The 54,702-nt window shown below is 69.4% G+C and carries 53 protein-coding genes and 2 tRNA genes (2 of these 55 running past the window's edge); 22 read left to right on the forward strand and 33 right to left on the reverse strand.

The window, feature by feature from the left end:
• The 3 genes in view from AAC691_RS02835 to AAC691_RS02845 are tightly spaced (at most 2 nt apart) and all read right to left on the reverse strand, a layout consistent with a single transcriptional unit that may run on beyond the window.
• A protein-coding gene (locus AAC691_RS02835) for a RodZ domain-containing protein (protein ID WP_342628876.1) crosses the window boundary here: on the reverse strand, positions 1 to 724 show its 5' portion. 434 nt of this gene lie to the left of the window's left edge; only the first 724 of its 1,158 coding nucleotides appear in the window; its start codon is at positions 722 to 724; the stop codon falls past the left edge of the window.
• Positions 721 to 1,848 carry a nitronate monooxygenase gene (locus AAC691_RS02840; RefSeq protein ID WP_342628877.1) on the reverse strand — a complete coding sequence of 376 codons (1,128 nt, stop codon included), beginning with the start codon at positions 1,846 to 1,848 and terminating at the stop codon, positions 721 to 723. Before AAC691_RS02840 ends, AAC691_RS02835 begins: the two co-directional genes overlap by 4 nt.
• Positions 1,849 to 1,850: 2 nt before the next feature.
• Complete coding sequence (locus tag AAC691_RS02845) at positions 1,851 to 3,104, reverse strand: aspartate kinase (protein WP_342628878.1); 1,254 nt, start codon at positions 3,102 to 3,104, stop codon at positions 1,851 to 1,853.
• Between the two features lie 170 nt (positions 3,105 to 3,274).
• Here AAC691_RS02845 and ubiG point away from each other — a divergent pair, with 170 nt between their 5' ends.
• Positions 3,275 to 4,045: a bifunctional 2-polyprenyl-6-hydroxyphenol methylase/3-demethylubiquinol 3-O-methyltransferase UbiG gene (ubiG, locus tag AAC691_RS02850; RefSeq protein ID WP_342628879.1), complete on the forward strand. Its 771-nt coding sequence runs from the start codon at positions 3,275 to 3,277 to the stop codon at positions 4,043 to 4,045.
• A 42-nt stretch (positions 4,046 to 4,087) separates the two neighbouring features.
• Here ubiG and AAC691_RS02855 read toward each other — a convergent pair whose 3' ends face one another.
• The 5 genes from AAC691_RS02855 to AAC691_RS02875 form a co-directional block, all read right to left on the reverse strand.
• The gene (locus AAC691_RS02855) at positions 4,088 to 5,314 is read right to left on the reverse strand and encodes a lactonase family protein (protein ID WP_342628880.1); all 1,227 of its coding nucleotides are present in this window, start codon (positions 5,312 to 5,314) and stop codon (positions 4,088 to 4,090) included.
• A 54-nt stretch (positions 5,315 to 5,368) separates the two neighbouring features.
• Positions 5,369 to 5,884: a DUF2147 domain-containing protein gene (locus AAC691_RS02860; protein WP_342628881.1), complete on the reverse strand. Its 516-nt coding sequence runs from the start codon at positions 5,882 to 5,884 to the stop codon at positions 5,369 to 5,371.
• A gap of 31 nt (positions 5,885 to 5,915) precedes the next feature.
• Positions 5,916 to 6,350 carry a DUF1178 family protein gene (locus AAC691_RS02865; protein ID WP_342628882.1) on the reverse strand — a complete coding sequence of 145 codons (435 nt, stop codon included), beginning with the start codon at positions 6,348 to 6,350 and terminating at the stop codon, positions 5,916 to 5,918.
• 15 nt (positions 6,351 to 6,365) lie between these two features.
• Positions 6,366 to 6,626, reverse strand: a complete 261-nt coding sequence (gene grxC, locus AAC691_RS02870) for a glutaredoxin 3 (RefSeq protein WP_176642043.1) — start codon at positions 6,624 to 6,626, stop codon at positions 6,366 to 6,368.
• A 75-nt stretch (positions 6,627 to 6,701) separates the two neighbouring features.
• Positions 6,702 to 7,493 (reverse strand): ComF family protein, encoded by a 792-nt coding sequence (locus AAC691_RS02875; protein WP_342628883.1) that lies wholly within the window; start codon positions 7,491 to 7,493, stop codon positions 6,702 to 6,704.
• Positions 7,494 to 7,612: 119 nt separating this feature from the next.
• Between AAC691_RS02875 and AAC691_RS02880 the strand changes: the two genes are divergently transcribed.
• A complete protein-coding gene (locus AAC691_RS02880) occupies positions 7,613 to 8,470 on the forward strand; it encodes a methyltransferase domain-containing protein (RefSeq protein ID WP_342628884.1) in 858 nt (285 codons plus the stop codon).
• Between the two features lie 18 nt (positions 8,471 to 8,488).
• Here AAC691_RS02880 and moaA read toward each other — a convergent pair whose 3' ends face one another.
• The 5 genes from moaA to AAC691_RS02905 all read right to left on the reverse strand — a co-directional run bounded on the left by moaA (position 8,489) and on the right by AAC691_RS02905 (position 12,491).
• A complete protein-coding gene (gene moaA / locus AAC691_RS02885; RefSeq protein ID WP_342628885.1) occupies positions 8,489 to 9,505 on the reverse strand; it encodes a GTP 3',8-cyclase MoaA in 1,017 nt (338 codons plus the stop codon).
• 12 nt (positions 9,506 to 9,517) lie between these two features.
• Complete coding sequence (locus AAC691_RS02890; RefSeq protein ID WP_323991112.1) at positions 9,518 to 9,703, reverse strand: DUF3553 domain-containing protein; 186 nt, start codon at positions 9,701 to 9,703, stop codon at positions 9,518 to 9,520.
• Between the two features lie 127 nt (positions 9,704 to 9,830).
• Entirely contained in the window at positions 9,831 to 11,240 is a 1,410-nt protein-coding gene (pgmG, locus tag AAC691_RS02895; protein WP_342628886.1) for a phosphoglucomutase/phosphomannomutase PgmG, read from the reverse strand.
• On the reverse strand, positions 11,240 to 12,118 hold the full coding sequence (gene galU, locus AAC691_RS02900; RefSeq protein ID WP_323993712.1) for a UTP--glucose-1-phosphate uridylyltransferase GalU: 879 nt from the start codon (positions 12,116 to 12,118) through the stop codon (positions 11,240 to 11,242). Before galU ends, pgmG begins: the two co-directional genes overlap by 1 nt.
• A gap of 287 nt (positions 12,119 to 12,405) precedes the next feature.
• Positions 12,406 to 12,491, reverse strand: a tRNA-Leu gene (locus AAC691_RS02905).
• A gap of 55 nt (positions 12,492 to 12,546) precedes the next feature.
• On the opposite strand from AAC691_RS02905, the gene lipB reads away from it, so the two are divergent.
• Positions 12,547 to 13,224 carry a lipoyl(octanoyl) transferase LipB gene (gene lipB / locus AAC691_RS02910; protein ID WP_342628887.1) on the forward strand — a complete coding sequence of 226 codons (678 nt, stop codon included), beginning with the start codon at positions 12,547 to 12,549 and terminating at the stop codon, positions 13,222 to 13,224.
• A gap of 58 nt (positions 13,225 to 13,282) precedes the next feature.
• Here the strand turns inward: lipB and AAC691_RS02915 are convergent, their stop codons facing one another.
• Entirely contained in the window at positions 13,283 to 13,903 is a 621-nt protein-coding gene (locus AAC691_RS02915; protein WP_342628888.1) for an outer membrane lipoprotein carrier protein LolA, read from the reverse strand.
• Positions 13,900 to 14,295, reverse strand: a complete 396-nt coding sequence (locus AAC691_RS02920; RefSeq protein ID WP_342628889.1) for a BolA family protein — start codon at positions 14,293 to 14,295, stop codon at positions 13,900 to 13,902. Before AAC691_RS02920 ends, AAC691_RS02915 begins: the two co-directional genes overlap by 4 nt.
• A gap of 71 nt (positions 14,296 to 14,366) precedes the next feature.
• On the opposite strand from AAC691_RS02920, the gene AAC691_RS02925 reads away from it, so the two are divergent.
• The 3 genes from AAC691_RS02925 (at position 14,367) to cobT (ending at position 18,034) form a co-directional block, all read left to right on the forward strand.
• On the forward strand, positions 14,367 to 14,969 hold the full coding sequence (locus AAC691_RS02925) for a J domain-containing protein (protein ID WP_323991117.1): 603 nt from the start codon (positions 14,367 to 14,369) through the stop codon (positions 14,967 to 14,969).
• Positions 14,970 to 15,087: 118 nt separating this feature from the next.
• A complete protein-coding gene (cobS, locus tag AAC691_RS02930) occupies positions 15,088 to 16,119 on the forward strand; it encodes a cobaltochelatase subunit CobS (RefSeq protein WP_323991118.1) in 1,032 nt (343 codons plus the stop codon).
• A gap of 13 nt (positions 16,120 to 16,132) precedes the next feature.
• Entirely contained in the window at positions 16,133 to 18,034 is a 1,902-nt protein-coding gene (gene cobT / locus AAC691_RS02935) for a cobaltochelatase subunit CobT (protein WP_342628890.1), read from the forward strand.
• Positions 18,035 to 18,043: 9 nt separating this feature from the next.
• Here the strand turns inward: cobT and AAC691_RS02940 are convergent, their stop codons facing one another.
• A complete protein-coding gene (locus AAC691_RS02940; RefSeq protein ID WP_342628891.1) occupies positions 18,044 to 19,531 on the reverse strand; it encodes a pyridoxal-dependent decarboxylase in 1,488 nt (495 codons plus the stop codon).
• Between the two features lie 151 nt (positions 19,532 to 19,682).
• On the opposite strand from AAC691_RS02940, the gene AAC691_RS02945 reads away from it, so the two are divergent.
• Positions 19,683 to 20,501: an alpha/beta hydrolase gene (locus AAC691_RS02945; protein WP_342628892.1), complete on the forward strand. Its 819-nt coding sequence runs from the start codon at positions 19,683 to 19,685 to the stop codon at positions 20,499 to 20,501.
• Here AAC691_RS02945 and AAC691_RS02950 read toward each other — a convergent pair.
• A complete protein-coding gene (locus tag AAC691_RS02950; protein WP_323991122.1) occupies positions 20,498 to 21,487 on the reverse strand; it encodes a bile acid:sodium symporter family protein in 990 nt (329 codons plus the stop codon). The two genes, AAC691_RS02945 and AAC691_RS02950, sit on opposite strands and share 4 nt — an antisense overlap.
• A gap of 239 nt (positions 21,488 to 21,726) precedes the next feature.
• On the opposite strand from AAC691_RS02950, the gene AAC691_RS02955 reads away from it, so the two are divergent.
• On the forward strand, positions 21,727 to 22,680 hold the full coding sequence (locus tag AAC691_RS02955; RefSeq protein WP_342628893.1) for a hypothetical protein: 954 nt from the start codon (positions 21,727 to 21,729) through the stop codon (positions 22,678 to 22,680).
• A 47-nt stretch (positions 22,681 to 22,727) separates the two neighbouring features.
• Here the strand turns inward: AAC691_RS02955 and AAC691_RS02960 are convergent, their stop codons facing one another.
• From AAC691_RS02960 to AAC691_RS02970, 3 genes are all read right to left on the reverse strand, one after another.
• Complete coding sequence (locus tag AAC691_RS02960; protein ID WP_323991124.1) at positions 22,728 to 23,522, reverse strand: SDR family NAD(P)-dependent oxidoreductase; 795 nt, start codon at positions 23,520 to 23,522, stop codon at positions 22,728 to 22,730.
• Positions 23,523 to 23,585: 63 nt separating this feature from the next.
• Positions 23,586 to 27,035: a transcription-repair coupling factor gene (mfd, locus tag AAC691_RS02965; RefSeq protein WP_342628894.1), complete on the reverse strand. Its 3,450-nt coding sequence runs from the start codon at positions 27,033 to 27,035 to the stop codon at positions 23,586 to 23,588.
• Positions 27,032 to 27,343, reverse strand: a complete 312-nt coding sequence (locus tag AAC691_RS02970) for a succinate dehydrogenase assembly factor 2 (RefSeq protein WP_323993714.1) — start codon at positions 27,341 to 27,343, stop codon at positions 27,032 to 27,034. Before AAC691_RS02970 ends, mfd begins: the two co-directional genes overlap by 4 nt.
• Positions 27,344 to 27,475: 132 nt before the next feature.
• Here AAC691_RS02970 and recG point away from each other — a divergent pair, with 132 nt between their 5' ends.
• The gene (gene recG, locus AAC691_RS02975) at positions 27,476 to 29,584 is read left to right on the forward strand and encodes an ATP-dependent DNA helicase RecG (protein ID WP_342628895.1); all 2,109 of its coding nucleotides are present in this window, start codon (positions 27,476 to 27,478) and stop codon (positions 29,582 to 29,584) included.
• Positions 29,585 to 29,657: 73 nt separating this feature from the next.
• Here the strand turns inward: recG and AAC691_RS02980 are convergent, their stop codons facing one another.
• Positions 29,658 to 30,647: a lipid A deacylase LpxR family protein gene (locus AAC691_RS02980; protein ID WP_342630123.1), complete on the reverse strand. Its 990-nt coding sequence runs from the start codon at positions 30,645 to 30,647 to the stop codon at positions 29,658 to 29,660.
• 448 nt (positions 30,648 to 31,095) lie between these two features.
• Between AAC691_RS02980 and AAC691_RS02985 the strand changes: the two genes are divergently transcribed.
• Positions 31,096 to 31,758 (forward strand): cold-shock protein, encoded by a 663-nt coding sequence (locus AAC691_RS02985; protein WP_323991127.1) that lies wholly within the window; start codon positions 31,096 to 31,098, stop codon positions 31,756 to 31,758.
• 190 nt (positions 31,759 to 31,948) lie between these two features.
• Here the strand turns inward: AAC691_RS02985 and smpB are convergent, their stop codons facing one another.
• The 4 genes from smpB to AAC691_RS03005 all read right to left on the reverse strand — a co-directional run bounded on the left by smpB (position 31,949) and on the right by AAC691_RS03005 (position 35,179).
• Positions 31,949 to 32,437, reverse strand: coding sequence for an SsrA-binding protein SmpB (gene smpB, locus AAC691_RS02990; protein WP_176640644.1), 489 nt, complete (start codon positions 32,435 to 32,437; stop codon positions 31,949 to 31,951).
• A 3-nt stretch (positions 32,438 to 32,440) separates the two neighbouring features.
• A complete protein-coding gene (gene dapA / locus AAC691_RS02995) occupies positions 32,441 to 33,322 on the reverse strand; it encodes a 4-hydroxy-tetrahydrodipicolinate synthase (protein ID WP_408906050.1) in 882 nt (293 codons plus the stop codon).
• Between the two features lie 181 nt (positions 33,323 to 33,503).
• A complete protein-coding gene (locus AAC691_RS03000) occupies positions 33,504 to 34,415 on the reverse strand; it encodes a prephenate dehydratase (protein WP_342628897.1) in 912 nt (303 codons plus the stop codon).
• A 2-nt stretch (positions 34,416 to 34,417) separates the two neighbouring features.
• Complete coding sequence (locus tag AAC691_RS03005; RefSeq protein ID WP_342630124.1) at positions 34,418 to 35,179, reverse strand: 3-deoxy-manno-octulosonate cytidylyltransferase; 762 nt, start codon at positions 35,177 to 35,179, stop codon at positions 34,418 to 34,420.
• Positions 35,180 to 35,364: 185 nt separating this feature from the next.
• Here AAC691_RS03005 and AAC691_RS03010 point away from each other — a divergent pair, with 185 nt between their 5' ends.
• The 3 genes from AAC691_RS03010 (at position 35,365) to serA (ending at position 38,209) form a co-directional block, all read left to right on the forward strand.
• Positions 35,365 to 35,895 carry a c-type cytochrome gene (locus tag AAC691_RS03010; protein WP_342628898.1) on the forward strand — a complete coding sequence of 177 codons (531 nt, stop codon included), beginning with the start codon at positions 35,365 to 35,367 and terminating at the stop codon, positions 35,893 to 35,895.
• The gene (locus tag AAC691_RS03015) at positions 35,892 to 36,704 is read left to right on the forward strand and encodes an inositol monophosphatase family protein (protein WP_342628899.1); all 813 of its coding nucleotides are present in this window, start codon (positions 35,892 to 35,894) and stop codon (positions 36,702 to 36,704) included. The genes AAC691_RS03010 and AAC691_RS03015 overlap by 4 nt, the downstream gene beginning before the upstream one ends.
• A gap of 239 nt (positions 36,705 to 36,943) precedes the next feature.
• On the forward strand, positions 36,944 to 38,209 hold the full coding sequence (serA, locus tag AAC691_RS03020; RefSeq protein ID WP_176640035.1) for a phosphoglycerate dehydrogenase: 1,266 nt from the start codon (positions 36,944 to 36,946) through the stop codon (positions 38,207 to 38,209).
• A gap of 18 nt (positions 38,210 to 38,227) precedes the next feature.
• Here serA and AAC691_RS03025 read toward each other — a convergent pair whose 3' ends face one another.
• Entirely contained in the window at positions 38,228 to 38,440 is a 213-nt protein-coding gene (locus tag AAC691_RS03025) for a hypothetical protein (RefSeq protein WP_342628900.1), read from the reverse strand.
• 219 nt (positions 38,441 to 38,659) lie between these two features.
• On the opposite strand from AAC691_RS03025, the gene AAC691_RS03030 reads away from it, so the two are divergent.
• The 4 genes from AAC691_RS03030 (at position 38,660) to AAC691_RS03045 (ending at position 41,846) form a co-directional block, all read left to right on the forward strand.
• Positions 38,660 to 38,734, forward strand: a tRNA-Thr gene (locus AAC691_RS03030).
• Between the two features lie 286 nt (positions 38,735 to 39,020).
• A complete protein-coding gene (locus AAC691_RS03035; RefSeq protein WP_342628901.1) occupies positions 39,021 to 39,278 on the forward strand; it encodes a hypothetical protein in 258 nt (85 codons plus the stop codon).
• 185 nt (positions 39,279 to 39,463) lie between these two features.
• A complete protein-coding gene (locus AAC691_RS03040) occupies positions 39,464 to 39,832 on the forward strand; it encodes a UrcA family protein (RefSeq protein ID WP_342628902.1) in 369 nt (122 codons plus the stop codon).
• Positions 39,833 to 40,013: 181 nt separating this feature from the next.
• A complete protein-coding gene (locus AAC691_RS03045) occupies positions 40,014 to 41,846 on the forward strand; it encodes a diguanylate cyclase (RefSeq protein WP_342628903.1) in 1,833 nt (610 codons plus the stop codon).
• A gap of 32 nt (positions 41,847 to 41,878) precedes the next feature.
• On the opposite strand, the gene AAC691_RS03050 is transcribed toward AAC691_RS03045, so the two are convergent.
• On the reverse strand, positions 41,879 to 42,520 hold the full coding sequence (locus tag AAC691_RS03050; protein ID WP_342628904.1) for a RadC family protein: 642 nt from the start codon (positions 42,518 to 42,520) through the stop codon (positions 41,879 to 41,881).
• 219 nt (positions 42,521 to 42,739) lie between these two features.
• Here AAC691_RS03050 and AAC691_RS03055 point away from each other — a divergent pair, with 219 nt between their 5' ends.
• Positions 42,740 to 43,447 carry an HAD hydrolase-like protein gene (locus tag AAC691_RS03055; protein WP_176640497.1) on the forward strand — a complete coding sequence of 236 codons (708 nt, stop codon included), beginning with the start codon at positions 42,740 to 42,742 and terminating at the stop codon, positions 43,445 to 43,447.
• Between the two features lie 42 nt (positions 43,448 to 43,489).
• Here the strand turns inward: AAC691_RS03055 and AAC691_RS03060 are convergent, their stop codons facing one another.
• Positions 43,490 to 44,224, reverse strand: a complete 735-nt coding sequence (locus AAC691_RS03060) for a JAB domain-containing protein (protein ID WP_323991139.1) — start codon at positions 44,222 to 44,224, stop codon at positions 43,490 to 43,492.
• A 47-nt stretch (positions 44,225 to 44,271) separates the two neighbouring features.
• On the opposite strand from AAC691_RS03060, the gene AAC691_RS03065 reads away from it, so the two are divergent.
• The 4 genes from AAC691_RS03065 (at position 44,272) to AAC691_RS03080 (ending at position 50,495) form a co-directional block, all read left to right on the forward strand.
• A complete protein-coding gene (locus AAC691_RS03065) occupies positions 44,272 to 46,515 on the forward strand; it encodes a UvrD-helicase domain-containing protein (protein WP_342628905.1) in 2,244 nt (747 codons plus the stop codon).
• Positions 46,516 to 46,528: 13 nt separating this feature from the next.
• Positions 46,529 to 47,443 carry a 50S ribosomal protein L11 methyltransferase gene (locus AAC691_RS03070; protein WP_342628906.1) on the forward strand — a complete coding sequence of 305 codons (915 nt, stop codon included), beginning with the start codon at positions 46,529 to 46,531 and terminating at the stop codon, positions 47,441 to 47,443.
• A 58-nt stretch (positions 47,444 to 47,501) separates the two neighbouring features.
• A complete protein-coding gene (locus AAC691_RS03075; RefSeq protein ID WP_342628907.1) occupies positions 47,502 to 49,292 on the forward strand; it encodes an aminopeptidase P family protein in 1,791 nt (596 codons plus the stop codon).
• Positions 49,293 to 49,463: 171 nt separating this feature from the next.
• Positions 49,464 to 50,495 (forward strand): isocitrate/isopropylmalate family dehydrogenase, encoded by a 1,032-nt coding sequence (locus AAC691_RS03080; protein ID WP_342628908.1) that lies wholly within the window; start codon positions 49,464 to 49,466, stop codon positions 50,493 to 50,495.
• A gap of 76 nt (positions 50,496 to 50,571) precedes the next feature.
• On the opposite strand, the gene uraH is transcribed toward AAC691_RS03080, so the two are convergent.
• The 5 genes in view from uraH to AAC691_RS03105 are tightly spaced (at most 31 nt apart) and all read right to left on the reverse strand, a layout consistent with a single transcriptional unit that may run on beyond the window.
• Entirely contained in the window at positions 50,572 to 50,940 is a 369-nt protein-coding gene (gene uraH / locus AAC691_RS03085; protein WP_323991144.1) for a hydroxyisourate hydrolase, read from the reverse strand.
• Positions 50,937 to 51,485, reverse strand: a complete 549-nt coding sequence (gene uraD, locus AAC691_RS03090) for a 2-oxo-4-hydroxy-4-carboxy-5-ureidoimidazoline decarboxylase (protein ID WP_323991145.1) — start codon at positions 51,483 to 51,485, stop codon at positions 50,937 to 50,939. Before uraD ends, uraH begins: the two co-directional genes overlap by 4 nt.
• Positions 51,482 to 52,390, reverse strand: a complete 909-nt coding sequence (gene puuE, locus AAC691_RS03095; protein WP_342628909.1) for an allantoinase PuuE — start codon at positions 52,388 to 52,390, stop codon at positions 51,482 to 51,484. The genes uraD and puuE overlap by 4 nt, the downstream gene beginning before the upstream one ends.
• Positions 52,387 to 53,610, reverse strand: a complete 1,224-nt coding sequence (locus AAC691_RS03100; RefSeq protein ID WP_342628910.1) for an alanine--glyoxylate aminotransferase family protein — start codon at positions 53,608 to 53,610, stop codon at positions 52,387 to 52,389. Before AAC691_RS03100 ends, puuE begins: the two co-directional genes overlap by 4 nt.
• A 31-nt stretch (positions 53,611 to 53,641) precedes the next feature.
• Positions 53,642 to 54,702, reverse strand: partial view of an allantoate amidohydrolase gene (locus AAC691_RS03105; protein ID WP_342628911.1) — the 3' portion only. The gene runs 247 nt beyond the window's last position; 1,061 of the gene's 1,308 nt are visible here — the last part of the coding sequence; its start codon lies beyond the right edge, outside the window; its stop codon occupies positions 53,642 to 53,644.

The raw sequence follows: 54,702 nt of genomic DNA on the forward strand, positions 1-54,702 counted from the left end.
GCGGGGCGGGCGTGGCTGCGTCGGTGGCGCCGGGCGCCGGCGTGGCCGGTATCGCGGGTGCGGGCTGGACGGGCGTGGGCAAGGCGGGCGGCGGGGATGGCTGCGCGGCGGGCGTGGCCGGCGCGGCGGGCATGTCGTCGGCGGTGATCGCGGATTTCTCGGCGCTGGACAGCGGCTGCGGCGGGGCGGTGGGCCGTTCCGGCGGCAGGACGGAGGCGACCTGCGGGGAGGTCGTCCCCTGGCGGACCAGGCCGGGAATGGCCGATGACACGGACGGGACGGGCTGCGGCGGCGGCTGGACGTCCGTCATGCGGTACCAGCCGATATAGGCGATGACGATCACCACCCCGCCGAGCAGCGCCATGACGCCGGCGGGCATGGTGCGTTCGGGCACCGGTTCGGGAAAGGAGAGTTCGGGCTTGGTGTCGATGCTGCCCCTGGTCTCGGACTTGAAGCGGGCGGCCAGGGATTCGGCGTCCAGGCCCAATGCCTGGGCGTAGGTGCGCAGGAAGCCGATCGCGTAGACATTGCCCGGCAGGTCCTGGACGCGGCCCTCCTCCAGCGCTTCGAGGGTCGGCAGGCGGATGCGCAGCCAGGTGGCGACGTCCGGCAGCGCCCAGCCGAGCTGTTCGCGGCGGGCGCGCAGGGTGGGGCCGACGCCGCCGGGCGGTTCGGCCGGGCGGGACGCGCCGGCCGGGGATGAGGCGGCGGCGCCCTCGCTCACATCTCCTCCGCCGGATTGTCGCGCCGCACCAGCGCGTCGACGGCCTGTTCGACCAGTTCGGCGATGATGGCGGCGACCGGCTGGACCGCGCTGATCATGCCGACCGATTGTCCGGCCATGACGGAGCCGTTTTCCACGTCGCCGTCGATGACGGCGCGGCGCAGCGAGCCGGCCCAGAAATGCTCGATCTCGAGCTGGGCTTGCTCTCGCGTGAATTCGCCGTCGAGGAAGCGGCGGACCGTTTCGCCCTGGTGGCGCAGGAAGGCGCGGGTGCCCTCGTTGGTCAGGCCGCGGACCGGGATGACGGGGAAGCGTTCGTCGAGCTGGATGGAGGCGACCGCGTCGCGCGCGTTGGCGCGGACGAAGGCGGCCTTGAAGCGGTCATGCGCGATGCTTTCGGCCGAGGCGGCGAAGCGGGTGCCGAGCTGCGCGCCGGCCGCGCCCTGTTCGAGATAGGACAGGATGGCCTCGCCCCGGCCCAGGCCGCCCGCGACGAAGACCGGCACCGAGCGGATGAAGGGCAGCACCTCCTGCGCCAGGACGGTCAGCGAGACCGGGCCGATATGGCCGCCGGCCTCGGCGCCCTCGATCACCAGGGCGTCCACGCCCATGCGGACCAGGCGCTTGGCCAGGACCAGCGCCGGGGCGAAGGCGATGGCGCGCGCGCCGCCGTCCTTGATCGCGCGGATCGCCGGACCGGGGGGGATGCCGCCGGCCAGGACGACATGCGTCACCTTCGCCGCGAGGCAGACGCGGACCAGGTCGTCCAGCCTGGGATGCATGGTGATCAGGTTGACGCCGAAGGGGCGGCTGGTCATCGCCTGGGTGGCGGCGATTTCCTCGGCCAGGCGGTCGGGTTCCATCGCGCCGCAGGCCAGCACGCCGAACCCGCCGGCATTGGAGATGGCCGAGACCAGGTTGCGTTCGCTGACCCACGACATGGCGCCGCCGAGGATGGCATAGCGGCTGCCGAGGAAGCCCGTGCCGGCGGACCAGAGGCGGTCGAGCCGCGCGCGCGCGGCAGAACGAGCAGCAGAACGAGCGGTGTCATGCGCGGCGTCATGCGCCGCCGTGTCGTGGGCCTGTTCGTTGCCCTCGGGGGGCGGGGAAAAATCGTCCATCATCGTCAGGCCGCGTCGAGACCGTAGGCGGTGTGCAGGGCGCGCACCGCCAGTTCGGTATATTCCGATGCGATCAGGACGGATACCTTGATCTCGCTGGTCGAGATGACCTGGATGTTGATGTTGCGATCAGACAGGGTGCGGAACATCGTGTTGGCGACCCCGGCATGCGAGCGCATGCCGACCCCGACCACGCTGATCTTCACGACGTCGTCGTCGGTGACCAGTTCGCCGTACTGGATCACGCCCTTCGCGGCCTCGAGCGCCTGAATGGCGCGGGCCAGGTCGGTCTTGCCGGTGGTGAAGGTCATGTTGGTCAGACCGTCGGCCCCCGTGCTCTGCACGATCATGTCCACGTTCACGTTGGCCGCCGTCAGCGGGCCGAAGATCGCCGCCGCGATGCCAGGACGGTCGGGGATGCTTCTGACGGACAGCTTGGCTTCGTCGCGCGAGTAGGCGATGCCGGCGACCAGTTCCTTTTCCACGATTTCGTCCTCATCAACCACTAATGAACCGGGCAGGCTGCCTTCCGCCGGGGCGGGACCGTCGACGAAGCTGGACAGGACCTGCACCCGGACGCGTTCCTTCATCGCCAGTTCGACGCTGCGGGTCTGCAGCACCTTGGCGCCCACCGACGCCAGTTCGAGCATCTCTTCGTACGTGATCTTATCCAGCTTGCGCGCCCTCGCAACAATGCGGGGGTCGGTGGTGTAGATTCCGTCGACATCGGTGTAGATGTCGCACCGGTCGGCCTGGATCGCCGCGGCCAGCGCCACGGCCGAGGTGTCCGACCCGCCGCGGCCGAGGGTGGTGACCCGGCCGTCGGGGCCCAGGCCCTGGAAGCCGGCGATCACCGGCACCTGGCCGGCCTGCATGCGCGCGACCAGGGATTCGCCGTCGATCGACGCGATCCGGGCCTTGCCGTGCGCGCCGTCGGTGCGTAGCGGGACCTGCCAGCCGTGCCAGGAGCGCGCCTCGACGCCCAGCGTCTGCAGCGCGATGGCCAGCAGGCCGCTGGTGACCTGTTCGCCGGTGGCGACGACCGCGTCATATTCGCGCGCATCGTGCAGCGGGGACAGGGATTGGCAGTAGCCGACCAGGCGGTTGGTGACGCCGGACATGGCGGAGACGACCACCGCGACCTCGCACCCCGCGGCGACCTGCTTGTGGACTTTTTCGGCCACCGCGCGAATCCGGTCGAGATCGGCCACCGAGGTGCCGCCGAATTTCATGACGATCCGCGGGACGGTACGAGGCATGGACAAGGCTCTCCAGTTCGGCGCCCAATTCGGTGGGATGGGCCGTTCCAGCCCGTCGGAACCGCCCGGAGCGGCCGAGGGGGCATTGCGGTTATCCGCAAGGCGCGTCACATACCCTTCCACCGTTGCGCCGTCCAGCGGGAGATGGCGCGCGCACAGGTGGGGGAACCATGCAGGTCAATGATACGTCCCGGCACGCCATGCCGGGCGCCGATGCTGTTTCCGACTCGGTGGCGCCGGATGAGATCGCGCGGTTCAGCGCGCTGGCCGATCGGTGGTGGGACCCGTCGGGGCCGATGCGGCCGCTGCATGCGATGAACGGGCTGCGCCTGGACTGGACGCGCCGCCACCTGCCCGCCCCGCTGGGCGCCGGCGGGCGGCGCGCGCGGGTCCTGGATGTGGGGTGCGGCGCCGGCCTGGCCAGCGAGGGGCTGGCGCGCATGGGGTACGACGTGCTGGGCCTGGACGCGTCCGAGGCCGCCATCGCGGCGGCGCGGCGGCACCTGGACGCGCATCCTCTGCCCCCGGATGGCGGCATGCTGGCCTATCGCGCCGGGAGCGCCGAGGCGCTGCTGGCCGAGGGGGCGCGCTTCGATGCGATTACCGCGCTGGAGGTGATCGAGCACGTGACCGATCCGGCCGCGTTCCTGAGGCTGCTGGCCGGGATGGTTGCGCCGGGCGGGAGGATCGTCGTCTCGACCCTGAACCGGACCTGGCGGTCGCTGGCGACGGCCAAGATCGGGGCGGAATACGTGCTGCGCCTGTTGCCGGCGGGCACGCATGAATGGCGGAAATTCATCACCCCCGCCGAGCTGGGTACGTTCGCGGGCCAGGCCGGGCTGCGCGTGTCGGACACGGCCGGCATGGTCCCGGGCATCGGCGGATGGCGCGAGAGCCGGGACCTGTCGGTGAATTATATCGCCTGCCTGGCGGCGCCCTGAACGGCCCCCCTGCCCCGGCTGGAGCCGGGGCATGGGAGCGGCTCAAATCTGCAGGAACGCGAAGGTGGTCGGGCTGCCGACGGCGGTGAAGTGCCAGGTGAAGTCCAGGGCCCCGGTTTCCTGGTTGATGCGGAAGGAGGTCACCGAATCGCTGCGCTGATTGGCGCAGTAGAGGAAGGTGCCGGACGGGTCGAACATCATGGCGCGGCCGTAATCGGCGTGCATCCAGACCTCGTCGACCAGGGTCAGGGTGCCGTCGCGCGGGCTGACCCGGAACACCGCCAGCGAATCGCCCAGGCGATTCGAGGCGTAGACGAAGCGGCCGTTGGGCGAGAGCAGGATTTCCGCCGCCAGGGTGCTGCCCTGGAAATAGGACGTGACGGTGCTGACCTTCTGCACCGGGGTCAGGGCGCCGGTGCGCGGATCGAACGACGCGACGACGACCTTCGAATCCTGTTCGCAGAGGATGTAGATGATCTTGCCGTCATTGCTGAAGGCGAAATGGCGGGGGGCGGAGCCGGGGATCAGGTTGATGAAGGGCGTCGCGGCCGGGCGCAGCTTGCCGGTCGCGATATCCAGCGCCCAGACATAGACGCGGTCGAGCCCGGCGTCGCAGGCCAGGACGAAGCGGCCCGAGGGATCGCTGGCGACCATATGGACGTGCGAGCCGGAATGATCGCTGACCGCGTAATTGCCGGGGGGATTGTCCTCGGCCCGCTCGGGCATGCGCGGGCCGGTATTGTGCACCACGTCGGTGGGCTCGCCCAGGCTGCCGTCCGCGCGGATGGGCAGCACGCCGACGCTGCCGCCGACATAATTGGCCACCAGCACGTAGCGGCCGGAATGATGGACGCTGAGATGGGCCGGGACCGCGCCGCCCGACGAGACGGCGTTCAGCCGGCTGAGTTCGCCCGACACCGGGTCGATCGAGAAGGCGGTGACGCTGCCGTCATGGCTGGCGTTGAAATCGTCGATTTCGCTGAGCGCGTACAGGAAGCGGCTGTCGGCCGACATCGTGATGAAGGACGGGCTGGCGATGTCCATATAGGTGGTGACGGGGATGAGGCCGCCCGTCTGGCGGTTCATCTCGAACACCGCGATGCCCTGGCCGTTGCCCGCGCCGCCCGGGGGGGCGTGCTTGTTGTAGCCGCCGATATAGCACAGCGTCCGCGACGTGGCGGGGATGGCGGCGCGGGCGGAAACGAGGGGAACGGTGCCGGATGCCGCGAGCGCCAGCATCAGGTTACGTCGCGAAAGGAGCATGTTCATTCTTGTAGGATCTCGATTCGATCTTTTCCGACGGAAACGGGCACGGGCAGGACACTAGGGCATTCGGCAGAGGGGGCCGATCGTGCCCGCATAACGGGTCCAGGTCTGGGTCTCGCCGAAAAGGGGGATGCCGACATAGCCGCGCAGCTTCAGGACTCCTTCCCGCGGGGACCAGATCTGGGCGTGGTAGACGTGCTCATCGTCCGGATCCAGGATATGGCCGTTCCAGCGGCCCGGATCGTCGGGATCCGGCGTGAAGCCGGTCAACATGAGGAGTCCGCATTCGGATTCGCCGTCCTTGCCCTTGGGAACCTCGCCGGTATAGCGCATGCCGACGAGGCGCCCGCAGACCTGAGTGCCGCAGGAAGTAATCTGGAACACCCCATCGTGTTCCTTGGTTTCCCACAAGCCCAGGACGGATAAAATTCCCGTGTCGGCCGGCTGGGCCCGTGCCTGTGTTTGGGCCTGGAGGGCCACGGCCGGCGCGGCCAGGAGGGCGAGCAGCGGCAGGAGACGGACCCACGGCGTGCGCCTGGGCGGGCCGGGGATGCCGTCGGTCGTCCGCGCCATGGCGCGTCGTCGGGCCAGACGTCGCGCGCGTTCAGCTATCGGCGCGCGGGACCCAGGGAATGGCGACGATGTCGACCCCTTCATCGGCCAGGCGGTGACGGTCGTCGTCGGAGGCGTGGCCGTAGATGCCACGCTCGTCGGCGTCGCCGCGATGGATCCGCAGGGCCTCGTCCGCGAAGCGATCGCCCACATTTTCGCAATTCTCTTCGATATGCCGGCGCAGTTTCTGGAGTGCGGCCATCGCTGCCGCCGGGATCGACGCCTGGCCGGGCATGGGCGCCGGGTCGGGCGTGGGGGCCGGGGCGGTGCGGACGGCGGGCGCCATCAACGCGCGGGTGACGTCGGCGGTGCCGCAATGCGGGCAGGACAGGAGATTGCGCCTGGCCTGGTCGTCGAAGGCCGCGCTGCCGGGAAACCAGGCATCGAATTCATGGCCCTGACCGCAGCGCAACTGATAGCGGATCACGCGTTCGATGCCCTTTCAGGCGGCCTGGAGCAGCGGGTCGAGCCGACCGCCGCGGTCCAGCGCCATCAGGTCGTCGCATCCGCCGATATGCCGGCCGTCGATGAAGATCTGCGGCACCGTGGTCCGGCCGCCGGAGCGGGCCTGGGCCTCGGCGCGTTCGGGCGTGCCGTGCAGGGCGCGGATCTCGGTGAACGGTGTGCCTTTCTGCTGCAGCAGGCGCATGGCGCGCACGCAATAGGGACAGCCGGGCTGCGTATAGATTTCGATCTTCGGCATCATGGTCCTCGCCTGGGCAATAAAAGCCAGCATATCGTACTTGGCGGATTGCAACATAGGATCGCGTGCATGCCGTTACGAGCGGGGCGGCGCCGGGGCGCGGGCGGCGACCAGCACATCGACCGAGCGGGCGCCGGCGGCCAGGAGCACGCGCGCGCATTCACCGGTCGTGGCGCCCGTCGTCATGACGTCGTCGACGAGCAGGATACGTTGCCCGGCGACCTGGGCGGCGCGGCCGGGGCGGAGCGCGATGGCGCCGCGCAGCGTGTCGCGCCGTGCCGTGGCGCCCAGTCGGCCCAATGGCGGCGTGGGGTGCGGGCGGACCAGCAGATCGGGGATGGTCGGGAGGCCGGCGAGACGTCCCGTCGCCCGGGCTAGCAGCGCGGCCTGGTTGTAGCGGCGGTGGAACAGGCGCCGGCGATGCAGCGGCACGGGGACCAGCAGGTCGGCGCCGTCGAGCAGGCCGGCGCCGGCCCGGAGCATGTGGCGGGCCAGGATCGGGGCGAGGTCGGTGCGGTCGGCGTATTTGAGGCGCAGGATCAGCGGGCGCGACCATTCGTCATAGACCATCGCCGCGCGGCCTTGGCGCCAGGGCGGCGGGGCCGCGCCGCAGGGGGCGCAGATGCGCCCCGCGCCGCCGAAGCCCGGCGCGGAAAACGGTTCGCCGCACTGCCGGCAGCACGGCTCGGCGATGAAGCGGATGCGGCGGAAGCATTCGGGGCAGAGCAGGCTCGCTCGGTCGACCGGCTGGTGACAGAGCGGGCAATCGGGTGGCAGAAGACAATCCAGCAGCAGCGTGCGCGCGCGGCGCAGGGCGGCCGCGGCGCCCCGCCGCCCTGCCCCGCCGTCCGTTCCGCTGTCCGTCATGGACTGCCCGTCATGCGTTTTTCGCCCTGCGTCGTTCCTCACGCAAAGGTGCCATTGGCAGAGTTCGACCGGAAGAGCACATCCCGCCCATGACCGACCGTGAAATGACCGGCCCTATAATGACTGGCCCTGTGATTTTCGACCGGCGCGCCGTTCGCCGGCATCGCGACCGCGCCGCCCTGCTGGCGGGGGATGTGGCGCCGATCCTGGAGGACGTGGCGGAGCGGCTGCTGGACCGGCTGGACGACACGACCTATCGCTTCTCCGCCGCGCTGGATATCGGTGGACGGGGCGTGGTGGCGCCGCGATTGCGGGCCCGGGGCATCGATTTCGTCGTGTCCTGCGACCTGTCGCCGCGCATGGCCGGCGTGAATGGCGGCATGGCGGTCTGCGCGGACGAGGAGTGGCTGCCGTTCGGGCCGGGGGCGTTCGACCTGGTGGTGGCCAACCTGTCGCTGCACTGGGTCAACGACCTGCCGGGGGCGCTGGCGCAGATCCGGCATGCGCTGCGGCCGGACGGGCTGTTCCTGGCCAGCCTGCCGGTGCTGCCCAGCCTGTCCGCACTGCGCCATGCCCTGACGGAGGCGGAATGCCAACTGGCCGGGGGCGCCGCGCCGCGGGTCTCGCCCCTGCCGGACCTGCGCGATTGCGCGGCGCTGCTGCAGCGGGCGGGGTTTGCGCTGCCGGTGGCAGACGCCGAGACGGTGGCGCTGGCCTATCGCGCGCCCTTCGGCCTGTTGCGCGACCTGCGCGCGGCGGGCGAGACGAATGCGCTGATGCTGCGCAGCCGGCAGGCCGCGCCGGCCGGCCTGTTCCCCGCCGCCCTGGCCGCCATGATGCAGGAGGATGGCGGGCTGTCGGTGCCGCTGCGGGTCGCCATCATGACAGGCTGGTCGCCCGATGCCGGGCAGCCGAAGCCCCTTCGGCCGGGGCAGTTCACCACGCCGCTGGAAGATGCGTTGAAGAACATCGAATAGTCGATTGAGTATGAAATATTATCCGCCCGTGACGCTCATGTGTCGGCGGATGGCGGCGGGGTCGTCGGCCTGACGGCCGATGACGAAATCATGGCCTTTCGGCTTGCGCAGGATCGCCTGCCGGACCAGGTGGAGCAGGGTGTCGTCGGTCGCGCCGTCCCGGACCGGTCGGCGCAGGTCGGTCGCGCCTTCATGCCCCAGGCAGGTATAGAGCTGGCCGGTGCAGGAGAGGCGCACCCGGTTGCAGCTTTCGCAGAAATTATGGGTCATCGGCGTGATCAGGCCGAGTTTTCGGCCGGTCTCGCGCACATGCAGATAACGGGCCGGGCCGCCGGTGCGCAGGGGGAGCGGTTCCAGCGTCCAGCGCCGGGCAAGGTCGGCGCGGATGGCGGAGAGCGGCAGGTAGCGGTCGGTCCGGTCCTCGCCCGTCTCGCCCATCGGCATGGTTTCGATCAGGCAGAGATCGGCGCCTATTTCGCCGCACCAGGCGAGCAGCGTATCGAATTCGTCGTCATTCACGCCCGCCATTGCGACGGTATTGATGCGAACGGCCAGTCCGGCCGCGCGGGCGGCGCGGATGCCGTTGAGGGTCTGGTCGAGGACGCCGCGACGGGTGATGCGGCGAAATCGTTCAGGATCAAGGGAATCCAGGCTGATATTCACACGCCGTACGCCGGCGCGGGCCAGGGCGTCGGCATGGTCGGCCAGCAGCGAGCCGTTGGTGGTCAATGTCAGTTCGTCGAGATGGCCGGAATCGTCCCTGCCGTGCAGCCAGCGCCCCAGCGCCTGGAAGAACAGGTCGATGTCGCGGCGGACCAGGGGTTCGCCGCCGGTGATCCGGATGCGGGTGACGCCGTTGCGGATGAAGGCGGCGCAGAGCCGGTCCAGTTCCTCGAAGGTCAGGATGTCGGCCTTGGGGAGGAAGGACATGGTTTCCGACATGCAGTAGACGCAGCGCATGTCGCAGCGGTCGGTGACCGACACGCGCAGATAGGTCACCGCGCGGCCGAAGGAATCGAGGAACGGCATGGCCATGACCCGGCCCCTTCAGGACAGGATGGTCAGGGCGACGATGGATGCGTCGATCAGCATTTTGCCCTGATGTTCGAAATTGACCGTCACGCGATGGCCGACGGCCGATTGCACCTGGCCCCGTCCCCATTCCGGATGGTCGGGATGCAGGACGAACTGTCCCGGTTCGAGGAAGGAGCGGAAGGGGGGTGCGGCGGGCATGGGTCCGGCGGAACTCCGGGACGGCATGAAAAACGGCCTGGTACCATACCAGGCCGTTGCCGAAACTTCAAAGCCCGTGGCGACGGGAGGCGTGCTCCGGGAGATGTGCTCCGGGAGAGGGGCCGGGTCAGTGCCCGGCATTTTCCCCCGAGAAATCCGGCGCGGCGAGGCCGGATTTTTCGAGCTGGGCGGTCAGCGCGACCTTCAGTCGTTCCAGGCCGGCCTGGGTGTTGCCCTCGGCGCGGGCCACCAGCACCGCCTGGGTGTTGGAGGCGCGCAGCAGCCACCAGCCGTCTTGCGTATTGACGCGGACGCCGTCGATCATCGAGACGTCGCTGCCGTCTTCCTTCAGCCGGCCGGCGACTTCCTCGATCACCGCGAATTTGCGGGTGTCGGGGCAGTCGAAGCGCAGTTCGGGGGTCGAGATGGTCTCGGGCAGGGCCTCACGCACCGCCGACAGCGTGGTGTCGAGGCGGGCGACGATGCCGAGCAGGCGCACGGCGGCGTACAGCGCGTCGTCGAAGCCGTACCATTTGTCGGCGAAGAAGATGTGGCCCGACATTTCGCCGGCCAGCGGGGACGCGGTCTCGGCCATCTTCGACTTGATCAGCGAATGGCCGGTGCGCCACATCAGCGGCTTGCCGCCGGCCTTCGCCACCTCGTCGAACAGGACCTGGCTGGCCTTGACGTCGGCGATGATCGTGGCGCCCGGATGGGTGCGCAGCACGTCGCGGGCCAGGATGACCAGGATCTGGTCGCCCCACAGGATCTCGCCCTTGTCGTCGACCACGCCGACGCGGTCGGCGTCGCCGTCGAAGGCGAGGCCGATATCGGCCCCGGTCCTGCGCACTGTGTCGATGAGCTGTTCGAGGTTCTTGGCGACGGTCGGGTCGGGATGGTGCGCCGGGAACGTGCCGTCGATCTCGCCGTTCAGGACGGTGTGCTCGCCGGGGATCTTCGTGACCAGATCGGCCAGGACCTCGCCCGCGACGCTGTTGCCGTTGTCCCAGACGATCTTGAGCTTGCGGTCGCCGCCGTCCCAATCCTGGACCAGACGGGTGATGTAGTCGTCCTTGAGATGCACGTCGCGCACGCTGCCCGCGGCCTCGGGCACCACGTCGCCGGCGGCGGCCAGGTCGCCCAGTTCCTTGATCTGGGCGCCGAAGAACGGCTTGCCCGCCAGCATCATCTTGAAGCCGTTGTAATTGGGCGGGTTGTGGCTGCCGGTGACCATGATGGCGCCGTCGGCCTTGAGCGTGACCGACGCGAAATAGAGCATCGGGGTGGGGCCGCGTCCTACGCGCAGGACCTCGACCCCCGACGCCACGGCGCCCTCGACCAGCGCCGCCTCGAGCGCGGGCGAGGACAGGCGGCCGTCATAGCCGATGGCGACCGTCTTGCCGCCCTTGCGGGCCACGATGCTGCCGAAGGTCCGGCCGATGGCGAACGCGTCTTCGGGGTGCAGGGTCTTTCCGACGATTCCGCGGATATCATATTCGCGCAGGCTGGTCGGATCGAAACTGTGCGTAAAGGACATTACAGTTCACCGCAGTAGGATTTGAGGAATTCGCGTACCGACGGGCCCAGGTCGGGGCGGTCGATGGAGAACGCGATCTGCGCTTCGAGGAAGCCGATCTTGTTGCCGCAATCGAAGCGCGTGCCCTCGTAGCGCAGGCCGTGGAAGGGCGCGTGGCCGATGACCTTGGCCATCGCGTCGGTCAACTGGACCTCGCCGCCCGCGCCGCGTTCCAGCTTGGCCAGGTGGGTCATGACGTCGGCGGTCAGCACGTAGCGCCCGATGATCGACAGGTTGGACGGCGCTTCCTCGGGCTTGGGCTTCTCGACCAGGCCCTCGACCTCGACCAGACGGCCGTCATCGCGACCGGTCTTGAGGATGCCGTAGCGGTTGGTGTGTTCGCGCGGGACCTCGGTCACCGCCACGACGTTGCCGCCGGTCTGGTAATACGCGTCGGCGAGCTGCTTGAGGCAGGGCACCTTGCTCTTGACCACGTCGTCGGGCAGCAGGATGGCGAACGGGTCGTCGCCGATGAAGCTGCGCGCGCACCAGATCGCATGGCCCAGGCCCAGCGGTTCCTGCTGGCGGACGGCGCTGAGCGCGCCGGCTTCGATGCTGGAGGGGGCCAGGGCTTCGAGCGCCTCGGTCTTGTTGCGCTCGCGCAATGTGGTCTCGAGCTCGAAGGCGACGTCGAAATAATCGATCAGCGAATCCTTGCCGCGTCCGGTGATCAGGCAGAATTCCTCGATCCCGGCGGCGCGTGCCTCGTCGATCGCATACTGGATCAGAGGCTTGTCGACGACGGGGAGCATTTCCTTCGGCATGGCCTTGGTGGCCGGGAGGAAACGCGTGCCGAGGCCGGCGACGGGGAGGACGGCTTTTCGCAAGGGTTTGATCACAAGCGTCACCTTCTATCCACGGTATGAAACGAAATGTCCGAGTGTCCCCGTAGTATAGAAATACCGGAGGGTAAATGGACGTTCAGGGGCTACTTCCCTGAAAATACCAAGAAAAGATGACGGAATTTAGGCTGCGTCACGGCGTCGGCCGACCGAGCTTTCTTCGTACGGGATCACTCGCGAAGCGAACGCGAAGGGGGGCCAAACGTTGCGCTGCCGTGGAAATTTCGTGCATGAAAAAAAATTTACCTGCACGGTGATCCGAATTGCCCATTAAAGGGGATCGGTGGTGCGGTCGAGAAGACTCGAACTTCCACGGGGTTGCCCCCACAAGCACCTCAAGCTTGCGCGTCTACCATTCCGCCACGACCGCACCGTGACATCGGTCATCGCCTGAGCGATACCGTGCGACGGAGGCCGTATAGACGATGCATGATCGACGGGCAATGACCGAAAAGACGATTCTGTGGAATTCCAGCGCGGGCCCGGTGCCCTACCCGGATGCCGTCGCCGAGATGGAGCGGCAGGTGGCGGCGATTCGCGACGGGCAGGCCCCGGAGCGGGTCTGGCTGCTGGAGCATCCGCCGACCTTTACGGCCGGGACGTCGGCGCGGGCCGAGGACCTGTTCAACCCGCGCGGCTTTCCGACCTATGACGCGGGGCGCGGCGGGCAATGGACCTATCACGGGCCGGGGCAGCGCGTGGCCTATGTGATGCTGGACCTGACCCGGCCGCACGGCGACGTGCCGCCGCGCGACCTGCGCGCGTATGTCCATGGGCTGGAAGCCTGGCTGATCCGGACCTTGCGCTGTTTCGACGTGTCGGGCGAGCGGCGCGAGGGGCGCATCGGCGTCTGGGTCGTGGACCCGGACAGCGGCGCGGAAAACAAGATCGCGGCGCTGGGCGTGCGGGTGTCGCGCTGGACGTCCTGGCACGGGGTGGCGCTGAACGTGATGCCGGACCTGGACGATTTCGCGGGCATCGTCCCGTGCGGGATCCGCGAGCACGGGGTGACCAGCCTGCATGCGCTGGGCCGTCGCGCGAGCATGGCGGAGGTGGACGAGGCGCTGCGGGCGTGCTGGCAGGATGTGTTCGGCGCGGCCTGAGATGGGCGCGCCGGTGACGGGTGCGACGGTGACGGGTGCGCCAGTGTCAGAGCGGCTGTCAGAGCGGCGTCGACAGGGAGAAGAAATCGGGGGGGAAGATCCGGCCGGTCCCGACGTCCGTCAGGTGCAGGCGGGTCCGGTTGCGGCGGGCGTCCAGGATGTCGATCGCGACCAGCGACAATTGTCCGGCGAAATCCGAAAAGCCCAGGGTCAGCAGGCCCTGTGACGGATTGTCGGTACGGGCGAGCGAGACCTGCAGCACGTCGGCGCCGTGCTGGATCGCGGTGACGGTCACGGCGCCGGCCAGGTGAACCGGGGTGGTCAGCAGCAGCCCGAGCGGCTGGCGCGAAAGGTTCATGCGCGTGACCGATTGCTGGGCCGCGTCGCGGAAGACCACGTGGCCGCCGGCGGCGACGAGACGCATCGGGTGCGGCGTATCGTAGTCGAGCCGCAGATGGCCGGGTTCATAGAAGAGGGTCCCGGCCCCGACCGTGCCGTTCGGCCAGGTCTGGACGACATGGGCGGTCAGGCCGTGCGTGTCGTTGAGATAGCGTTCGATGCGCGCGACGTCCCGCCCGCCGCCGGTCGGGCCCGGGGCCGCCTGGCAGGCGGCGAGGACCAGCGGCGCGGCGAGGAGCGCGCGACGCGGGAGGGCGCGGTGTGGGGCGGCGGCGGTCATATGGCTGCCGCCTTTGCGCCGGTCGTCTTCTCATGCTCCGCCGGGGTGCGCAGGGTCAGCGACAGGGCGTGCAGGCCGGCCGTGAATTCGTCGCCCAGCAGGTCGTGCACCAGGCGCGAGCGCGGCACGCGCCCCATGGTTTCGAACGCGGTGCTGACGATCAGGATGCTGAAATGGGTTTCGCCCCCCGATGCGCCGCGCATGGCGGCATGGTGGGCGTGGCGGGCGCTGTCGTCGCTGATCTCCAGCAGCGCCGGGGCCAGGCGGGCGCGCAGGATCCGGCCGATCCGGGCCGCGCGGGTCGGTTCCGCATCGGTCGCGGGATCGGTCGGGGTGTCGGTCCCAGGGTCGGTTGCGGGGGCGGTCCCAGGGTCGGTCGCAGGGTCGGTCATGAGGGCGGTCTCCCGGCTGGCATGTGTGCTTGGCACTTGCACGAATACGGTCCGGACGCACATAACGCCAGATGATGAACCGAAGGAACACACGACACCGGGCTTTCGATCCCGATCCGGATGCGCCGGAGCGGTGTTGCGACATGGCGGGCTGCGGCGAGGCCGCCGGTTATCGCGCGCCGCGCTCACGCGAGACGCTGACGGAGTATTTCTGGTTCTGCCTGCCGCATGTCCGCGAATACAATGCGCGGTGGGATTACTACAAAGGCATGTCGCCCGGCCAGATCGAGGCGCATATCCGCGACGACGTCTCGTGGAACCGGCCGTCCTGGCGGCTGGGACAGCGGGGCGGGCGGACGCATTTCGCGGAAGAGGACCTGATCGATCCGCTGGACCTGCTGGGCGGCGGGCGGCCCGTGCGCCGCCCCGCCGCCGCCCGGCCGGACGTGCCGGAAGGGCTGCGCCAGCCGCTGGATACGCTGGGGCTGGAATGGCCGCTGTCGATGGACGAGTTGAAAATGCGCTACAAGGACCTGGCGCGGCGGCACCATCCCGATACGAATGGCGGCGACCGCGTGGCCGAGGAGCGGCTGAAGAGCATCAACGTGGCCTATACCGCCGTGCGTGCGCACCTGACGGCGGCGCGTGAGGCGGACCTGGAAAGAACGGCCTGACCCCATGGCCTTGCGGGCGTTCCGGTCTATAGTGGCTTGGAACGCCGAAAATATATGAGATGCGGGACGGTCCTGCGCCAGGCGCCGTCCGCCCCGCCAGCCGCGACGGATAGAACCGATGAATGACCTTGCCACCCTGACCGCCGGATCCGTTGCCGAGAACGGGGACGACCTGCCGCCGATCTCGGTCCTGTCCGCGCCCGACCGCGTCGTGTCCGCCCGCGAGACCTTCGGCATCGACAGCGACCTGGAGGTGCCGGCATTTTCGGTGCGTACCGACCATGTGCCGGATGCCGACCCGACCTATCGCTTCGATCACGATACGACGCTGGCCATCCTGGCGGGGTTTGCCTTCAACCGCCGGGTGATGATCCAGGGCTATCACGGGACCGGCAAGTCGTCGCATATCGAGCAGGTGGCGTCGCGCCTGAACTGGCCGTGCGTGCGCATCAACCTGGACAGCCATATCTCGCGCATCGACCTGATCGGCAAGGATGCGATCGTGCTGCGCGACGGCAAGCAGGTGACGGAATTCCGCGAGGGGCTGTTGCCGTGGGGGCTGCAGCATCCCTGCGCGCTGGTGTTCGACGAATATGACGCGGGCCGTCCGGACGTGATGTTCGTCATCCAGCGCGTGCTGGAGATCGAGGGCCACCTGACCTTGCTGGACCAGAACCGGGTGATCCGGCCGCATCCGTATTTCCGGCTGTTCGCCACGGCGAACACGGTCGGGCTGGGCGACACGACGGGGCTGTATCACGGCACGCAGCAGATCAACCAGGGACAGATGGACCGCTGGAACATCGTCACCACGCTGAATTACCTGCCCCATGCCGAGGAAACGGCCATCGTGGTGGCCAAGATGGGCGTGGACCCGCATGACGGGCCGGCGCGCAAGCGGATCGAGAGCATGGTCGCGCTGGCCGACCTGACGCGGTCGGGATTCATCGCCGGGGATATCTCGACCGTCATGTCGCCGCGGACCGTCATAAGCTGGGCGGAGAATTTCAGGATCTTCAAGGATCTGGAATTCGCCTTCCGCGTGTCGTTCCTGAACAAGTGCGACGAGGCGGAGCGCCCGACCGTGGCGGAATATTACCAGCGTTGCTTCAACGTCGACCCCATGGGGGCGGCGGCGCGTCCGCGCTGATCGGCAAGGGGGCATGCGCGAGAAGAAGGACACCGGCCGGACCGCCAGGACCGAGGCTGCCGAGCGGGCGGACGCGTTCAAGCGCGCGACGGTCGGCGCGCTGCGCGCGCTGGGCGGACGGGCGCATGCCGAGGTGACGTTCCAGAGCGGGCCGATCCCGCCGGCGGCGGCGCTGAGCGGCGATCATGTCCGGCTGCCGCAGCCGTCGCTGCACCTGTCGGACGCGGATATCCGCAAGCTGCGCGGGGCGGCGGACGCCGCGGCCCTGCAACTGCGCCATCACGACGCGGCGCTGCACGGCGCGGCGCGGCCGGAACAGGGCGATGCGCGCGCGGCCTATGACGCGCTGGAGCAGGCGCGGGTCGAGAGTGTCGGCGCGCGCTACATGGCCGGGGTCGCGGCCAATCTGCGCGACCGGACGGAGCAGGCCTATCGCGACGCCGGCCACGACCGTGCCGAGACGCGCCAGGACCTGCCGGTGCATGTGGCGCTGTCGCTGCTGGCGCATGAGCGGCTGAGCGGCGAGCCCGTGCCGGAGCGCATGCGCGCGGTGGCCGAGGCCTGGCGCGCGCATCTGGGCGCGGCCGGACGGAAGGCGCTGGACGACATGGCGGCCTGTCTGGACGACCAGGCGGCGTTCGCGCGGGCGGCGCGGCGCCTGCTGGTGGCGTGCGACCTGATCGAGGGCGAGGCCGAGACCGAGGAAGCGCCCGAGGGCGACGACAGCGCCCCGTCCGACCGGGACGAGGAGGAGGACGGCGAGGCCCCGGACAAGCCCGAGCAGCAGGACGACGAGTCCGGCAGCCAGGAGGAGGACGAGACCGGCCTGCAGCCCCAACTGGCGCAGGGCGCCGGCCTGGGCGACGAGGATGGCGACGAATCGGACGGGGCCAGCGCGTCGGGGTCGGAGGAAGCGGGCGGGCCGCGCGCGCCGGACGAGAAGGAGGCGGCCGACCCGGCGCTGTCCTATCATCCCTATACGACCGCGTTCGACGAGGAGATCGCGGCGGAGGATCTGTGCGACCCCGAGGAACTGACGCGGCTGCGGCAGCAATTGGACCACCAGTTGATCAGCCTGCAGGGGGTGGTGTCGCGGCTGGCGAACCGTCTGCAGCGGCGGCTGCTGGCGCAGCAGACCCGGGCGTGGGAGTTCGACCTGGACGAGGGAATCCTGGATGCGGGGCGCCTGTCGCGGGTCGTGGTCAATCCGACCCTGTCGCTGTCGTACAAGCATGAGCGGGACACGGATTTCCGCGATACGGTGGTCACGCTGCTGATCGACAATTCGGGGTCGATGCGCGGGCGGCCGATTTCGGTGGCGGCGATGTGCGGCGATATCCTGGCGCGCACGCTGGAGCGCTGCGCGGTGAAGGTCGAGGTGCTGGGCTTTACCACCCGGGCGTGGAAGGGCGGGCAGAGCCGCGAGCGCTGGGTGGCGGACGGCAAGCCGCGCCATCCCGGGCGGCTGAACGACCTGCGGCATATCGTCTACAAGGCGGCGGACATGCCGTGGCGGCGGGCGCGGAAGAATCTGGGCCTGATGCTGCGCGAGGGGCTGCTGAAGGAGAACATCGACGGCGAGGCGCTGCTGTGGGCGTCGCGGCGGCTGCAGGCCCGTCCGGAAAGCCGGCGCATCCTGATGGTGATTTCCGATGGCGCGCCGGTGGATGACAGCACCCTGTCGGTCAATCCCGGGTCCTATCTGGAGACGCATCTGCGGCAGGTGATCGCGCAGATCGAAAGCCGCAGCATGATCGAGCTGATCGCCATCGGCATCGGCCATGACGTGACGCGCTATTACCGGCGCGCGGTGACGATTACCGACGCCGAGGAGCTGGGCGGCACGATGATGCGGAAATTGTCGGAACTGTTCGACGAGAAATCCGCATCGATGGGCCGCCGCGGGGTGGCTTAACCCCCTGCCCTACTGATTTTTGCCCGGCGGGTCGGTATCGGTTGGGCGGACATCGGCCAGGCGGATGTCGGTCAGGCGGGCAGCGGCGAAGCCGAGCAGCGCGTCGATCATGCGGTCGGTGTCGCGGGGCGTCGTGCGATGGTTCACGATGGCCGCGCGGATGGCCAGCATGCCGCCCACCACCGTCGTCGATGGCGCGGCGATGCCGGATTCGTGCAGGTCCTTCACCAGTTCGCCGTTCAGCCGGTCCAGGTCGGCGTCCCCGGTCCGTACGCGGAAGCAGACGATGTTGAGCGCGACCGGGGCCAGCCGTTCGAGCATCGGTTCGGCATCCACGCGGGCGGCCAGGTGGCGGGCGGCCGCGCAGCAGGATTCGACCATCCGGCCCAGGCGGTCGGTGCCGTACGTGCCGAGGGTCATCCAGACCTTGAGCGCGCGGAAGCCGCGCGACAGGTCGGGCCCGAGGTCGCAGAACCAGGGAGCGTTGGCCGCCAGGCCCCGGTCGGCGCGCGAGAGATAGGCCAGCGATTGCGCGAAGGCGGCGGCCTGGCGCCCGGGTTCGCGGACCAGGATGCAGCCGGCGTCGTAGGGGACCTGGGCCCATTTGTGGAAATCGAAGGCCAGGCTGTCGGCCCGCGACAGGCCGCGCAATTGCGGGCGCAGCCGGTCCGACAGCATGGCCAGGGCGCCGAACGCGCCGTCGACATGGAACCAGAGCCCGTCGCGCGCCGCGATGGCGGCGATGGCGTCCAGGTCGTCGGTGGCCCCGGTATCGACCGTGCCGGCGGTGCCGATGACGATGAACGGCACGAATCCGGCCCGGCGGTCGGCCGCGATGGCGGCGTCGAGGGCGGCGATATCCATGCGGTGGGCCGGATCGGCCGGGATGATGCGCAGCGAATCGGTGCCCAGCCCGGCGAGGTCGAAGGCGCGGGCCACGCAGCCATGGGCGGTTTCGGCCGCGTAGCCGACCAGGCGGCGGCCGCCGACCCCCTGCTGCCGCAAGGACGCGCCGTTGGGGGTGGCGCGGCTGGCGGTGATCACGGCGATCAGGTTGGCCATGGAGGAGCCGGTGACCAGCAGGCCGGACGAATCGGCGGGGAAGCCCATGATTTCCGCCGCCCATCCGATGACCGCGCGCTCGATTTCGACCGGTGCGTGGTCGCGGCCCCCGCAATTGGCGTTGAGCCCCCCGGCGAGCATTTCGGCCAGCATGCCGATCGCGGTGCCGCCGCCATGCACCCATCCCATGAAGCCCGGATGGGTATTGCCGGTGGCATAGGGCGCGACCTGGTCGCGGAACCGTTCGTACAGCGCCTGGGGCGCCGTGGGCGCGGTGGGCAAAGGCTGGTCGCGCAGGCCGGCGCGGAAATCGTCGGGCAGCTTGCGCCAGACCGGGCCGTCGCGCAGGCCGGCCAGATGGTCGAACATGTCGTCCAGCATGCGGTGGCCGAGGCCGCGCAGTTCGTCCCAATCGTCGGGGTCCAGTCCGGTCATGAGCCTGTATGTCCTGTTGAGGTGGGAGCAGCGGGCGGCCGGTTTCGTCGCGGGTTTCGTCCCCGGTTTTGTCCAGTGCCGCGACTGTGCCTATATGTCTGTCTGTCGTATGTGCCCCTATCCGGGCGTCATGTCTGCAATGGATCGCTGCATGTTCTTCGGGCAACTGGAATTGACGGACGTAGCGTGGGGCGCGGGGCGCGTACGGGCGCGGCTGGGCGGCCGGGGGCCGCTGCTGGTGCTGCTGCACGGCCAGGTGCAGAGTCACGCGGCCTGGCACGATGTGGCCCCGCGACTGGCCGACCGCCATACCGTGCTGTGTCCGGACCTGCCGCGCGACATGGATTTTGCCCGGCAGGCGCGCGATCTGCTGGCCTGCGCGCGGGCGCTGGGCCATGAGACGCTGGCCATCGCGGGGCATGGGACGGGCGGCCATGTGGCGGCCTATGCCGCCGCCTATGCTGCCTCGTGGGCGCCGGAGCGGGTGACGCATCTGGCCGAGATCGAATGCATCCCCTCGCCCGGGCATCATGGCCGGGCGGACCTGGCCTATGAATTATCGCGCTATCAGGCCTGCTGGTTCGCGCAGCTTCATCCGAAGCCGGAATCGGCGACGGTGGCGGTTCCCGAGGAATGGACGCAGCCCGCGGCGGAATCGGCCGGTGCCTTCAACCCCTCGGCCGTGGCCGACTACCTGGACCTGGTGCCGCCGGGCCAGTCACCCGGGGCGAACGGGCATTTCCGGGTGCCGCCCTATCCGGTCGATCTGCGTTTCGGGTGTCCGCTGCTGGTCGCCTGGTCGCGCGACGGGCGGCTGGGCGGCTGGTACGATCCGCCGGACCTGTGGCGGGCCTTTGCGACCGGGCCGGTCGAGGGGCTGGAAGTCGATTGCGGCTATTACATTCCCGAAGAGGCGCCCGACATCCTGTCGGACGCGCTGCGGCGGTTTCTGACGGCCGAGCTTTATTAAGCGCCCACCTGGGCCGTGTCCTGGCTTGCCTGGCGCTGGTTCTGCGCCGCCGCGTAGCGGCGGGCGAGGACGGCGCAGACGAAGAGCTGGATCTGGTGATAGATCATCAGCGGCAGGACCACGAGCCCGACCGTGGCCGGGGCGAAGAGGACGTTGGCCATCGGCACGCCGGAGGCCAGGGTCTTCTTCGAGCCGCAGAAGACGATCGCCGCTTCGTCCGTGGGGGAGAAGCCCAGGACGCGGCTGCCCATGGTGGTGACGAGCAGAACCGCCGCCAGCAGGGCGGCGTCGACCAGCAGGACCAGGCCGATCTGCGACAGCGGCAGCTTGTGCCACAGGCCCTGGATCACGGCCTCGCTGAACGCGGTGTAGACGACGATCAGGATCGAGCCGCGATCGGTCATGGAGAGCAGGCGCTTGTTGCGATGCGCCCATTTGCCCAGCCAGGGCTGCAGGACCTGGCCCAGCACGAAGGGCAGCAGCAATTGCAGCATGATCGCCACCACCCCGCCCTGGCCGGCGGACGCGCCGTGCCGGCCGAGCACCAGGCCGGTCAGCACCGGGGTGATGAAGATGCCCAGGATGTTGGAGGTGGTGGCCGAGCAGACCGCCGCCGGCACGTTGCCGCGCGCGATCGAGGTGAAGGCGATCGAGGACTGGACGGTCGAGGGCAGGCAGCACAGGAAGAGGATGCCCAGCCACACCGAGGGATGCAGCAGATGCGGGAAGAGCGCGTGCAGCCCCAGCCCCAGCAGCGGGAACAGCGCGAAGGTGCAGAGCAGGATCACCAGGTGCAGCCGCCAGTTGACCAGCCCGTCCAGCACCGCCCGGCGCGACAGGCGCGCGCCCTGGAGGAAGAACATGACGGCGATGACCGCGATGGCCAGATCCTGGAAGACGGGGACCGCCGCGCCGTGGCACGGCAGCAGGGTGGCGAGGATGACGGTGCAGATGAGGCTGATCAGGAACGGATCCGGCTTGAACATCGAACGAAGGTCCCGGTGAAACGCATGGGCCGGTGCGCCGGCCGGCTGGAAGGGATTTGAAGGCGGAACGGGCGCGGCGGGCGATGCCGCCTCGCCTCGGTCATACTCTCATGTCATTGATTGCGTCATGGATTGATTGCGTGACGGATTAACCGCGTCACGGATTGACTGCGTCATGTTAACTGCGTCAGGGGCGGCATCCGTCGATGACGTCACTTTTTTCGGCCGGAACGACGACTATGCGACTCCCCTTGTTTGCGTCCCTTGCCGTGGCCCTGGCGCTGCCGGCCGTTCTGCTGGCGGGCGCGGCCCCGGCCGCCGCGCTGCCCCTGCCCGCGAACTGCGCCGTCGCGCGGGCCGCGCCGGCCCCCGTGCCCGGCGGGGCGGCGGCCCGCGATTACAGGCTGCGCCTTGCCGGGGGGGCGGACGCCCCTTCGCTCCGTGCCGGCCTGGTCACCATCAGGGGCGGGGACGGCGCGGCGCCCGAGACATTGCCCGAGATATTGAACGCGGCGTCGGTCGGGCTGCTGGGCGCGCTGAGCGGCCGTCATGCGCCCGGATGTTCGACCGAGTATTTCGCGACGGCCTTGCAGCCCGTGCTGCGCGGGCTGGCGGCGGGGCGGGCCTATGACGTGGCGTGGCGCGGGGTCGAGGCGGTCAGCGGCCGGTCGCGCCTGTCGATGGGAATGCTGCGCCTGCATCTGGAAGGGGCGCCGCCGGGCATGCAGCCGGGCGTTTCGATGACGATGTCGCTGGAGATGCACGGGTTGCGCGACGACGGCGCGGCGGTGCCGGCCGCATTGCTGCCCGAGGATGCGCGGTCGGTCGTCTCGCTGCCCGTTTCGGCGCTGGCGCCGCTGCTGGCGGCGACGGCGGGCGGGCCGGTACGTCCGGTCGCGGTGCCGGTGACCATCCGGACCCTGACGGCGGCGCATGGCGACATGCGGCTGGACGGCAGCTTCATGGCGGTGGTGACCGGCCTGCCGGACGGGGCGTCGGCCAGCGGGCACATGCGGATGCGCAACCTGCCCGAATTGATCGCCGCCCTGCGCGACGCGGGCCAGACGCGGGCCAGTGCCGCGCTGGTCCTGGCCAACCTGGTCGGGCACCATGCGGACGATGCGACGTCGTGGGACGTGGATTGGCAGGGGGGCATCCTGACGGTGAACCGGATCCCCCTGCCCTTGCGCTGATTGGCTTTGCGCTGATTGACCTTGCGCTGGTCGGCCCGCGCCGGCGATCAGCCCGGGTGGCGCAGCAGCCCGCCTTCGACGCGCAGCGCGGCGCCGGTGGTGGCCGATGCCTGGGGCGAGCAGAGATAGGCGACCATGCTGGCGACCTCCTCGGGTTCGGCCAGGCGGCGGATCAGCGAGCTGGGGCGGTGCATGGGCACGAATTCGGCCGCGATCTCGGCGGCCGGGCGGCCGGACTCGCGGGCCGCCTTTTCGAACATCTCCATCACGCCTTCGGTGCGGGTGGGGCCGGGCAGCACCGAATTGACGGTGACGCCGGTGCCCGGGACGCTTTCGGCGATGCCCCGGGCGATGGCGATCTGCGCGGCCTTGGTGAAGCCGTAGGGGATCATGTCGGGCGGGATGTTCAGTCCGGATTCGCTGGAGATGAAGACCACGCGGCCCCATTGGCGGCCGACCATGCCGGGCAGGTAGTGCCGGGTCAGGCGCACGCCGCTCATGACGTTGACGTCGAAGAATCGCTGCCAGTCGGCATCCGGCGTTTCGAGGAAATCGCCCTGTTCGAAGATGCCGAGATTATTGACCAGGATATCGGCCTGCGGCACCTGTCGGACGAAGCTGTCGGCGCCGGATTCGCTGCCCAGGTCGCCGGCCACGCCGCGCAGGCGGGCGGCGGGCACATGGGCGCGGACATGGGCGATGGCCGCGTCCACCCGGTCCTGGCCGCGGCCGTTGACGACGATTTCGGCGCCGGTTTCCGCCAGGGCGGCGACGATGGCCAGGCCGATTCCGGCGGTCGAGCCGGTGACGATGGCGGTCTTGCCGGTCAGGTCGATCTTCATGTTGCCTGTCTCCTTCGATTGGGGGTGGCGATTGGGGGTGGCGGCCGTGACGGGCCGTGCCCGTCAGGCCGCCTTGTCCTGCCCGGCCGCCAGGCGGCCGAGCGCCTGGACCGTGTCCTTGGCCAGCCGGATGCGCTGGGCGTTCGTCAGTTCGCGCACCAGCGCCAGCTTGTGGTCGGGCCGCAGGCGGACATTGGCTTCCTTCTGCGTCGCGATCCAGCCGACCAGTCCGCCGGGATTGGCGAAGCTGTTGCCGCGGAACTGGAGCACCATGCCCTTGGGCCCGGCTTCGAGCCGTTCGACGCCGGCCTCGCGGCACAGGCGCTTGAGCGTGACGACGTCGAGCAGGTTGCGGACCTCGTCGGGCGGCGTGCCGAAGCGATCGACCAGTTCGGCCTCCATCGCCTCGATCTCGGCATCGTTGGCCAGGGCGGCGATGCGGCGATACAGGCCCAGCCGGACCGGCAGGTCGGTCACGTAGCCCTCGGGGATCAGCACCGGCAGGCCGAGGATGATGTTGGGCGTCCAGTCGCGGTCCTGGAGCTTGCGCTTGCCCTTCTCGACGCGCAGTTCGGCCACCGCGTCCTCGAGCATCTGCTGGTAGAGTTCGATCCCGACCTCGCGGATATGGCCGGATTGCTCGTCGCCCAGCAGGTTGCCGGCGCCGCGCAGGTCCAGATCGTGCGAGGCGAGCGTGAAGCCGGCGCCCAGCGTGTCCAGCGTCTGCATGACTTCCAGCCGTTTTTCGGCCGCGGCGGACAGGACATGGGTCTGCGGCCAGGTCAGGTAGGCATAGCCGCGCTGCTTGCCGCGCCCGACGCGGCCGCGCAACTGATAGAGCTGGCCCAGCCCGAACATGTCGGCGCGATGGATGATCAGCGTGTTGACCGCCGGCATGTCCAGCCCGCTTTCCACGATGTTGGTGGAGAGCAGGATATCGTATTTGCCGTCGCCGAATTCGGTCATGACCCGTTCCAGCTCGGTCGGCGTCAGGCGGCCATGGGCCTGGACGAGCCGCGCGTCGGGCACGATGTCGTGCAGGCGCGCGGCCATGCGGTCCAGGTCCTCGATCCGCGGGACGACGCAGAAGATCTGTCCGCCGCGGAAGCGCTCGCGCTGGATCGCCTCGCGGATCACGACGCTGTCGAAGGGCATGATGAAGGTGCGCACCGCCAGCCGGTCGGTGGGCGGGGTGGCGATCAGGCTCATTTCCCGCACGCCGGTCAGAGCGAGCTGGAGCGTGCGGGGCAGCGGCGTGGCCGAGAGGGTGAGGACGTGCACGTCCTCGCGCAGCGCCTTCAGCTTCTCCTTGTGGGCCACGCCGAAATGCTGTTCCTCGTCGATGATCAGCAGTTCCAGGTCGGCGAACTGGACGCCCTTGGCCAGCAGCGCGTGGGTGCCGACCACGATGTTGATCGTGCCGTCGGTCAGGCCCTTGCGCACGGCGGCGGCGTCCTTGGCGGTGACCATGCGCGAGAGCTGCGCCACCGTGATCGGCAGGCCCGCGAAACGGGCCGAGAAGGTGCGGAAATGCTGCCGCGCCAGCAGGGTGGTGGGCACCACCACCGCGACCTGCGCCCCCGACAGGGCGGCGACGAAGGCGGCGCGCAATGCGACCTCGGTCTTGCCGAAGCCGACATCGCCGCAGACCAGCCGGTCCATCGGCCGGCCCGAGCCCATGTCCTCCAGCACGTCGGCGATCGCGCGGGACTGGTCCTCGGTCTCGACGAAGGGGAAGCGGGCGCAGAATTCGTCCCACAGCCCTTCGGCCGGGGCCAGGGCGGGGGCTTCGCGCAGCGCGCGCAGGGCGGCGGTGCGGATCAGTTCACCCGCCATGTCGCGGATGCGCTGCTTCATCTTCGCCTTGCGGTTCTGCCACGAGGCACCGCCCAGCCTGTCCAGCGCGACCCCGGCCTGGTCGGAGCCGAAGCGGCTGAGCAATTCGATGTTTTCCACCGGCAGGAACAGTTTTTCGTTCCCGTCATAGATCAGCCGCAAGCAGTCGTGCGGCGCGCTGCCGACGCCGATCGTCTCGAGCCCGTCATAGCGGCCGATGCCGTAATCCTGGTGGACCACCAGGTCGCCCTCGGCGATTTCCGAGGCTTCGGCGATGAACTGGTCGGCCTTCCTGCGGCGGCGGGGCGGGCGGGCGATCCGTTCGCCCAGCAGGTCCTGCTCGGAGACGAAGGCCATGTTGTCGGCGATGAAGCCGCGTTCCAGCCCCATGATGGTCAGCCCGACCGTGCCGGGCGGCATGTCGTGGTCACGCGACCAGGTTTCGACCACCCGCACCCGCATGCCGTGTTCGCGCAGCAGGCTGGCGATCCGTTCGCGCGAGCCGCGGGTCCAGGCGGAGACGTAGGCGCGGCGTCCGACCTCGGTCCATTGCCGGACCTGGGTGTCGAGCAGCGCGAAGACGTTCTCGCGCCCCTCGGCGCCCGCGCCGCGGGCGAACAGGATGCCCGGCCGGCCGCCGGCATCGAGGCCCGGGGCGTCGTCGGGGCGGGCGAAGGGATTGAAGGTGATGACCGGATGGCCGGCCAGGATTCCGTCCCAGCCCTTGCGGTCCAGATACATCAGGTGCGGCGGCAGCGGGCGGTACGGGACCTCGCCCTCGCGCACCGGCTGGCGGCGGGCTTCGAAATGATCGGCGATCATTTCCAGCCTGGCGGCCAGGACCTCCTCGGCCTGGTGGGCCAGGATGACGGCCAGGCCCGGCAGGTAGTCGACCAGGGTCTCCATCTGATCGTGGAACAGTGGCAGCCAATGTTCCATGCCGGCGTGGCGGCGGCCGTCCGAGACGTGCTGGTAGAGCGGATCGGCGGCGGCCGGGCCGAACAGGTCGCGCCAGCCGGTCCGGAAGCGCGAGATGCTGGCCTGGTCGAGCGTGAAATCGGCGACCGGCCGCATGACGAAGCGATCCAGCCGGTCCGAGGACCGCTGGCTGGCGGGGTCGAAGCGGCGGATATTTTCGATTTCGTCGCCGAACAGGTCGAGGCGGACCGGTTCGGGCTCGCCCGCCGGGAAAATGTCGAAGATGCCGCCGCGGGCGGCGAATTCGCCGGGTTCCATCACCGTGTCGGTGCGGTTGTAGCCGGCGGCGACGAGCAGTTCGATCAGCAATGGCTGGTCCAGGCTGTCGCCGGCGGCCAGCGTGATCGACTGGCCGCGGAAGGCGGCCCGGGGGGCGACGCGCTGGACCAGGCCGCCGACCGTGGTGAGCACGATGCGCGGGCCGGCCGCCGGTTCCAGCAGGCGCGTCAGCGTGGCGACGCGTTCGGCGACGATGGCGGGATTGGGCGAGACGCGGTCATAGGGCAGGCAGTCCCACGCCGGGAAGCGCAGGATTTCGACATTCGGGGCGACGAAGGACAGCAGGTCGCCGATGCGGGCCATGCCGGCATCGTCGCGCGCGACGTGCAGGACGGGGCCGTCTTGTTCGGCGGCGCGGCGCGCCAGCAGGAAGGCGTCGAACCCGTCGGGGACGCCCCAGATCGTGGCCCCCGCGGTCATCGTGCGTTTCGCAGCGCGGCGTGGCGGGCAGGATCGCCCGCATCGGCCAGGAGCGCGCGCATCATCGGTCCGTCCAGTTCGGCCGGCACCGGCCTGCGGCCGCTGAGCCAGTCGGCCAGGTCGGTGTCGGGCAGGTCCATCACCGCCTCCAGCGCGTCCAGCTCGGCGTCGGTCATGCGGGCCAGGCGAGGCGCGACGAATCCGCCGATCAGGATGTCGGTTTCCTGCGTGCCGCGATGCGTGGCGCGGAAATAGATCCGCCGCCGGCGCGTATCGAGCGATGCGAGGTCGGGCGTGTCGTCGGACATGTCGTGGGGCATAAGGCTGACCCGGAATGGTTTCGTTTTGTTCCTGTGCGTCGCTGTCCTATAGCCCTCCGACGGGGTCCTGTCAGCCCGGCTGGGCACCGGGACGGAACGAGAGGGACGGTCGAGCGGCGCGTGGTGGACAGTATTCTTCAGGACGGGCCGGAAAACGCAATCGCCCCGCTGCTGGCGCCGTTGGACAGCCTGCCGGGCGTGGGTCCCGCTGTGGCGCGGCTGCTGGCGCGGGCGGCGCGGGGCGGGCGGGTGATCGACCTGCTGTTCCATCTGCCGGAGTCGGTGATCGACCGGCGGTACCGGCCGGCGTTGCGCGATGCGATTCCGGGGCAGGTCTGCACGCTGCAGGCGGTGGTGCGCCGGGTGGATGCGCCGGCGCGCGGTACGCGCCAGCCCTGGCGGGTGCAGATATCGGACGGCACGGGCAGCGCCGACCTGGTGTTCTTTTCGCCCTATCAGGCGCGGCAGATGGCGGTGGGGGCCACCGTCGCGGTGTCGGGCATGCTGGAGGCTTTCGGCGACCGGCTGTCGATGGCGCATCCGGAGCATGTCGTCGCGGGCGGGCGCATCGAGCGGATACCGGCGCTGGAGCCTGTCTGGCCGCTGACGGCGGGACTGTTTGCGCGCCATGTGCGCGGCGCGCTGCGGGAGGCCCTGCTGCGCCTGCCCCTCCTGCCCGAATGGCTGGATGCGGCACTGGTGGCCCGGCGGCACTGGCCGGATTTCGCAACCGCGCTGCGGCAGTTGCACAGCCCCGAATCCTTTCCCGAGCTGCTGTGCGACGATGCCTGCGGGGCGGCGTGGGAGCGGGCGCGGCAGCGCCTGGCCTGCGACGAATTGCTGGCGCAGCAAGTGGCGATGGCCGAGGCCCGGCGCCGCAACCGCGACCGGCCGGGCCGCGCGGTCGCCGCCACCGGCGCGTTGCGCGCCGAGGCGCTGGCGCGATTCGGCCATGTGCCGACCGGGGCGCAGGTCCGGGCGCTGCGCGAGATCGATTCGGACATGGCTGCGGCGCATCCGATGATGCGGCTGCTGCAGGGCGATGTCGGCGCGGGCAAGACGCTGGTGGCGCTGCTGGCGATGCTGGGAGCGGTCGAGGCCGGGCACCAGGCCGCGCTGATGGCGCCGACCGAGATCCTGGCGCGGCAGCACCTGGCGACGTTCAGCCGGCTGGCCCCGGTGCCGGTGGCGTTCCTGAGCGGCAGCGTGAAGGGCCGCGCGCGGCGGATGGTGCTGGAGGACGTGGAATCGGGCCGTGCGCCGCTGGTGGTGGGGACGCATGCGCTGTTCCAGGACAAGGTGGCGTTTGCCGACCTGGCGCTGGTGGTGATCGACGAGCAGCATCGCTTCGGCGTGGAGCAGCGCCTGCAATTGGGGGAAAAGGGCGACCGGACCGACGTGCTGGTCATGACCGCGACCCCGATCCCCCGCACCCTGCTGTTGAGCCAGTGGGGGGAGATGCAGGTCAGCCGGCTGAACGAGAAGCCGGCGGGGCGCAAGCCGGTGCGGACCTCGCTGCATGCCATGGCGCAGTTGGACGACGTGCTGGCGGGGATCGCGCGGGCGATCGGGCGCGGGGCGCGGATCTTCTGGGTCTGTCCGCTGGTCAGCGAGAGCGAGGCGGTGGACATCGCCGCGGCCGAGGCGCGTTTCGCCGCGCTGGAGGATCGTTTCGCCGGCCGGGTGGGGCTGGCGCACGGGCGGCAGGATATCGCGGTGCGCGAGGCGGCGATCGCCGATTTCGCCGCGGGGAAGACCAGCATCCTGGTGGCGACGACGGTGATCGAGGTCGGAGTGGATATTCCGGCCGCCACGGTCATGGTGATCGAGCATGCCGAGCGATTCGGGCTGGCGCAACTGCATCAGCTCCGCGGGCGGGTGGGACGCGGCGCGGACGAATCCTTCTGCCTGCTGCTGCATGACGATGCGCTGAGCCGGACGGCGCGGCGGCGGCTGTCGCTGCTGCGCGATACCGAGGACGGGTTCCTGATCGCGGACGAGGATTTCCGCCTGCGCGGCGGCGGGGACCTGACGGGGCGGCGCCAGTCCGGCCTGCCGGACCTGCGCCTGGCGACCGGGACGCGGCTGGACCTGCTGATGACGATCGCGGCGCAGGACGCGCAGCGGGTGGCCGGCGGCGCGGTGAGCGCGGCCCGCCGGAATGCCGTCACCTGCCTGCTGGAATTGTTCGGGCGGCATGACGCCGCCCGCATCCTGCGGTCCGGCTGACCCGCCCGCCTGTCCGCTGGGGGCCCGTCCGCCGAAACCTGCCTGTCAGGACCTGCCTGTCAGAACTTGGCCATCAGAACTTGGCCGACAGGTCGACCGATCCGAAATTGAACAGGCCGCTGCGCGCGCCGCGGAATTGCTGCGTCTGCCAGGTCTGGCTGTAGGACAGGCGCATGCCGTGCCACATGACGGCGACGCCCGCGTGGATTTCGCCCACGTCCCAGTTGACCGGCACGTGAGGCGAGTTGTTGCGCACCGTGTTGCCCTGCAGCGTGGCGTCGTAGCCGACGGCGTAGCCGGTCACGTTGCCGAACACGTACCAGGCCAGCGGACGGGTCAGGCGGTAGGCGTCGGTGCCGTCGGTGCCCGAGCCGATGGTCGGGGTGCCGAAATCGCTGCGCAGGCCCTGGCCGAGGCGGAACGTGTCGGCCACCGAGCCATAGATGCGGTAGTCGCCTGCCGCCGCGGCGACGGCGGGCAGCATTTCCATCTCGATCCCGTAGAGATCGGCCAGAGGCAGGCGCCAGGTGCGGCCGGCCTGGACCTGGAAGATCGGCTGGTTCTGCAACTGGTGGCTCCAGCCCCGGTTGGGCGTGTCGCCGATCAGGTTGTGGAAGCCGTTCTGCAACTGACGGCCCAGCGCCGCCGGGCCCATGACGCCGAACTGGATGCCGAAGACCGAGCGCGACAGATCGGTGTCGTTGATCAGGTTGACCGTGCCCAGCATCAGACCGGCATAGGGCCGGTCGCCGGCCGGCGGATTGACGGCCTGCGTGTCGTGGGGGGTGAAGATGGTCTGCTGCACGCCGAGGCTGATGCGCGTGACGCCCGGCCCGAGGATGGCGTGGTTGAGGGTTTCGATCGGCGCGGGCTGGTTGTCGGTGCCCGAGGTCCAGTTTATGCGCAGGCCGCTGGTATAGTACTGGTCGGACGTGCCCTTGAGCGTGCTGACCGCGTCGTTTTCCGCCTGGATGGTCCAGGTGCCGTACGGGTCCTGGAGCGGGGTGGCCCTGGCCGGGATCGCCGCCAGGCCGCCGATGCCGGCGAGCATGCCGGCCCGCATGATCCGGCCGGTTCTGTTCCGCGTGTTTGCCTGGTCCATCCGCTTTCCTTCACTGCCGGTCTTTAGCTGGCGGTCGCCCCGAATGCCGGGCCCGAATGCCAGGTTTGTCGCAACGGCGCGACATAACGTTCTCTTTTGAGCTGTTTAGAGCGTTCGCGCCTCGGGAGAAAGCCCGAGACGCGCTTCCTGATCGCGCTGTTGTCAGAATTCCGGCCGCCGGGAAGTCGGGATGAGGCGAAATGATGATGGAACCGGCGTGGGGGGATATGCTTATGTGTGTTCGACACCGGCGCTTTCGTGCTAGTGTCGATGCGGGAAGAGGACGCTGTCCGCGCCAACCGTCGAGAGCGGTTCAGGAACGGTTATGTAATTCCTTGATCCAGCAAGTTTTTTCATCAGGTGGCCTCCTGAGACAGGACCCGCCAACTACACTTCGGGATTACGACCGTTGAGAAGTAACAGGACCGACCGCAGCCCCCGTTCCCCGCGCCGCGGCGGATTTGACGACGACTTCATGTCGGCGCCGCCCTCATTTGGCGACCGCGGTCCGCGTCGCCCGATGGGTGGACCCTCGCAAGTCATCGCTTCGGGGCCCGAGATCAGTGCGTCCGTCAAGTGGTTCAACAGCGAGAAGGGCTTCGGCTTCGTCGAGCTGTCGGACGGGTCGGGCGATGTTTTCCTGCACGCCAACGCGCTGGCACAGAGCGGCCACGATTCGGTGTCGCCGGGCGCCACCCTGGTGGTGCGTATCGGCCAGGGGCCCAAGGGGCGCCAGGTCGCCTCGGTGGTGTCGGTCGACGAGAGCACCGCTCAGCCGGAACGCCCCCGCGGCTTCGGCGCGCCGCGCGCCCCCGGCGGCTTTGGCGGCCGCCCGTCGCGCCCTGCCCCCGACCTGTCGCATGCGCAGGAAATGCGCGGCGTGGTCAAGTGGTACAATGCGACCAAGGGCTTTGGCTTCATCACGCCGGAAAGCGGCGGCAAGGACATCTTCGTCCATGCCTCGGCGCTGGAACGTTCGGGCCTGACCGGCCTGACGGAAGGCCAGACGGCCAATGTGCAGGTCGTCCAGGGCCAGAAGGGCCCCGAGGCCGCGTCGATCAGCGTCGACTGACTGCTTCGGCGGATGCCGGACAGGATGACGGGGTCGCCTTCGGGCGGCCCCGTTTTATTTTGGGCCTCGTTTCGGGAATGGCGGGTCTAGAGCCATATCCGTTCACACCGGTTCACGGATATGGCTCTAGCTCATTGTTTTAGCGAGCATCTTTATCCGACCGGATGCGCCCGTCCGGTCGGATGATGCTCTAGTCCCTGCCCTTGTTACGCATCAGTCGGGCCTTGTCGCGCTGCCAGTCGCGATCGGCGATGGCCTGGCGCTTGTCGGCCTTCTTGCGTCCCTCGCCGATGCCCAGCGTGACTTTTGCGACGCCGCGGGCGTTGAAGTGAATATCCAGGGGCACCAGGGTGACGCCGTCGCGCGCCACGGCGCCCAGCAGCTTGTCCACCTGCTTGCGGTGCAGCAGCAGCTTGCGCGGCGCGCGGGTATCGAAGCGCGACAGGACGCCGCCCTGATATTCGGGGATATAGCTGTTGAACAGCCAGATCTCGCCGTTACGGTCGCCGGCATAGGCTTCGTTGATGGTGGCGCGGCCGAGGCGCAGGCTCTTGACCTCGGGGCCCTTCAGGACCAGCCCGGCCTCGATCGTCTCGACGATCGTGTAGTTGAAGCGGCCCTTGCGGTTCTGTGCCGCGATCCCGGTCGAGATCATGCCGCTCTTTTTCTTCTCGGCCATGGGCTAGTTCAGCAATCCCGCGAGGGCCAGGGCATCGCGCACCCGGGCGCGGGATTCGTCGGACAGCGGGGCCAGCGGCAGGCGGCAGATCTCGCCGGCCAGGCCCAGCAGGCTGGCCGCGTATTTCACCGGTCCGGGGTTGCTTTCGCAGAACAGCGCGTCGTGCAGCGCCGACAGCCGATCCTGGATCGCCATGGCGTCGGCCACGCGGCCGTCCTGCCAGGCGCGGTGCATTTCGGCGCACAGGCGCGGGGCGACGTTGGCGGTGACGCTGATGCAGCCCGTGCCGCCGGCTGCCAGGAAGGACACGGCGGTCCCGTCTTCGCCGGAAAGCTGGATGAAGGGCTTGTGGCGGATGGCGCGACGGACCTGCAGCGGGCGCAGCAGGTTGGCGGTGGCGTCCTTCACCCCCACGATGTGCGCGTGCCGCGCCATGCGGGCCATGGTTTCGACCGAGATATCGACGACCGAGCGGCCGGGAATGTTGTAGATGAACAGCGGCAGGTCGGTGGCGTCCGCGACCGCCATGAAATGACGGTAGAGTCCTTCCTGCGTCGGCTTGTTGTAATAGGGCGCGACCACCAGGACCGCGTCGGCGCCGGCGGTCTTGGCATGGCGGGCCATGGCGACGGCCTCGGCCGTGCTGTTGGAGCCGGCGCCGGCGATGACGGGGATGCGGCCGGCGACCGTCTGGACGGTGAATGCGACGACGCGGGCATGCTCGTCATGGCTGAGGGTCGGGCTTTCGCCCGTCGTGCCCATCGGGACCACGCCCGAGCTGCCCTCGGTCACCTGCCAGTCGATCAGTCGCCCGAATGCCGGAAAATCCAGCGATCCGTCGGTGTCCATCGGCGTAATCAGGGCGGTGATGGAGCCCTTGAACATGGTCGTTTCCACTTGAATCTCGCAGTCTTTGAGAATGGGCGCTGCCTTGGGGCGGGTCCAGGGGCCACGGGGCGCCGGTCCGTTCATGCCTCTGTTAATGCGGGGTGCGGGGGCAAGACAACTCTCGATCGGTTGCGAAAGGCCCGATGCGGGCCGTTTGCGTCCGTGGAGGCCCTGCCCCCTATCGTTTGTCCGCCTGTTTGGCGCCCGTCTGTCCGACGTCCGTGTTCTGAGGGACGTCCCGACGGAAGGGGGCGGCGGGATAGACGCCCAGGATCGATGCGTTTTCGGAGAAGAAGGCGAGTTCGGCGAGGGCGCGGGACAGCGCCGGGTCGTTGGGGTGGCCTTCGACGTCCATCAGGAACTGGGTTGCGGCGAACGAGCCGTCGAGCATGTAGCTTTCGAGACGGGTCATGTTGACGCCGGCGGTGGCGAAGCCGCCCAGCACCTTGTACAGCGCGCCGGCGGTGTTGCGGACGCGGAAGAGGACGGTGGTGATCGTGTCGGGCTGGCCCGCCGGGGGGCGGGTGGCGTCGCGCGAGGCGATGTAGAAGCGCGTGGTGTTGTGCGACGCGTCCTCGACATTCCGGCGCAGGATGACCAGGCCGTTCAGTTCGGCGGCGAGCGACGAGGCGACGGCCACGTCCTCGGGGTTGCCCCACTGGGCCACCAGTTCGGCCGAGCCGGCCGTGTCGAATTCGACGACCGGGGTCAGGCCCAGCTCGTCGATGATGCCGCGGATCTGGGCCATGGCGACGGGGTGGGTATGGATGCGGCGGGCGGTGGCCAGCGTGCTGCCGGGAACGCCCATCAGGCAATGCTCCACCCGCTGGAAATGCTCGCCCACGATGTGCAGCCCGGCCTGGGGCAGCAGCGCGTGGATGTCGGGCACCCGGCCGGCCAGGCTGTTCTCGCACGCCAGCATCGCCTGGTCGGCCCGGCCGTCATGGACCGCCGCGATGGCCTCGGCGAAGGTCGCGCATGGCAGGGTGGCCCAGCCCGGGCGGGCCTGGCGGCAGGCCAGGTCGGAATAGGCCCCGGGCCGCCCCTGGAAGGCGATGATGCCGTGGGTGGGTGTGTTTGGCGCGGACATGGTCATGCCTCCCCTCCCCGCTGCCCTTCCTGTGTCAGCGCGCGGCGTGCGCGGGCCAGGTCGTCCGGCGTGTCGACGCCGGACGGCGCGTGGTCGATGCGGCAGCATCCGATCGTCATGCCGGCTTCGAGCGCCCTGAGCTGTTCAAGCTTCTCCCGCCGTTCCAGCGCGGATTCCGGCAGGCCGACGAAACGGGCCAGGGCCGCGCGGCGATAGGCGTAGATGCCGACATGGTGCCAGAGCGGGCCCGTGCCCCAGGGAATTGCCGCGCGGGAGAAATACAGCGCGCGGGCGGTACCGTGCGGATCGTCGTCGGCGAAGGCGCAGGCGACCTTGACCACCGAATCGCGCGCGGCCTCGTCGGCATCGGCGATGGGGGCGGCCAGGGTGCCGATATCGGTGCGGGGATCGGCCAGGGGGCGCAGCGCGGCCCCGAGGGTGCGGGGATCCAGCCCCGGCAGGTCGCCCTGCAGATTGATCACGACGTCGTGCCGGCCGTCCGGGTCGGCATGGCCGAGCGCCTGCCACACGCGATCCGAGCCCGACGGCAGGGCCGGGTCGGTCAGGATGGCGGTGCCGCCGGCGTCCTGGACCACGCATGCCAGGTCGCGATCGGAGACCGCGACGACGACGGGGCCGATATCGGCGGCGCGCGCGCGCGCCAGCACATGCAGGATCATGGGCCGGTCGCCGATCATGGCCAGGGGTTTGCCCGGCAGCCGCACGGAGGCCATGCGGGCGGGGATGACGATGATCGGGTTCATGGGGGAAGATGGGGCCTTGGACAACGGAAGCAGCTTGGTCGATCCCGACGGTGGAATGCCGGTGCGGACATGAAAACCCCGTCCCATGTGGAACGGCCGGGCGATGCTTCACACAAGGCGGCGCGCAGTCTAGGTAAGGTGCTGCCTCTATGCAACCGAAACGCAGGCGGAGCCCCGTATCCCGGATGGACAGCAAGAACGCGAACCGTATCGGTGCCGCCATCCTGGTGGCCGTGCTGGCGATGGCGGGCAGCATCGGCGCGGGCTATCTGGTCGTGCCGTCCGACATTCCTGCCCATGCGCTGTTTGTGCTGCCGAAGCCCGCGGATGGCGGGCAGCCCGGTGCGGCGGGCCCGCCGGGCGCCGAATCGATCGCCGAAGCGGTCACGCATGCCGACCCCAAGGCCGGCCAGGCCCTTGCGGCCCGGATGTGCGCGATGTGCCACAGCTTTGCCAAGGGCGGACCCGCGATGATCGGCCCCGACCTGTACGGCGTCGCCGGCAGTGCGGTCGGAGACATGCCGGGCTATGATTTCTCGCCCGCCCTGGCAGCGCACAAGGCGGAGCATTGGACCGACGACACGCTGTCGGCCTGGCTGGAGGCGCCGGCGCGCTTCGCCCCCGGCACCCGCATGGCCTTTCCGGGCGTGCCCGAAGCGGGGGACCGCGCGGCGATCATCGCCTTTCTGCATACCCTGTCCGACGGAGGAAAATGACGGTGAGCCTGCATGACGCGGACCGGTTGCTGGCGGCGGCGGAGGCGGCGGCCGACGTCGCGGGGTGCGTGATCCGCCCCTTCTTCCGGATGGGGGTGGCGGCGGACGACAAGAGCGACGAGAGCCCGGTGACGATCGCCGACCGGACGGCCGAGCGCGCGATGCGTGCCGTGCTGGCCGAACGCCTGCCCGAGCATGCCGTGCTGGGCGAGGAGTTTGGGCTGGAGCGCGACGGGGGCCGGTATTGCTGGGTGATCGACCCGGTGGACGGGACGCGGGCCTTTCTGACCGGCCGGCCGATCTTCGGCACGCTGATCGCGCTGCTGGAGGATGGGGTGCCGGTGCTGGGCGTGATCGACCAGCCGGTGACCGGCGAACGCTGGATCGGCGTAAGGGGGCGGCCGACGCGCTATGAATCGCGTCATGAGCCGCGCTGGGGCGGCGTGCCGGGGACGAGGCGCTGTGGCGCGATCGGGCTGGCGGAACTGTCCTGTACCTCGCCCGAGATGATCGCCGGCGCCCCCACGCCGCATTGGGCGGCGCTGAGCCGGCAGGTGAAGCGGGTGACATGGGGCGGCGACTGCTATGCCTATGGCCTGCTGGCGCTGGGGCAGATCGACGTGATTGCCGAATGCACGATGAAGATCTGGGATTGGGCGGCCCTGGTGCCCGTGGTGGAGGGCGCCGGGGGGCGCGTGACCGACTGGCACGGTCAGGCGCTGCATGCCGGCAGCGACGGCACCGTGCTGGCGGTCGGCGATCCGGCGCTGCTGGGGGTGGCGTCGTCGCTGCTGACGACCGGCGGGTGACGGGTGCCGCGCCGGCCGCTTGAATGCGGGCGGCGTGGTACCGATGTGCGCTCGTGGCACGCGACGGCCGGCGGCGGCCCGCGGGATCGGGTCGTGGATTTCCCGGGCCGGACACTGGAAATTTTGGTGGCCTGCTGATCCGAGAAATTCTCATAAGAGTTTCTCGGGCAGGACACTAGGCATCCATCCGTCGATCGGATAGGAGCGACATCTTCTTCGAATAGGCGCGAGTATTCGACATGAGCAGCGAGACCACCAGCCACCTGTCCCTGGCGAAGGACAAGATCCGCATCCTGCTGCTGGAGGGGATTCATGACAGTGCGGTGTCGCTGCTGCGGGCGAACGGGTACGAGAACGTCACGCGCCTGCCCAAGGCCCTGGAAGGGGCCGCGCTGCGCGAGGCGCTGGAGGGGGTGCATATCGTCGGCATCCGCTCCCGCACGCAACTGACCGCCGAGATCATCGCGGCGGCGGACCGGCTGATCGCGGTCGGCTGTTTCTGCATCGGCACCAACCAGGTTGATCTGACGGCCGCGCGGGTCCAGGGCATCCCGGTCTTCAACGCTCCGTACAGCAATACGCGCTCGGTTGCCGAACTGGTGATGGGCGAGGTCGTGATGCTGATGCGGCGGATCTTCCCCAAATCCGTGCAGTGCCATGAAGGGGGCTGGAACAAGTCGGCCGCCAATAGCTGGGAAGTGCGGGGCAAGACGCTGGGCATCGTCGGCTATGGCTCGATCGGGTCGCAATTGTCGGTGCTGGCCGAGGCGTTCGGCATGCGCGTGATCTATTACGACGTGATCGACAAGCTGGTGCACGGCAACGCCACCCCGGTCGAGACGCTGAACGACCTGCTGGCGCAGAGCGACGTGGTCAGCCTGCATGTGCCGCAACTGGAGAGCACCGCGAACCTGATCGGCGCGGCGCAGATCCGCGCGATGAAGCCGGGGTCGTTCCTGATCAACAATGCGCGGGGCAACGTCGTCGACCTGGACGCGCTGGCCGGGGCGCTGAAGGACGGGCACCTGCTGGGTGCCGCGATCGACGTCTTTCCCGTCGAGCCCAAGGGGGCGGGGGATCAGTTCGCCTCGCCGCTGCAGGGGTTGGACAACGTGATCCTGACCCCGCATATCGGCGGGTCGACGGCTGAGGCGCAGGAGCGGATCGGCGTCGAGGTGGCGCGCAAGCTGATCGAGTATTCCGACGTCGGCTCGACGCTGGGCGCCGTCAATTTCCCGACGGTGCAACTGCCCGAAAGCCCGCGCGGCACGCGCTTCATGCACGTGCACAGCAACGTTCCGGGCATCATGATGCAGATCAACGAGATCTTCTCTCGCGAGGGCTGCAACATCACCGCGCAGTACCTGCAGACCGATGGCGAGCTGGGCTATGTGGTCGTGGAGGCCGATACGGGGCGGGATGTCGAGAAGGACAGCCGCATCCTGGCCCGGCTGCGCGACCTGAAGGGCACCATCCGCGCCCGGCTGATCTATCAGCACTCCTGAAGGCCGCCCTCTCGCCCGTCAGGACGGAGAGGGCGGCGCGCCGAGGCCGAAGCGGCGGAATTGCAGGGCGACGCTGCGGCGCAGGGATTCGAAATCGGGCCGGACCTGGTTGTGCAGGGCGCGGACGCTGTCATGGACGGCGTAGAAACGCAGCCGCCGGCCGCCTGCGAGCAGGATGGCGGCACCCAGGAAGGTACCGTCGACCTCGATGATCATGGAATCCAGAAGCATGAGGAAAATCCAGAAAATATATGGGATTTTTCGGTCCGGATCGCCCCGGGCCGCGTAGATGCCGAACGCCGGGGTGGTTTTGCGGTTCCCCCCGGCCGGGCATTTGAGCGCCTTGCCCGCCGGCCGGCGGATGCCCTTGACCCGCCGCGCGGAGAGAGGCAGAAAGGCGCGAGCAGGCGTGATTGCGGCCCTTTGCCTTGGTCGGTTTCATACGCCGATGCCGGGTTAGCACAGCGGTAGTGCAGCGGTTTTGTAAACCGAAGGCCGGGGGTTCAAATCCCTCACCCGGCACCATTCCATGCGGCGGGAACCATGCCCAACATGCATGGCTGACCTGCGTTACCATGCGCGCGAATCTGTGACCCGCCGGAGCGTTCTGGTGCGACTCGGCCGTGGACCGGGACGGTATGGATCTGATATCGTGCCTCTGTTGCAACACACAATATGCGAAACGACGCAGGCGGCCCGATGGGCCCCCAAAAAAAGACCAAGCGCGTTTCGGGCTGAGGATGTGTGTGCGTGATTTCTATTTTCGGGTTGTGAGCTGGCTGTTGTCTGACCTGTAGAGGGAGGCATTGCGATGCTGAAAGCTGACCGGTTCGTGCCGTCGGATCGTACCGTCTGTGCCGCCGCGCCGGGTTGCGCGCCCGTCGACACGTTTCATGCATGTCCCCTGGGGCTGGAGCCGGAGGATGTGTCCAGGATGTCCGGATCGCCGGTGGGGCAAGCGGAACCGCGGAGCCGGCTGGAATGGCTGGCGCCGGTCGTGTCCCTGCTGTCGCTGCTGACGGCGGTGATCGCGCTGGCCGACGACATGCTGCACCATATGGTCCCGTAGGCGCATGGTTCGGTAAAACCGGACTTGTAGATGGCCTGGGAGATGTCCTGGGAGATGTCCTGACGGAATAAAGACGAAGAATTCGCGCGTATCGTTCCCGGATGTCTTGATGATGGACGCAAATGACGGGCCGGGAACGGGCCGTTTGACGTGTCCCGGACAGCGTCCATTGGGGGATATGTATCATGAACGGGTTCTCATGCAGGCCGATCGGGCTGGGTGTCGCGGCCCTGCTGATGCTGGCGCCGATGGCTGCCATGGCGCAGGACGACGCCGCGCCGCAGGAACGGGTCACCGTCGAGGGTGCCGTCCAGAAGGTGCCGGTGCGGTATTTCAGGGCCGACCTGGCGACCGAGGCGCGGGCCCGCATCCTGGTGCGGCGGCTGGACCGCGCGGCGCTGGAAGCCTGTGGCGACAGCACCGCGATCGCCGAGGATCTGCGACGGGTCATCGCGCGTTCGGCCTGCCGGCGCGACGCGGTGATGCGCGCCGTCGGCGATGTCAACGATCCGACCCTGTACAGGGCGGTGAATGATTTCGGCTTGCCGCAATAACGGAGATCCTGGGCGTCCGTCCGTCCGTTAATCCGTTATGGCGCTTCCCCCGTGTCCGTTGCATTGTAGGGTCCGTGCATTGTAGGGCCCGGGGAGAGGCGGCGCGCAGTCGGTGATGACGGGCATTTTTCCGGGCGGGAATTTTCTGGATAGAACGCTGAACGGGGCCCTGAACGGGGTCTTGAGCAGGCGTTCGGACGGGCGCGGGATCGCGACGGTCGCGATCTGCGTTGTCTGGTGCCTGTGCGCGCTGGCGAGCGTGACCTGGACCCGGCATGGCGGCGGCGTGTCGATGATCTGGCCGGCCAATGCCGTGATGCTGGCCGCCATCCTGCGCATACCGGGGTTCGACCGGCGGTTTTATCCGCTTTTGCTGTTCATCATGGCGGCGCTGGTCAATCTGGAGGACCATCGGCCCTGGATCGTCGTGCTGGGCTTTGCGGGGGCTAACACGATCGAGGTCGTCCTGGCGGCGGGGCTGGTCCGGCGTATCAGTCCGGTTTCCAATTTTTTCGGGCGGGTGGACTGGGCGTTCCGTTTCGCGGTCGCGATCTTTCTGTCGGTTCTGTGCTCGGCTCTGGTGGCCGGAGGGGCACTATTTCTCGGCGAGGGACGGGCCTGGATCGGCGGCGGCATGATCTGGATGATGGGGCACCTGCCCGGCCTGCTGATCATCGTGCCGATGCTGCTGGCCCTGCGGCCCCATGGCGATGGCCCCCATGGCGATGGTAGCGACATGGCGGCGCGTGCGCGCATGCCGCGGCGCCTGACGGTGCTGGCCCTGATGGTCCTGGCGGCGGTGGCCGCCATCGTCGCGTTCGGCCAGTCGCGCTATCCGGTGCAGTTCCTGCTGCTGCCGCCGCTGCTGCTGGCGACCTATCGCCTTTATGCCCAGGGGGCGGCGCTGTCCGTCGCGGTCATCGGGATCATCGGCAGTTTCTTCATCTTTACCGGCAGCGGGCCGGGAATGGCCTTTCACGGGCCGTCGGCGGTCAAGGTCTATATTTTCGAGTTCGACCTGGCGACCATCTTCTTCTGCGCGCTGCCGCTGGGCGCGGTGCTGACGCAGCGCGACCAGAAGACGGCCCTGGCCGAACAGCGGCTGCAGGATTTCCGCCTGCTGGCCGACGGGGTGGGGGACGTGCTGTTCCGCGTCGATGACGGGGGGCACTGGAGCTATCTGAACCCCGCCTTCGAGCGGATGTCGGGATTCGACGTGCCGAGCCGGATCGGCCAGCCGATGCTGGACGGAATCGTGGCGGAGGATCGTCCGGCCCTCGCACTGGCCGAGGCGGAGTTGCGGGGTGGGCAGCGGCAGGATCTGCGCCAGATCGTGCGGATCAGCCGGCGGGACGGCGCAATCCGCCATGCCGAGATCGTGGCCTATCGCCTGGACGGCGGGCGTGGGTTCGGCGGATTGATCCGCGACGTGACCGACCAGATGACGGTCGACGCCCGGAACCGGCAGATCGCCGCGGCCCATGAGCTGGCGGCCAACACCGACGAGCTGACCGGCCTGCCCAATCGCCGCGCCTTCTTTCACGCGCTGGATGCCTGCCTGCCGGAAGCGGCGCCGCACGTGGCGGTGGCGATGTTCGACCTGGACCATTTCAAGTCCATCAATGACCGGTACGGTCATCCTGTCGGCGACATCGTGCTGCGGCGGGTGGCGACGGCGGTGCAGGCCGCCCTGCGCGATACCGACCTGGTGGCGCGGATCGGCGGCGAGGAATTCGCGATCCTGATCGTGGGCGAAACCGCCGAACGGGCCGTCGGGCTGGCGCGGCGCATCGTGCGGGTGGTGTCGGCCGAGCCGATCGAGGTGCGGTCCGGCCCGTCGCTTCATGTGACCATCAGCATGGGCGTGGCCTGTCGCGAGGGGGCCGAGACCCGGTCAGCGCTGATGGATCGGGTGGACCAGGCGCTATATGCCGCCAAACGCGGGGGACGGAACCGCCTGACGATCGCGGGCACGCCGCTGAACGCCACGCATGTCAACGCGACCGGAGGATAGCCGGGGAGATGACCGGGGACGGCGATGCGCCGTCAGAGCAGGCCGGCCTGGCGGAAGCTGGTCGAGGCGCCGTTGCCGACGATGACGTGGTCGCGCACCCGCAGGCCCAGTACGGCGGCGATCTGTTCCAGCCGCCTGGTCATGGCGATGTCCTCACGCGACGGCATCGGGTTCCAGCCAGGGTGGTTGTGGACCAGGATCAGTTCGCTGGCCTTCAGCCGGATGGCGCGGCGCATGACTTCGCGCGGGTAGACGGGGGTCTGGTCGATCGTGCCCTGGGCCAGGACCTCGTCGGAAATCAGGCGCGCGTTGCGGTCCAGGAACAGGACGCGGAATTGCTCGACCGTCTCGCGCGCCAGGGACGCCTGCAGATAGGCCGTCAGCGCCTCGTGACGGGCCAGCAGGTTGCCCTGGCGGATGCGCGCGCGCATCAGGCGGATCGCGGCCTCGCGCAACAGGGGCAGCAGGGTGCGGACCTGTTCGCGTCCTGCGGTCGCGGCGGCGAGTTCGTCGGGTTCGGCGGCGAAGACGGCGCCGATGGTGCCGAAACGCGCCAGCAGGTGCGCGGCGACGGCCGGGGCGTCGGCGCTGGGCGGCAGGGCGAGCGCCAGGATCGCGGCCAGCAGGGTCGTATCGTCCAGGTCCCCGCCCTGCCCGGCCAGGATCGCATTCATGCCTTGAAATCCTCGAGTCGGGTGCGGGGCGGGCCGGCCGTGGGCGCGACAGCCCCGACCTGCCAGTATATAGGAGATTCGAAGCCTAGTCGTGCCTCGGGAATTCGTGGATGAATTTCGGAGATCAGCGGGCCGTTAAATGATTGATTAAGCTGGCACCCCGAAGCTGAGATCCGGTGAATTTCAGCTTCGGGGTACTGGACGAGGAGCGTTGCCGGCATGAATGCCCCATTCCCGCTGACCCGTCACGATGCGGTTCTTCTTGATCTCGATGGCACGATCGTGGATTCGCGCGCCGGAATCATCGGTTCGCTGCACGATTCGCTGCGCGATCTGGGTCACGAGCCGGACCCGAAGGTGGATTTGACCTGGGTGGTCGGGCCGCCGCTGCACGATCTGGTGGCGCGAGTGCTGGAGCATTACGGCGACGACCGCGCCGAGGAAGCTGTCAGGCTGTATCGCTATCATTACGAACGGCAGGGCATGCATCGCAGCGCGGTCTTTGCCGGGATGGACACGGTGATCGAGACCGTGGCGCAGTCGGGGGCGCGGCTGTTTCTGGCGACGTCCAAGCCGGTGCACCTGGCGCGAGCGATTTTGGACCTGCGCGGGCTGACCCGGTATTTCACCGCCCTGTACGGCGCCCAACCCGACGATAGCGGCGCGGAGAAGCCCGAGCTGATCGCGTGCCTGCTGCATGAGCAGGGCGTGCCGGCGGCGCGGGCGGTGATGGTGGGAGACCGGCGGTTCGACATCAGCGGGGCGCATGCCAACCATGTGCGCGCGCTGGGCGCGCTGTGGGGCTATGGCGGCGAGGAGGAGCTGACCGAGGCCGGGGCGGACGCGCTGGTGAACGATCCGGGCGAATTGCTGGGCGCGATCCGCACGCAACTGGCGGCCGCGCACATGCACCCGGCGGCCGAATAGGGGCGCCGGGAGCTTTTGGAGGCGGGCTGTTGAGGCAGGCTTTTACAGCCTGCCCTGCTGGCGCAGGCTGAACCATTGGCCACGCCGCAGCATCAGGTGGTCCTGCACCGCCAGGGACAGGTTCTGCGCGTGGTAGGAGATGGCCTGCATCAGCACGGCATCGCGATCGACCAGCGCCGCCGGCGGCGGCCAGGCCGCGGCGAGCCGGATGCCCACGAAGGCGGTGGCGTGCAGGTCGAGCGCGCGGAGCAGGATGTGGCGCTGGATCGCGTCCAGGTCGCCCTGGTCGAGGGCGGGGTCGATCGGTTCGTCGGCGATGATGTGATTGCCGCTGTCCAGGAACAGGATCCGCATCTGCCCGGCGGGGGCGTCGGCGAGAATCGTATCGCAATAGGTCAGCACCGCGTCCCAGTCGCGCACGTGCTGGCGGGTCAGCGGGTCGGACCGCGACAGGCGTTCGGCCACGCAGGCGGGCAGCATCAGCGGCAGGGCGACGCGGTCGGACAGGCCGGCCGCGCGCAATTGCTCGGCCGAGGCCGAGAGCAGCGCGCCCAGGCTGCCGAACCGGTTCAGCAGCGCCTTGGCCGTCGGTTTGGTGTCGCGGCGCGGAATCGCGAGGAAGAGCAGCATCTCGACGATTTCGTAATCGGCCAGCGACGCCGCGCCGGAGGCCAGGATCCGGGCACGCATGCGGGCGCGGTGGCCCGCTGGTCCGGTCTCCTTGAACGGGGCATGACGCGAGGCGGCGTTCGCGGCATCCCTGCCCGTTCCTGTCATTCGGCCTTCTCCTTCACGTCCGGCGCCGGACGCCCTATACGGAAAACGTGACCCATAGCCCAAACCCTTCTTCCGACCGACCGGATTATCTGCAGCGCCTGAACCCCGAGCAACGGGCGGCGATCGAGACGACCGACGGTCCGCTGCTGGTCCTGGCCGGCGCCGGGACCGGCAAGACCCGCGTGCTGACCACGCGCTTCGCCCATATCCTGCTGTCCGGCCGCGCGCGGCCGCACCAGATCCTGGCGGTGACCTTCACCAACAAGGCGGCGCGCGAGATGCGCGAGCGGATCGGCGCGATCCTGGGCACGCCGGTCGAGGGGCTGTGGCTGGGGACGTTCCATGCGCTGTGCGCGCGCATGCTGCGCCGGCATGCCGAATATGTCGGGCTGAGCAGCGGCTTTACCATCCTGGACACCGACGACCAGCTACGCCTGCTGAAGCAGGTGATCGAGCCGCTGCGCATCGACGCCAAGCGCTGGCCGTCCCAGGGCATATTGGGGGTGATCCAGCGCTGGAAGGATCGCGGGCTGACGCCCGAGCGCGTGACGCCGGCCGAGGACACGGATTTCGCGAACGGACAGTGCCGGGCGGCCTATGCGGCCTATCAGGCGCGGCTGATCCAGTTGAACGCCTGCGATTTCGGCGACCTGATGCTGCACGTGACCGAGATCCTGCGGACCCGGCCCGACGTGCTGGCGCAGTATCACCGCCTGTTCCGCTACATCCTGGTGGACGAATACCAGGACACCAACACGATCCAGTATCTGTGGCTGCGGCTGCTGGCGCAGCGCGAGGGGCAGAGCGCCAATATCTGCTGCGTGGGGGACGACGACCAGTCGATCTATTCCTGGCGCGGGGCGGAAGTGGAGAACATCCTGCGCTTCGAACGCGATTTCCCGGGCGCGGTCATCGTGCGGCTGGAGCGGAATTATCGTTCGACCGCGCAGATCCTGGGCGCGGCGTCGGGGCTGATCGCGCATAATGACGGGCGGCTGGGCAAGACGCTGCGCCCGGGGCGCGAGGATTCGTCCGGCGAGAAGGTGCGGGTGGTCGCGGTCTGGGATTCGGACGACGAGGCCCGGATGGTCGGCGAGGAGATCGCGCGGCTGCGTGCCGGGGGCCATTCCCTGGCCGAGATGGCGATCCTGGTGCGGGCGGGATTCCAGACCCGCGCGTTCGAGGAGCGGCTGATCGCGCTGGGCGTGCCCTATCGCGTGGTGGGGGGGCTGCGATTCTACGAGCGGGCGGAAATCCGCGATGCGCTGGCCTATATGCGCGTGCTGAGCCAGCCGGCGGACGATCTGGCGTTCGAGCGGATCATCAACGTGCCGAGGCGCGGCATCGGGGCGGCCGCGCTGCAGAAATTCCACGCCGCCGCCCGGGCCGGGAACATGCCGCTGACGCAGGCGGTGCAGGACCTGCTGGCGGGCGGCGAGATCAAGGGCCGGGCGCGCGAGCCGATGGCGGCGCTGATGGACTGCCTGCAGCGCGGGCGCGACGCCTTGCCGCGCGAGGGGCATGTGGTGGTCGTGGAGACGCTGCTGGAGGAGGCCGGCTATATCGACATGTGGAAGGCCGATCCGTCGCCCGAGGCGCCGGGCCGCGTCGACAACCTGAAGGAACTGGTGCGGGCGCTGGCAGATTTCGAGAGCCTGGAAGGGTTTCTGGAGCATGTCGCGCTGGTGATGGAAAACGAGGAGAATGCCGGGGACGCGCGGGTCAGCCTGATGACCCTGCACGGCGCCAAGGGGCTGGAATTCGACACCGTGTTCCTGCCGGGCTGGGAGGAAGGGGTGTTTCCGTCCCAGCGGACCCTGGACGAGGGCGGGTTGAAGGGGCTGGAGGAAGAGCGGCGCCTGGCCTATGTCGGCATTACCCGCGCGCGGCACCGGGCGATCATCAGCCACGCCGCCAGCCGGCGGATCTATGGCAACTGGCAGTCGGCGATCCCCAGCCGGTTCATCGAGGAACTGCCCGACGAACATGTCGCGACCAGCGGCGCGGCATCCCAGGCGCGGACGCGGACATTCGGGCATGCGCCGGAATTTTCCCAGGCCTTTCCGGTCGTGGCGCGGCGGGCGCGGATGACCGAGGCGCTGGCGCGCGGGACGGCCCCCGACGCGGCGTCCGGCGCGAGATCGGCCGCGTTCGGGGCGGGCGAGCGGGTGTTCCACCAGAAATTCGGATACGGGACGGTGACGTCGGTCGATGGCAGCCGGCTGGAGATCGCCTTCGAAAAGGCGGGGTCCAAACGTGTCCTGGACCAATTTATCGAGAAGATATCATGACGAGCGAGCTATCATGACGGCCTTGGCCCGTCGGCATGCGACGGAATTGGAAACCATAGCCGTGACCGTGCCGGCGGAAGCCGTCGAAGCCTATGAGGAGGCGCTGTCGGTCGTCTGCACCACGATCGGCATCTTCGAGATGGATGACAGCCAGATCCTGTGGCGTGTCGAGGGCGTGCGCGACCTGGGGCATGGCGAGGGCGAACTGGCCGCGGCGCTGGCGCTGGCGGCCGCCGTCACCGGGCATGAGGCGGCGCTGGACCGGGTGCGGACCGAGGCCGAGGGATGGCTGGCGCGGACCTATGAATCGTTTCCCGAGCAACTGGTCGGGCAGCGTTTCGCGGTGCGCGGCACGCATCTGGATGGCGAGAGCGCGTCGCGCCGGATCGCGATCACGCTGGATGCCGGCATGGCGTTCGGGTCGGGCGAGCATGGATCGACCCGGGGCTGCCTGCGCGCGCTGGAACGGGTGGCGCATCGCCGGCCCAGGCGGATCCTGGATATGGGCTGCGGGTCGGGCATTCTGGCGATGGCGGCGGCGGCGCTGCTGCGCCGGCCGGTCCTGGCGATCGACATCGAGCCGTGGTCGGTGCGCACCACCCGGCAGAATGCCGCGCTGAACGGGCTGGGGGCGCTGGTCGAGGCGCGGCTGGGCAATGGCTGGCGCACGCCGGGGCTGAAGCGGCGCGCGCCGTTCGACCTGGTGTTCGCCAACATCCTGGCGCGGCCGCTCTGCCTGATGGCCCAGGACCTGGCGCTGCACCTGGCGCCGGGGGGCACGGCGATCCTGGCCGGCCTCTTGCACGGCCAGGCCGGCATGGTGCTGGCCGCGCACCGGCGTCAGGGGCTGGTGCTGGAGCGGCGGCTGACCGAAGGCGACTGGACCACGCTGGTGCTGCGCAAGCCGTCCGGCGGTCATGCCGGCTGAGACGGCATGATATGAATGTAAAATAATAGGCTGAATTTCAAATATAAAGGATGATGCCATGACCGATATCGCCTCGCGCCTGCCGGCATTGCGCGCCGTTCTGGCCCGGATGGAGGTGGATTGCGTCATCCTGCCGCGCGGGGACGAGCATCTGGGCGAGTATGTCGCGCCCTGCGCCGAGCGGCTGGCCTGGCTGAGCGGTTTTACCGGCAGCGCCGGCATGGCGGTGGTGCTGCGCGACGGGCCGGCCGCCGTGTTTTCCGATGGCCGCTACATCACCCAGATGGACCAGCAGGTGGACGGCGCGGCGTGGGCGCGGCTGCATATCCGCGACACGCCCCCGGCGCAGTGGCTGGCGGAGAATGGCGGCCGGGGGCTGCGTATCGGTTATGACCCGCGGCTGATGGCCGAGGCCGGGTTGCAGCCCTTTGTCGATGCCGGGCTGACGCTGGTGCCGCTGGCCGCCAATCCGGTGGACGCGATCTGGTCCGACCGCCCTGCCCCGCCGGCCGGCCCGTGCCTGGCGCACGGCCTGGAATTCGCCGGCGAGGCCAGTGCGGCCAAGCGGGCGCGCATGGCGAGGATCCTGGCCGGGGACGGGCAGCAGGCCGTCGTGCTGGGGGACCCGACATCGGTCGCGTGGCTGTTGAACATTCGCGGCCGCGACCTGCCCGATACGCCCGTCTGCCTGGCCTTTGCGATCCTGCATGACGATGCGCGGGTCGAATTGTTCATCGACCCGGCGCGCGTGCCGGCCGAGACGGCGGCATGGCTGGGGGCGGACGTCACGGTCCGGCCGCCCGGCGAACTGGACGCGGCGCTGGGCGCCCTGGGCGGGCGGCGCGTGCGGATCGACCCGGCGGGGACCGCGATCTGGTTCGTCCAGGCGCTGGAGGCCGCCGGAGCCACCGTGGCGCGGGGCGGCGATCCGTGCGTCGTGCCCAAGGCGCGCAAGAACGGCGTGGAGCAGGATGGCGCGCGGCGCGCCCATCTGGTGGACGCAATCGCGCTGTGCCGCTTTCTGCACTGGCTGGACAGCGAGGGGGTCGGGCGGAGCGAACTGGCGGCGGCGGCACGGCTGGACGCGTTTCGCGCCCTCAGTCCCGATTATCGCGGCGAGAGCTTTCCGGCGATTTCCGGTTCGGGCCCGAACGGAGCGGTGATCCATTACCGGGTGACCGAGGCGACCGATCGGACGATCGGGGCGGACGAGGTCTATCTGATCGACAGCGGCGGGCAATATCCGTTCGGCACCACCGACGTGACGCGCACGATCTGGACCGGGCGGGAGCCGGGGCCGGACGTGGTGCGCGGGCCGTTTACCCGCGTGCTGCAGGGCCATATCGCCCTGGCGCGGGCGCGTTTCCCTGCCGGCACCACCGGCCATGCGCTGGATGCGCTGGCGCGCTATGCGCTGTGGCAGGCGGGGATGGATTACGACCACGGCACGGGCCACGGCGTGGGCAGCTACCTGTCGGTCCATGAGGGGCCGGCCTCGATTTCGCCGGTCCATCGGCCGGTGGCTGTCGAGGACGGGATGATCCTGTCGGACGAGCCCGGCTATTACCGTCCCGGCGCGTTCGGGATCCGGCTGGAGAACCTGCTGCTGGCGCGGCCGGCGGCGGCGGAGGCGAACCGGTCCTTCCTGGCGTTCGAGACGCTGACCCTGGCGCCCTTCGACCGGCGCCTGATCGATGCGGGCCTGCTGACGCCGGAGGAAATCGCCTGGATCGACGCCTATCACGCGCGGGTGCATGACGCGGTGGCGCCGCATCTGGGCGACGCCGAGGCGGCCTGGCTGCGCGCGGCCTGTACACCGCTCGGGGGGGCGCCGCTCGGGGCGGCGTAGCGCCGCATAATGTGACCGGGAAAGGCCGGGGGGCGGCGGGGAGCGGAATTGTCACCCGCCGGCCACCGGCCTACCACGATACGGGCCTCGGCGTGATCGTACCGCCTCGCGAACGGTGCGGGTCATGCCGGATGGCTGTCAGAGATCCTGCACAGAGGGAGAATTTCGACAATGTCCGCTGCTGAAAAGACCATTCCGGCAACCCTGATCCCCGGCGACGGAATCGGGCCCGAGATCGTGGAATCCGTCATCGAGATCCTGGACGCGGTGGGTGCGCCCTTCGCCTGGGAAAAGCGGCTGGCGGGCATGGCGGCAGTCGACGCGACGGGCAACCCGCTGCCCAAGGAGACGATCGAGAGCATCCATCGCACGGGCCTGGCGCTGAAGGGCCCACTGACCACGCCGGTCGGCGGCGGGTTCAAGTCGATCAACGTGACGCTGCGCCAGGAATTCGGGCTGTATGCCAATCTGCGCCCCACCCGCACGATCGTGCCGGGCGGACGGTTCGAGAATATCGACCTGGTGCTGGTCCGCGAGAACCTGGAAGGCTATTACGCCGCGATGGAACATTACATCCCGGTGGGCGACGACCCGCACGGGATCGCGATGGGCGCGGGCTATAATTCGCGCGCCGAATGCAATCGCATCGTCCGCTTCGCCTTCGAATATGCGGTGAAGAACGGCCGCAGGAAGGTGACGCTGGTCCACAAGGCCAACATCCTGAAGCTGCTGACCGGGCTGTTCCTGGAGGAAGGCCGCAAGGTCGCCAAGGAATATGAAGGCCGCGTCGCATGCGACGAGCGCATCGTCGATGCCTGCGCGATGCAACTGGTCATCGATCCGTGGCAGTATGACGTGATCGTCACCACCAACCTGTTCGGCGACATCCTGTCGGACCTGACGGCCGGCCTGGTCGGCGGGCTGGGCATGGCGCCGGGCGCGAATATCGGCGAGAAGGCCGCGATCTTCGAGGCGGTGCACGGTTCGGCGCCGGATATCGCGGGCAAGAACGTCGCCAATCCGCTGGCGCTGCTGATGGCCGCGAACCTGATGCTGGGGCATGTCGGGCGCCAGGACCTGGCCACCCGGATCCAGGGCGCGATCGACGCCGTGGTGACCACCGGCGCGGCGCGGACCCGCGACCTGGGCGGCACCGCCGGGACGCGCGAGCTGACCGCGGCCCTGAAGCAGAAACTGGTCTGAACCGTGTCGCCGGCCCCCAGAGGCGCTTGCAGAGGCGCTTGCGGAGGCGGGCCGGCGATCGTTTAACGCCCGCTGGTCAACTGCCCCGGTAGGTCGAGAACCCGTAGGGCGAGACCAGCAGCGGCACGTGGTAATGGCCGCCCTTGCCGTCCGGTCCCGGCCGGGCGACGCCGAAGGCGATGGGCACCACGTCCAGGAACGGCGGGTCGCTGAGGGCGACGCCCTGGGCCCGGAAATAGGCCGCCACCGCGAATTCCAGCCGATAGGCGCCCGGCGCCAGCCCGGCGCCGTCCGCCCCCCCGACCCCGGCCAGTTCGGGGCAGCGGCCGTCGGCGTTGGTGCGGCCCGCGAACAGGCGGTCGGGTCCCGACCAGAGCGAGAGCGCCATTCCGGCCGCCGGACGGCCCGAGACCAGGTCCAGGACGTGGCTGGACAGGGTGATCATGGCGCGTTCTCCGCGTTTTCCGCGAGGGTCTTGAACGTGTCGGCCAGGCGCAGGCCGGCGATCTTGCCGATTTCGACGATCGCGGCCTGCAATTCGGCCTGGGGCGTGTGGGCGACGCGGCGTTCCATTTCCGACAGGATGACATCCTTGTCGGACAGCCGCACGCAGATCACGAACGGCATGGCGAAGCGCGCGGCATAGGCGTCGTTCAGCCGGTTGAAGCGGGCATATTCGTCGGGGGTGAGCCGGTCGAGCCCGGCCGATGCCTGTTCGGCGGCCGAGGCCTGCGTCAGGGTGGGATCGAGACCGGCGCGGCGCGCCAGTTCAGGGTGGGCCCGCACCAGGGCCAGTTTTTCGTCGTCGGCCGCGCGGTCCAGCACGCCGGTCATGGCCAGCAGCATCGCATCCGGCGTGGCGAAGGGGCGCAGCGCCGCGGCGCGTTCGGCCACCCAGGGGGAATGTTCGAACAGATGGCCGAAGGTGGCGACGAAATCGGCCGGGGCCATGGCGTTGACCCGGTTCATGGTAACGGAAGGGGTGGTCATGCGGGGTGAACCTTGAGCCAGTGGCGGGCGATATCCAGCCGGGTGGCGACCCAGACGCGGTCATGGGCCATGACATGGTCGAGGAAGCGCGCGACCGCCAGGGCGCGGCCGGGGCGGCCGGCGACGCGGCAATGCAGGCCGACCGACATCATCCGGGGCGTCGTGGCGCCTTCGGCGTACAGCATGTCGAACGTGTCGCGCAGGTAGCGGAAGAACTGCTCGCCCTCGGTAAAGCCGTTCAGCGCGACGAAGCGCATGTCGTTCGCGTCCAGCGTGTAGGGCACGACCAACTGGGCGCGTCCGTGGCTGCGGTCATAGTATGGCAGGTCGTCGGCATAGGAATCGGCGTCGTAGACGAAGCCGCCTTCCTGGGCGACGAGGCGCGCGGTGTTGGGGCTGGTGCGGCCCTGGTACCAGCCCAGCGGGCGCGATCCGGTCAGTTCGGCATGCAGCGCGATGCATTGGCGGATATGCGCGCGCTCGACCGCCTCGGGGATGTCCTGGTAGTCGATCCAGCGCAATCCGTGGGAGGCGATTTCCCACCCTGCCCCCAGCATCGCCGCGACGGCATCGGGATTGCGGGCCATGGCCATGGCCACGCCGAACACGGTCACCGGCAATGCGCGTTCGGTGAACAGCCGGTGCAGGCGCCAGAAGCCGGCGCGGGCGCCGTACTCGTACAGGCTTTCCATCGCCATCGCGCGCGCGCCGGGAATCGCGCGGGCGCCGATCATTTCGGACAGGAAGGCCTCGGACCCCGCATCGCCGTGCAGCACGGAGTTTTCGGCGCCTTCCTCGTAATTGATCACGAACTGGACGGCGATGCGCGCCTGGCCGGGCCACTGGGCCTGCGGCGGATGGGCGCCATGGCCCGCGAGGTCGCGGGGATAGTCCGCGCCGGTCACGACGCGGCCTCGTAGGACGCGCGCGCGGCATCGACGGCATTGCCTTGCGGGAGGGAGAAGCCCTCGGCGCGGAGGGTGGCTTCGAGTGCGGCGAGGGTGATGAGCACCTTGTGCTTCATGGCGTTGTAGCCCATGGCGCCGATGCGCCAGATCTTTCCCGCCAGGGGGCCGAAGGCGGTGCCGATCTCGATTTCGAATTCCGCGCGCATGCGGGTGCGCACCGCCTCGCCGTCGATGCCTTCGGGGATGTGCACGCCGGTGACGTTGGTCATGCGATGCGCGTCCTGGCCATACAGGGCCAGCCCCATGGCGCGCAGCCCGGCGCCCATCGCCGCCCCGGCCGCGCGGTGCCGGGCGAAGCGGGCCTCCAGCCCCTCTTCCACCATGATCCGTGCCGCCTCGCGCGCCGCATAGAGCATGGAGGTCGCCTCGGTATGGTGGTTCAGCCGCTGCTCGGACCAGTAATCCATCACCATCGCCAGGTCGAAATAGTTCGAGCCGATGCGCGGCCGCGCGCCGTCGCGGCTGTCGGCGGTGCGGATCCCGGCCTCGACATGGCGGCGGGCCATGATGTGCGCCGCCGCGCGGTCCGAGATCGTGATCGGCGCCGAGCCCGGCGGGCCGCCCATGCATTTCTGCAGGCCGCCCGTCACCACGTCCACCCCCCAGGCGTCGGTCGCCACCGCCATGCCGCCCAAGGTGGCGGTGGCGTCGACATAGGACAGCACGCCGTGGCGGCGGCAGATGTCCCCCACCCCGTCCAGCGGCTGCGCCATGGTGGTGGAGGTGTCGCCGTGGATGGCCGCGAAGACCTGCGGCTGGTGTTCGACGATCGCGGCCTCGATCTGCCCGCGGGTCGCGACCGCGCCCCAGGGGATGTCGAGGGTGCGGATGTCGGCGCCGATGCGCCCGGCGATTTCCGACAGCAGCAGGCCGAAGCGACCGGCGCGCAGCACCAGCAGCCGCGCCCCCGGTTCGACCAGCGAGACCAGCGCCGCCTCGATCCCCGCCCGCGCCGTGCCGTCGACCAGGAAGGTCCAGCGGTTTTCCGTCATGAACACATGACGATACAGCGCCATCGTCTGGTTCATATACCCCGTCATCTCCGGGTCGAACTGCCCCAGCATGTCCGCCGCCATCGCGCGCAGCACCCGCGGATGCACGTTCACCGGACCCGGGCCCATCAGCAGCCGGTGCGGCGGGTCGATCTGTCCGAACATGGGCGGTTCCTTCCTCCGTCTCGTCTTTTCGTCAGCGCCGGCCGGCCTGGCGCGCTTCGGCGAAGCGCGCCACGAAATCGGTCAGCGCCCGCAGCGCGCAGTCGGCGTCGGCTTCGTCGACCGCCTCGGCCGGATTGTGGCTGATGCCGCCGGCGCAGCGGAGGAACAGCATGCCGACCGGCGCCAGGCGGGCCATCGCCATGGCGTCGTGCCCTGCCCCGCTGACCAGCACGTGCGGCGCGTGGCCGGTGGCCTGGCGCACCGCCTCTTCCAGCAGCCCGGTCAGCGCAGGGTCGCACGGGGTGGCCGACAAATCCTGCTGCTGCGCCAGGTCCAGTGTGACCTGGCGGCGGGCGGCGATCTCGGCCAGGGCGGCGCGGATCGCCCGGGCCGCGCCGTCGCGCACCGCATGGGTGCCGGCGCGGACGTCGATGGTGAAGCCGACCGTGCCGGGCACCACGTTGGGCACGCCGGGACCGACCGCCAGCCGGCCGACGGTGGCCACCAGGTCGGGCGGGCCGCCGCCGCCGATCCGTTCGATCGCCAGCACCATTTCGGCCGCGGCGGCCAGCGCGTCGCGGCGCAGATCCATCGCCATGGTGCCGGCATGGCCGGCCACCCCGGTGACATCCGCCTGGAAGCGATATTGCGCGGCGATCGCGCTGACCACGCCCAGCGGCCGGTCCGCGGCTTCGAGCACCGGGCCCTGTTCGATATGGGCCTCGACATAGGCCAGCACGTCGGCGCCGCGCCGCGCGGCCTGGCCGAAGCGGGCCAGGTCGAGGCCGAAGCCGCCGAGCGCGTCGGCCAGGCTGGTGCCCTGGGCGTCGACCATGTCCTGGGCCATGTCCTGGGTCATGTCCTGGCTGGCCAGCGCGCCGGCCACCGCGCGGCTGCACAGCATCGAGACCGGAAAGCGCGAGCCTTCCTCGTCCCCGAAGCCGATCACTTCGAGCGCGAAGGGAAAGCGCCGGCCGCGTTCGGCGAAATGGGCGACGGTTTCGATCCCCAGCATCACCCCCAGCATGCCGTCATAGCGGCCGGCGTCGCGCACGCTGTCGACATGCGAGCCGAGCAGCAGCGCCGGGGCAT

This window comes from Nguyenibacter vanlangensis (genome assembly GCF_038719015.1).
In the GTDB taxonomy this organism is placed as follows: domain Bacteria; phylum Pseudomonadota; class Alphaproteobacteria; order Acetobacterales; family Acetobacteraceae; genus Gluconacetobacter; species Gluconacetobacter vanlangensis.

What these genes read in the sequence shown, in the direction of transcription:
- AAC691_RS02840 (WP_342628877.1), bottom strand. Translation starts at nt 1,848, where the DNA reads ATGATGGACGATTTTTCCCCGCCCCCCGAGGGCAACGAACAGGCCCAC.
- AAC691_RS02845 (WP_342628878.1), bottom strand. Translation starts at nt 3,104, where the DNA reads ATGCCTCGTACCGTCCCGCGGATCGTCATGAAATTCGGCGGCACCTCG.
- ubiG (WP_342628879.1), top strand. Translation starts at nt 3,275, where the DNA reads ATGCAGGTCAATGATACGTCCCGGCACGCCATGCCGGGCGCCGATGCT.
- AAC691_RS02855 (WP_342628880.1), bottom strand. Translation starts at nt 5,314, where the DNA reads ATGAACATGCTCCTTTCGCGACGTAACCTGATGCTGGCGCTCGCGGCA.
- AAC691_RS02860 (WP_342628881.1), bottom strand. Translation starts at nt 5,884, where the DNA reads ATGGCGCGGACGACCGACGGCATCCCCGGCCCGCCCAGGCGCACGCCG.
- grxC (WP_176642043.1), bottom strand. Translation starts at nt 6,626, where the DNA reads ATGCCGAAGATCGAAATCTATACGCAGCCCGGCTGTCCCTATTGCGTG.
- AAC691_RS02875 (WP_342628883.1), bottom strand. Translation starts at nt 7,493, where the DNA reads ATGACGGACAGCGGAACGGACGGCGGGGCAGGGCGGCGGGGCGCCGCG.
- AAC691_RS02880 (WP_342628884.1), top strand. Translation starts at nt 7,613, where the DNA reads ATGACTGGCCCTGTGATTTTCGACCGGCGCGCCGTTCGCCGGCATCGC.
- moaA (WP_342628885.1), bottom strand. Translation starts at nt 9,505, where the DNA reads ATGGCCATGCCGTTCCTCGATTCCTTCGGCCGCGCGGTGACCTATCTG.
- AAC691_RS02890 (WP_323991112.1), bottom strand. Translation starts at nt 9,703, where the DNA reads ATGCCCGCCGCACCCCCCTTCCGCTCCTTCCTCGAACCGGGACAGTTC.
- pgmG (WP_342628886.1), bottom strand. Translation starts at nt 11,240, where the DNA reads ATGTCCTTTACGCACAGTTTCGATCCGACCAGCCTGCGCGAATATGAT.
- lipB (WP_342628887.1), top strand. Translation starts at nt 12,547, where the DNA reads ATGCATGATCGACGGGCAATGACCGAAAAGACGATTCTGTGGAATTCC.
- AAC691_RS02915 (WP_342628888.1), bottom strand. Translation starts at nt 13,903, where the DNA reads ATGACCGCCGCCGCCCCACACCGCGCCCTCCCGCGTCGCGCGCTCCTC.
- AAC691_RS02920 (WP_342628889.1), bottom strand. Translation starts at nt 14,295, where the DNA reads ATGACCGACCCTGCGACCGACCCTGGGACCGCCCCCGCAACCGACCCT.
- AAC691_RS02925 (WP_323991117.1), top strand. Translation starts at nt 14,367, where the DNA reads ATGATGAACCGAAGGAACACACGACACCGGGCTTTCGATCCCGATCCG.
- cobS (WP_323991118.1), top strand. Translation starts at nt 15,088, where the DNA reads ATGAATGACCTTGCCACCCTGACCGCCGGATCCGTTGCCGAGAACGGG.
- cobT (WP_342628890.1), top strand. Translation starts at nt 16,133, where the DNA reads ATGCGCGAGAAGAAGGACACCGGCCGGACCGCCAGGACCGAGGCTGCC.
- AAC691_RS02940 (WP_342628891.1), bottom strand. Translation starts at nt 19,531, where the DNA reads ATGACCGGACTGGACCCCGACGATTGGGACGAACTGCGCGGCCTCGGC.
- AAC691_RS02945 (WP_342628892.1), top strand. Translation starts at nt 19,683, where the DNA reads ATGTTCTTCGGGCAACTGGAATTGACGGACGTAGCGTGGGGCGCGGGG.
- AAC691_RS02950 (WP_323991122.1), bottom strand. Translation starts at nt 21,487, where the DNA reads ATGTTCAAGCCGGATCCGTTCCTGATCAGCCTCATCTGCACCGTCATC.
- AAC691_RS02955 (WP_342628893.1), top strand. Translation starts at nt 21,727, where the DNA reads ATGCGACTCCCCTTGTTTGCGTCCCTTGCCGTGGCCCTGGCGCTGCCG.
- AAC691_RS02960 (WP_323991124.1), bottom strand. Translation starts at nt 23,522, where the DNA reads ATGAAGATCGACCTGACCGGCAAGACCGCCATCGTCACCGGCTCGACC.
- mfd (WP_342628894.1), bottom strand. Translation starts at nt 27,035, where the DNA reads ATGACCGCGGGGGCCACGATCTGGGGCGTCCCCGACGGGTTCGACGCC.
- AAC691_RS02970 (WP_323993714.1), bottom strand. Translation starts at nt 27,343, where the DNA reads ATGTCCGACGACACGCCCGACCTCGCATCGCTCGATACGCGCCGGCGG.
- AAC691_RS02980 (WP_342630123.1), bottom strand. Translation starts at nt 30,647, where the DNA reads ATGCGGGCCGGCATGCTCGCCGGCATCGGCGGCCTGGCGGCGATCCCG.
- smpB (WP_176640644.1), bottom strand. Translation starts at nt 32,437, where the DNA reads ATGGCCGAGAAGAAAAAGAGCGGCATGATCTCGACCGGGATCGCGGCA.
- dapA (WP_408906050.1), bottom strand. Translation starts at nt 33,322, where the DNA reads ATGTTCAAGGGCTCCATCACCGCCCTGATTACGCCGATGGACACCGAC.
- AAC691_RS03000 (WP_342628897.1), bottom strand. Translation starts at nt 34,415, where the DNA reads ATGTCCGCGCCAAACACACCCACCCACGGCATCATCGCCTTCCAGGGG.
- AAC691_RS03005 (WP_342630124.1), bottom strand. Translation starts at nt 35,179, where the DNA reads ATGAACCCGATCATCGTCATCCCCGCCCGCATGGCCTCCGTGCGGCTG.
- AAC691_RS03010 (WP_342628898.1), top strand. Translation starts at nt 35,365, where the DNA reads ATGGACAGCAAGAACGCGAACCGTATCGGTGCCGCCATCCTGGTGGCC.
- AAC691_RS03015 (WP_342628899.1), top strand. Translation starts at nt 35,892, where the DNA reads ATGACGGTGAGCCTGCATGACGCGGACCGGTTGCTGGCGGCGGCGGAG.
- serA (WP_176640035.1), top strand. Translation starts at nt 36,944, where the DNA reads ATGAGCAGCGAGACCACCAGCCACCTGTCCCTGGCGAAGGACAAGATC.
- AAC691_RS03025 (WP_342628900.1), bottom strand. Translation starts at nt 38,440, where the DNA reads ATGCTTCTGGATTCCATGATCATCGAGGTCGACGGTACCTTCCTGGGT.
- AAC691_RS03035 (WP_342628901.1), top strand. Translation starts at nt 39,021, where the DNA reads ATGCTGAAAGCTGACCGGTTCGTGCCGTCGGATCGTACCGTCTGTGCC.
- AAC691_RS03040 (WP_342628902.1), top strand. Translation starts at nt 39,464, where the DNA reads ATGAACGGGTTCTCATGCAGGCCGATCGGGCTGGGTGTCGCGGCCCTG.
- AAC691_RS03050 (WP_342628904.1), bottom strand. Translation starts at nt 42,520, where the DNA reads ATGAATGCGATCCTGGCCGGGCAGGGCGGGGACCTGGACGATACGACC.
- AAC691_RS03055 (WP_176640497.1), top strand. Translation starts at nt 42,740, where the DNA reads ATGAATGCCCCATTCCCGCTGACCCGTCACGATGCGGTTCTTCTTGAT.
- AAC691_RS03060 (WP_323991139.1), bottom strand. Translation starts at nt 44,224, where the DNA reads ATGACAGGAACGGGCAGGGATGCCGCGAACGCCGCCTCGCGTCATGCC.
- AAC691_RS03070 (WP_342628906.1), top strand. Translation starts at nt 46,529, where the DNA reads ATGACGGCCTTGGCCCGTCGGCATGCGACGGAATTGGAAACCATAGCC.
- AAC691_RS03075 (WP_342628907.1), top strand. Translation starts at nt 47,502, where the DNA reads ATGACCGATATCGCCTCGCGCCTGCCGGCATTGCGCGCCGTTCTGGCC.
- AAC691_RS03080 (WP_342628908.1), top strand. Translation starts at nt 49,464, where the DNA reads ATGTCCGCTGCTGAAAAGACCATTCCGGCAACCCTGATCCCCGGCGAC.
- uraH (WP_323991144.1), bottom strand. Translation starts at nt 50,940, where the DNA reads ATGATCACCCTGTCCAGCCACGTCCTGGACCTGGTCTCGGGCCGTCCG.
- uraD (WP_323991145.1), bottom strand. Translation starts at nt 51,485, where the DNA reads ATGACCACCCCTTCCGTTACCATGAACCGGGTCAACGCCATGGCCCCG.
- AAC691_RS03100 (WP_342628910.1), bottom strand. Translation starts at nt 53,610, where the DNA reads ATGTTCGGACAGATCGACCCGCCGCACCGGCTGCTGATGGGCCCGGGT.